Genomic DNA, 57,671 nt, shown 5'->3' with positions numbered 1-57,671 from the left:
CCTGATTGCTCTCCCTTTACAGAGGGGACCTCGACAAAAGGGTAACAGTGTTTTTGTGAATGAAAGTTTTGTTCCGTATCCGGATCAATGGATGTACCTGTCATCGATACGGAAAATGACAGAACAAGAAGTTCAGGAGGCTATCCAAGCTTGTCATCATGAAGATGCAGAGACGGATTTTTTACCACCGAAAAAAGTCACTTTAAGATTAAAGAATGGCATTCACATTAAGAAAAATGGGATTCCTTCTTCATTATTAACTAATATAGCGAATATTGCCTCATTTCAAAACCCGGAGTTTTATAAAGCCAAAGCAAAAAGGCTTTCTACACATCAAATTCCGAGAATCATCCATTGTGCTGCGGATCGCCAGGATGATTTAATTCTGCCGCGCGGCTGTTTTGAGGATTTGTTGGATTTTTTGAAGGAACAATCCATTGAAGTTGAGGTTATTGATGAGACTTATGAAGGTGATCGGATCGAGGCCGAGTTCCAGGGAGTATTAATATCGCAACAGGCTGATGCTGTGAACACAATTTTACAAAACAATGCCGGGACGCTTTCTGCCACCACAGGTTTTGGTAAAACAGTGGCCGCAACAGCGCTAATCGCTGAGCGGAAAGTCAACACATTGATTATTGTTCACCGCACGCAGCTCATGAAGCAATGGATAGAACAAATCGCGGCATTCCTGAACATTTCGCCGGAATCAATCGGGCAAATCGGCGGAGGTAAAAATAGAGTTACGGGAAAAATTGACGTGGCCACCATCCAGAGTCTGAATTTTGGTGGACAGTTGAAGTCATTTGTCACTCAGTATGGGCAGATTATTGTGGACGAGTGCCATGTGATATCAGCTTTTACCTTTGAAAAAGTACTGAAGCAAGTGCGGCCGAGATGTGTTGTTGGCTTGACAGCAACGCCCATACGAAAAGACGGGTTGCATCCAATCATTAAGATGCAATGCGGACCCATTCGCTATACGGTAGATGCGAAAACGCAGTCACTGGTTCGCCCTTTCATCCACCGATTAGTCATAAGAGAGACCTTTTTTCAAACGAAGAAAACAGATTTTCATAAAATTTGTCAAGAGCTGGTTTTGGATGAGAAGAGGAACCTCCAAATATTTGAAGACGTGTTGCATTCCTTGGAGGAAGGGAGATCTCCGCTTATTTTGACGGAACGTCTGGAGCATCTGCAGATATTGGAGAACCAGTTCAGAGGCTTTGCGAAAAATATCATCGTATTATCCGGGAAAATGAAGAAGAAAGAACTGACAAAAGCGCTGCAAAGGATTTCTGAAATTCCAAAGGATGAGGAAAGATTGTTGATCGCCACAGGCAAGTTCATAGGCGAAGGCTTTGACGATGCCCGGTTGGATACTTTGTTTTTGACAATGCCCATATCGTGGAAAGGTACCCTTCAGCAATATGTCGGGCGGCTTCACCGTAATTTTGATGGCAAGGAAGAGGTAAGAGTCTATGACTATGTAGATGAAAAGGTGCCTGAGTTAAAAGCTATGGCGGAAAAGCGGTGGAAGGGATATAAGCGGATGGGCTATATAAAGGAAGATGGAAAGCAAGTGCATGAGCAGATGAGGTTGTTTTGAGCAAATGGAATGGCACCTCCATATTTGTGAATTGGGGAAACAAAAGACAGCTCTTTCGGTAAATGGAGGAAGCTGTCTTCGTTAGTTCGGCAGGGAAAGACAATATATATTTTTTACAAAAAAGGATACTGTTTAAAAACCTGCTGCTTCAATTTTTCTGAAATTCTGCATGTGCATTCATTAAAGAGCTTAATGATAAGCTCCCTGAATTCCTTATCAGATAGGATTCCATGTTCGAAACAGCTTGATAATATCCCAATTGTACCTGTGTGCTCAATGTTATATTCGTCACACGTTTCCTTAATTCTTCTTTCGTTGGAGGTGCAAAGTACCGCTTGTTCAAAGGCTATGACAATAACTTCAACGTCGTAATCGGAAAGCTTCCTTTTTGAAGTAGAAATTTCAAGGAATAAACCATAAGCTGTTTCAGTACTGAAATTAGCCAGTTCAAAGCTTAAATATTCCAAGTGTTCCGCATCAGCTTCTCTAATTTCATGTTCATAGATACTTTGAGGGATAAGCACCGTGGAAAAGACTTCATTAAGAAGTTCTATACACCCAAGCTCTATGAAATCACAGATAACATTGTTATCTAATACAGCGGGTTTACCCTTTAATTCCTTAATCTTCCGGATATCCAAATTCGGCCCATTCCTTGGTTAAATTTCTTGCGGAACGTGTGTTGAGATTAAGAACTTCTGCCACTTTATTAACGGTGATTTCTTCTTTTAAAAATAAGTCTTTTAGTATAAACTTCAACTTTTGATTTTTTTCCAGCGGTTCCATTGGGTAAGGCTCTGCCTTTTCAAACCCCCGGTCTTTCAATTGTTTGTTGAGAAATCCAAATATTTGCCCGCTAATAAATTTTTCCTCCAACAAGGCCACTAACATCGCCTGGGCACTGACACCGAATTCTTTTTTTAAATTAATTAAATCATTAAGTGAAAAAAATCGATTCCCTTTGAAATAATAATCATAAGCTCCGTTCTTAAGAATAGGTCTCGGAATTAAAAAGTAGCTGGCAAAAGTGTTGGCTACTTTTTCATTAATATCATTTTTATAATTGGTATAGGTTAGATTAGCGGTTCCTTTGCTGTACTGATCCCTATGGAAAATGAGATGGCCTAACTCATGAACGACACTGAAAATTTTACGTTCTTCCGGAATGTTGGGATGGTTATTTAAAAGTATAAAAGAACCTTTAGCTTTATCAAAGACAGATAAAGCATCAACATTTAAGGTCTCGTATTGAAAAGAGTAAACATGAATGTTATTTCTTTCAAGAACGCTGTAAATGTCTGCTTTTAAGTCTTCTTCTATACCGAGGGATTTCCTGAACTTTTGTGCAACTTCTTTGATTGCTTCTTTATGATGTTCATCCAAGCTGTTTTTCTTCAAGTCCAGATGGTATTCTTCCGGTAAATAAATTACTTTGTTTTCTTCGGCTAAAGTCAAAATATCCCAGTAACTATTCAATTTATTAGTTAGAAAATTAATAAGCTTTACATCAGCATTCTCCTGGGGATTATCGGCCCTAAACATAAAGGAAAATTCCATGTTGTTATCGGTTTCCATAAAATATGTCAGGGGGACATTCGCTAAACGGGAAAGTTTAAATAATTTGGCACTGTCGATAGTTTGTTCACCTTTCAAGTAATTACTGACAGTTTGCCGGGTAACTCCGAGCACTTGGCCCAGCTGTTCATTGCTTAACCCCAATTGCTCTTTTATTTTATTAATGTTATCCCCAATAACTTTTGAAATATTGAGGTCGTTCAAGAAAAACACCTCCATTTGTTAAAAAATTATACCATTAAAAAATAAACGGATGAATTAATGTTAAGTTTTTTTACTATTATATCATTTATAACACAAATTGGTGACTTATATTCCACAAAAAGTTAAGAATTTTTTGAAGGGAGCTTAATTCTTCAGAAATTAAAATGAGCCATAATTTATGTAATTCCCATGGGCTAACAATCCAAATAAAACTTGGACAAATTTTAAACTTTAAACAGCAAAAAAGTCCTCCTCTGCAATAATGACAAAGGTTACGCAAGCCAATGTCAGGCAGAGGAGGACTTCCATTATGGATAAATAAAGTTTATCACATACAAAGTGAAATTGCATGGCAGGTGGTGAAGATCAATCGCAGCAGATCGTCGCCGACGTTGCTGTCCATGGCGTCCCAATCCAGTTCCTGCCAATAGTCCGTTTCTTGTCCTAATTGCCGGTATTTCTCTTCCCTTCGTCTGTCCCGGCGGAACAAGTCGATGGCCCGGCGTTTGGCCACTGCCGTGAGCCAAGCGCCCGGGTTGTCCGGGACGCCGGTCTTGGGCCACTTCTCAAGCGCGATGACCAGTGCATCCTGCGCCAGGTCCTCCGCAAGTCCGACGTCCTGCACCATTCGCGTCAATCCGGTAAGGATCCGGGCTGATTCGATTTTCCATATCGCATCGATTTTGCGATGGATTTCCGCATTCTTCATACCTGTTTCGTCCTCTTCAACAGTTCATCCAGTTCGTCGGCTTTTGAGTGCGTAGCCGGATCTTGCGTCAACTCTGCCGGCTCAATCACTTGACGGAGTTCGATTTCTCCCTCGCCACCGCCGTACGGGTCCGGCATGCGCATCGCCCATTCAATGGCTTCTTCGCGCGAATGCACGTCAATGAGGTAAAAGCCGGCAATCAATTCTTTCGATTCCGTGAACGGGCCGTCTCTGACGACCGGTTTTCCGCCGGGGTCCGGATACGAAATGCGAATCGCATTTGAGCTGGGGTGCAGCCTTGGGACTGTCCCCTCTATAATTTATACTTCTTCAGTTTCCTGACTATGGTTGGCTGGCTGACATTTAAGGCTTTTGCCATTTTTGTTGTGCTGGTGTATTTTTCGCGGGCATCTTTCAGGACTCGAATTTCTGTGTCTTCCATGATCTCTTGAAGAGATTTGTGTCCCACTTCAATGAATGGAGCGGCCAATTGAGTTGGCCTGATGTTGTCAGGCAGATGTTCAGGCAAAATGATATCTTCTTCAATCGTCAATACGAGCCTTTCCACAATATTTGAAAGCTCACGCACATTGCCGGGCCACGGATAACGAAGCAGGCAGTCAATCGTTTCATGTGACAGTTCTTTTTGCCTGCCGTATTGTTTATTGAATTTTTTTGTCATATTCATTAAAAGGCTCAGAAGGTCTTCCTGTCTTTCCCTTAAGGGCGGGATCATCATATGGATGACGGATAGCCTGAAGTATAGATCTTCTCTGAATGTTCCTTCTTTGATCCGTTCTTCTAAATTGACGTTGGTAGCCGCCACTAAACGGAAGTTCACTTCTCTTGGCTGTGAATCTCCGATCCGGTAAAAAGTCTTGTCCTGAATGAGCATCAATAATTTAGCTTGCAATTTGGTCGGCAGTTCACCAATTTCATCAAGGAAAAGCGTTCCGTTTTGGGCTTTTTCCACCAGGCCCACTTTTCCTTTTGGGCTGGCGCCTGTAAACGCGCCCGGTTTATAGCCAAATAACTCTGATTCTATTAATGATTCAGGGATACTACTGCAATTGATGGCAACGAATGCTCCTTTTCTATTGCTCTTAATATGAAGCTGCTCTGCCAAAAGACTTTTTCCCACTCCAGATTCTCCGGTGAGCAGCACGGTTGCATCGGTATCCGCCACACGGTCCATGATTGACAACACTCGCTGCATTTTAGGGCTCTTTGCAATGAGGCGGGAATCTTCCTTTTGGAGTTCTTGATAGTGCTGTAATTCTTTTTTTATGTTCTCCAGTTCGCTCTCCACTTTCTTAACGTAGGCCTTCATTTTTTCGATTTCGGTGATATCCTGCGAATAGCAGACGATGTATTCAATATTTTGCATGTCATCATAGATGATGTTCCCCGTCACAAGCAGTTTCTTATCCTGCCTTGTTTGCTGGATCAAAGTTTGTTTTTGGCCGCTCTCTATGACCATTCTTGCAACAGACGGGTAAAAGACTTTCTTTTTCTCCAATTCTAAAACGTTATTTCCGATAATCTCCTCTTTTTCCATATTAAACCAGTATTCTGTTGAATCGTTTGCATAAACAATATTTCCGTGTTTATCTGTAATAACAACATCTGTATAGAGGCCGTCAACAATCTCTTTCCACCGCTCTCCGATTTCCAGTCCCATTACCCCACCCCATTTTTTACTAATATAACTATTATACATAATTGTATAGACCTATACAATTGTGTATAGGGTAGAAAAACCCTTATATGATAGGAGATTCCACTATTTTCTATACAATTATGAATAAAAAGTGAGGTGTGATGAAAGCAGTTTCCCGATGTTTCTGCGGTTTTTGAATTGGCACATTAATTGCAATATAAAAAGTGCAGTCAATTATTTCAATCCAAACAACTAGGGGGACTGACAAATGACCGAGGAATTTAAAATATTTTATGGCGGAACCATTTTAACAATGGATGAAAAAGAAAAAGTGGAAGCGGTAGCAGTTCGGGGAGATCAAATCATCTGTGCCGGATCATTGGAAGCGTGTGACAAAGCAGTTTCGGGACAACGGGTAGAAAAAATTGATTTAGATGGCCGCTGCCTAATGCCCGGTTTCATTGATCCGCATGCCCATCTTATGATGCTTGGCATGTGCCACACATGGATTGACCTCAGCTATCCTAAAGTGAAAAGTATTGATGATATTGTGGCTGAACTGTCCAAATTTAAAGATACATTGAAAGACGGAGGTATGATCCGGGGATTCGGATTTGATCAGCGGAATCTGGCCGAGAAGCGCTATCCCACTGCTGATGACCTGGACCGGGTCACAACAGAATTTCCTGTGCAAATCATGCATGTCAGCGGGCATTCGAATGTTGTAAATCATCACTTTCTCGAGCAATTGGGTATCGATGAGCATACAGAAGATCCGGAAGGAGGTACTATCGGAAGAGGTGAAAACGGAGTGCCGAATGGACAATTGTATGACAGTGCGAACGACTTTTTTGCCAAAAAGTCTGGTGTGGTGATCGGCAATAATGGCCCGAACATTCATATGCCGGATACTCCCGATAATCTGCTGACACTTGTAAAAGTAGGGCAGGAACAGTGTATTCAAGCTGGTGTGACGACGATTAACGATCCGCAGGTGACCAAACAGGAATTGGAGACATTTGAGGCATCTAAGAAAAACGGTCTGTTGAAAATGCGTATTGTGATGTCGTTTCTATCAACCTATTTGGATAAATTGATTGAACTTGGATTTCGTTCCGGCTTCGGTGACGATCAGCTTTCTATCGGTTCGATCAAGTTTTATGCAGACGGCTCATTGAATGCAGGGACAGCTTATCTGTCGTCAGGATACGCTGACAGCAGTCGAACACAGGGATATTTGTACCACAGTCCTGAAGAGTTCCAAGAGATGTTTGTCAAAGCGCATAACCAAGGCTTTCAAACGATTACTCACGCACAGGGCGACGGTGCGATCCAGTTGGTTATAGACAGTGCCAGGGAAGCACAGAAGCAGACTCCTGGGAAAGATATGCGTCACCGAATTGAACATTGCGGCCTGCCAGCCAGGAATCAGATTGATGATATAGCAGAGCTTGACCTCTGGCCTGTTCCACAGCCGCAGCACACTTACCAATTCGTAGAAGGCGTGATCCGTGCAGTAGGCGATTACGGAAAAAATTATGGGCCTTATGGCTGGTTCAAGGAGAAAAATATTCCGATTGTCCTCTCATCAGATGCACCGGTAGCACCGCCACATCCGATTCTTGCGGTCTATGCAGCAGTGACACGCGAAACGCTTCAAGGAAATGTTGTTGGCGAGGAGCATCGTATTTCCCTCACTGAAGCGCTGAAGGGCTATACGATTGAAGCGGCGAAAGCGATTCATAAAGAAGACAGCATTGGTTCTATTGAAGAAGGAAAATTGGCGGATTTCGTTGTTTTGGAGAAAAGCCCATATGAAGTTGAAGTCAGTGAGTTGAAGAATATTAGTGTGAGTGAGACATGGATCTCAGGAGAGAAAGTATATGTGAATGAGGATGTGCAAGAGGGAGTGGTAAGCAAATGATATCAAAGAACAAGCGACAAGTAATAGATTGGGTGGAAAACAATAAGCAAACACTTTCCGACTGGAATCAAACGATTTGGCATTATGGGGAAACAGCCTGGAGAGAGTATAAATCTTCCGCATGGTATGTAAAGCAATTAAGGGAACATGGATTTGAAGTGGAAGAAGGCAGTGGCGGAATGCCCACTGCTTTCTGCGCCACTTGGAAAAATGGTGATGGACCGGTTATTGGCGGTTATGCAGAGTATGATGCGGTTCCTGGTAACTGCCAGGCTGCTGACACTGTAGAACGGCCGCGTGATGGGCTGAGCAAATATGCCGGAGGGCATACCGACCCACACTCTGCTTTAGGAATCGGTTCTTTTGGAGGTTTTTTAGCTGCGAAAGCAGTCATGGAAAAATATGATATTAAAGGGACATTGAAGTTTTTTGGAGAACCGGCAGAAAAATTGAGAGGATCGAAGCCGATTCACGCAGCAAAAGGCTATTATGACGATCTTGATGCAGCGATCAGCTTTCATCCATTCTATATGCTGCCGCTATGTAATACGACACGCTGGGATACTCATTGTGCCGTTGCCTTCTCAGCGATCTATACGTTTACATGCGATGAACCGGAAAACTGGCTGTCATCTGGTTCGGACTCGCCAATCCCGGCATCCCATGCCGAAGCTCGCGCTCCCGGTGCAACCGATGCGGTTGTCAATATGTACACCCTTTCCAAAATGTATAGGGAACATATGCTTTCCAACGGAATGGGATGGTCCATGAATGAAACGATTTTAAATACCGGCCAGGCAACTGCAGATAATATTCCAGGTCAAATGGCGCAAATTTATTATTTCATCCGTGTTCCGAACACAGAGATGGCGGAAAAAGTAATGGAAGTTCTGGACCGCAATGCTGAAAGCGCTGCAAAGGCTGCACACTGCAACTGGAAGCGGAACTGGATTGCAAAATCAAGGACTGGATTGCCGAATCACACGATGGCTGAAGCCACTTTTAACAATCTGAAAATTGCGGGAGCTCCTGTGTTTGATGAGAAGGCCATCAAGGCCGCCCAGCAAATTCAGGAAAATCTAGGTTTTGAAGCCATGGACAAGCCGTTTTTGGATGAAATCGAGCAGTTGATTGAACCAGAGGAGGCAGAAAAAAAGCTTAGGGAGACCCTGCCCGCTTGGCAGCAGCATTTTACATCTGATGATTATACTGAATACTGCTGGCATGCTCCTACGGTAAGATTGTATATTGGAAGACCAGCATTAAAATCGCCTAAATCGGGCTATGCTTATCCAACTTGGGTGATGAACGCCCTGGGAGGCATTCGGGAATGTATTGATCCAATGATTGTAAGTGCATCCAAAACGGTGGGGATGACCATTGTTGATTTGCTGACCCAGCCTGAATTATTGGAGAAGGCGCAGGATGAGTTTAAGGAAAGAACTGGCGGAGGAATTAATGGAAGCAAGTGGGAGGCACCGCTTTGTGATTATGAACCGCCAATTCATTACCGCTGGCCGGAATATGTGACGACTGAGCGCGGGGAAGAATGGGTTATCCCTGCAATGAGAGAAGATGGATAGAAAGGGAGGGTTTTATGGGTAAAAATATTGTTGTTATCGGGGCATTGATCTTAACCTCTATATTCGTAATCTTTGGAATCATAGCTCCAGAGGCATTGGGGGAAGCGTCCAACTACATTTTGAATACTTTTATCAGCGAAAACTTTGGCTGGTATTATATGCTTGTTGCTTTTGCATTTGTAGTCATTTGTCTATGGGTCGCTCTGTCAAAATACGGAAATATCCGGTTGGGGAAAGATACAGATAGGCCGGAATTCAACCGTTTTACATGGATCGCCATGCTGTACAGTACGGGCTTGGCCATCAGCTTATTCTTTTGGGGTGTAGCAGAGCCTGTGCTCATGTATATAGAGCCGCCATTTGGTACAGGAGAAACAAAGGAATCCGCGGAAACCGCCATGCAGTATACCTTTTTCCACTGGGGGCTGCATAGTTGGGGTACCTATACCATCATCGGCCTGATCATGGCGTATTTTCAATACAGGAAAAATACTTTGCCATTGATTAACGAGACCTTGCAGCCGTTACTGGGCAAAAAGGCATTCGGGCCAATCGGGAAAATGATAAATATACTTGCTATCTTTGCGGTAATCAGCGGTATCTCTACCTCATTGGGGCTTGGAGTCAAACAAATGGGGGCAGGATTTGATTATGCTTATGGAATAGAAAATAACATTACGACTCAAATCATACTCATTTTATTTCTCACAATACTTTTCGTTATTTCTGCCAGCACCGGTATTAAACGCGGGATCAAGTGGTTATCCAATATTAATATCGTGATAGCGCTGATGATTATGATCTTTATTTTTATCACTGGACCAACACGAAACATCCTTGGCATTCTTGTCAACGGAACAGGTGATTATCTGCAGAATTTTATTGACATGAGCCTTCATTTGGAGCCATTCCTAAATGATTATACATGGCAGGCGGGCTGGGACTTTTTCTATTGGGGCTGGGCGATCAGTTTTGGTGTTTTCGTTGGGCTCTTCTTTGCGAGAATTTCCAGAGGGCGGACGATCAGGGAATTTATTTTCGGAGCCATGCTTGTTCCAACTCTGGCCACCATGATTTGGTATTCAACCATTGGTGGAAGCGCCCTTTATAATATTGTAAACCTGGGTAATAATGAACTGGCAAACAGAATACTGGAAAATATGGATACAGCGCTGTTTTACTTCTTGGAGATGTTCCCATTCAGCCCGCTTCTTATTTTCATGACGCTTATTTCCCTCATACTCTTCTTCGTTACATCTGCAGACTCTACTGTGTATGTGCTTGGAATGTATAGTGAGGAAACAATCAATCCTACAAACAAAAGCAAAATTTTGTGGGGGTCGGTTATCGCCGGAGTAGCTATCGCACTCCTCTTGAGCGGCGGATTAACACCGTTGCAAACTGTATCTGCTGTGGCTGGGCTGCCATTTTCAGTCGTTGTATTGTTGATGTGCGTTTCCTTTGTTAAGTCATTAAGAAATGAAAAATTTGGGAGCAACAATGAAGTAGGATATGATAACAAATCTTGCGACGTAGAAGAAAGGGAAGTGGGGTAAAAAATATTTTTTGTTGAAGTAAAGGTTGGAGAGGATAATTTTGAAAAGGTCAAAGGAATTAATAAAGGGCAGGAGTTCCAGCCGATCCAATGGAATTTGAGCTTTAGGGAAGTATCCGAAAGAAAAAAATGCAGCGTTATGATGGATTCATTTCATAACGCTGCAATTCTTGTCTAGTGTTTTTGCTTTGTAACCACACATTCACCGTGATTACTATGCTCTATCTGATCATCTTGAGATAATTGAAGCTATTGTCATCTGCAGGAGGTAGGGCTTTCCAATCCCCATTGGTCTTATAATAAATGAATCAGTTCTTTTATATTTTTTTCACTGTCTAGTCCTTCCTATCGGTCGGCAATCCACATCGCAGCTTCATCTGCCTAAGCCGCTGCTGTCGGATGGCGGATAAAATAATCTCGGCTTTAGGTTGTCGCTACCAGGAATTCCTCTCCGCTTGGCAGCCGCAGACCATCGGTTCGACCGGTAAAGTAACGCTTGTTAAGATCGGCTGAGGATATATGCCGGGCTTCTTGGAAGCCGGCCTCGCGAGCCAGTGCCAGCATCTCCGAAGGTGTGAAGAAGCTGATGAAGGGCGTGCCGCTTGCTCGCGCTCCCGTCGAAGCCTGCTCAACCCTGGGACGCAGCCCGGATTCGGTGAGTTCAAGCGGCAGCAGGAACGTCATGGCCAATGTGGAGCCGGGGGCTAGTGTCGCCGTCTGGCGCAGCGTAGCCGTAACCGCATCCTTGGTGAGGTATTGGGTGACGCCGGTGGAGGCCACTACAGCCGGCTGGCTTGTGTCGAAGCCGGCCGCCTTTAGTTGCTCCCACCAGGACCAGCCTGCCTCGAAGTCGACCGGCACGAGCCGCAGCCACTCGGGGATGCCAAAGCCAAGCTCGCTCAGGCGTTTCCGCTTCCAAGCCTGCGTGGCGGGCTGGTCTACCTCAAAGACCCGCATCCGGGAGGCGATCTCCGGCCGACGCTGAGCAAAGGTGTCCAGGCCGGCTCCGAGGATAACATACTGGGTGACGCCTTGGCCGAGCTGTTCAGTGACCAGATCCTCAATGAAGCGGGCACGGGCCACGATGGATGCCCGGAAGCCGCTGGTGCCCTCCGGGTCCATGTCGGGGCGCTGGCGCCATCCGTCTTCCGGTGCCGCAAGTTGAAGGCCGACCTCGTCCTCAAGTACATGCGGCGGCGAATCGATCTGTACATGCAAAGCTCGCCATAACGCCACCCGTATTGCCGTGTTGTCTGGTTCCTTATTTTGCTTATCATGCATGATGTTCTCTCTCCCCTCGATTAATTCCATTTGAAATTTCGGTACGAAAAATGGCTTGATTGTAGCATTACGATGTTGTCTTTAGATTCTCCCCACAAGGTGGTTTAATACTAATTGCATGCTTTATTAATGGCTTGCCGGAGTTCAAAATCAAATTTTGTAAGCTGGTGTAAGCCCGCTTTGTATACAGGTTACCCCCAAGGACAGCTTTCAATCGGACGGCTGTTTGCGGTTGTTCTTTCTTCATAGATTGACGCATGAAATATTCAGCTACCTTCGGAACATTGCCAACTTGAATGGTGAAATAAACCCGGCAAAAATTATCGGAAAGTGGCTCAATACGATAGTTTTCGCGAAAAAACTGTTTTTCAACGAGAGTTGTTTCCATCGTCAACAAATGATCCTGAATAAACTCGGTCACGATTATTGTTTTTTCGTTTTTGAAGCCTGAGTATTTCCCGCTTTCAAAATATTTGGCCCTTAACTCCAGATTAAGCCCCACGCTATGCGTGGGAGAACAGAAACGGAAGTGTCTTTACGTATGATAAAAAAGTCCTCCTCTGCCATAATGACAAAGGTTTCGCAAGCCAATGTCAGGCAGGAGGACATCCATGATGGATAAATCAAATTTATCATATACAAAGTGGATTTACATGTACCGTGTTGTGTTTATTCCTAAATATAGACGGAGGACCATGTATGGTCAACTCGGAAAAGCTGTTCGAGAAATAATCAGAAAGCTTTGTGAGTATAAAGGAATTGAAATTGCAGAAGGAAGTGTATCTGTTGACCATGTGCCTTTGTGTTTAACTTTTTCACTGCCTCCTTGCGACGTCTTATAGCCGACTGTGCGTTTGTCAACCTACCTCTAGTGGGATTGGTATGAAGGTGACCATCTGCTATAATCTTGAATAAAGGTGGTGTTTAGCTTGCTGCAAGAACAAAACAAGGAACCCAAAAGAAAATATGCATGGGTCGGCAAATGGGCAAAAATGACCGGTGAACGGGCAAGAATCGATGCCAAGGCGAACGGTACGTATATCGTGTACGAAAAAAACGGGAAGCTGGTGAAGGAATTCCCGAATGGTGACATTGTTTCCATTGATCAAGATGGTGAAGTCTGATGCATCCACATCATCCCATCATGTTTGTCTTTGCCGGAAACAATGGCAGCGGAAAAAGCACCCTGCGGAATTTGATCATCGATCGGATCGGCATTGAGATCAACATAGATCCGGATGCCATTGCCCGCAGGTTGGATGCTAAGAACCCCGAGAGCAAACGGGTTTCTGCCGGAAAAGAAGTGCTTAGGTCAGTCAGGAGATATATCAAAGAAGGTAAAGACTTCTCAATCGAGACGACACTTGCCGGGAAAAATGCCATCCGCCAAATGCAACAAGCAAAAGAAGCGGGCTATGAGATCACGATGTTCTATGTAGGTTTGAGCAATGTAACCCAAAACGTTCAAAGGGTAGCCTTAAGAGTAAAAAATGGGGGACACCACATACCTACCGAAGATATTCTTAGAAGGCATACGACTTCATTCAAGCATCTATATGAATATGCACACCTGCCGGATAATCTGATTCTAATTGACAACAGCAAGGAAAACGGGGAAATTATCTTGGAGATGAATGACAAAACAATCACATATCAAGCGGAACCCCTTCCTTCATGGGCCGCCCCCCTTTTGGAAAGGCTCCACAAAAAGTATTAAAAAATCACATCTCCATGAAAAATAAGCCGTAGTCAGTCTGATCTGTCAACGGCTTTTTCTTTCTAAAATTACAGCTTCACTTTTCTAAAGTAGGCACTTATACCTTCCATTTAATTGTCAAATACTTACCAGCCAAACTCTCTACAAACATGATGTCAAACTCCCGCGGGAGAGGGGGCTCTTCAAAGAGAATCTCAGCCATGCTGGACCCCGCTACTCAATGTATTCTTTTATAGATTCTCTCCAAAGAATATAACCTTTTCCTGTCAAATGGATTCCGTCCAGAGTATACTTTTCAGGAAGCTGATCGTTCTCTGCAAAAATGGAGTAGAGATCAATATAGTGAACCCCCGTATTTTCCGCCAAATAACGCAGCCCTTCATTCATTTTCTTGATTTTATAGTTGGTTAATATCTTTCCATACTTCTTATTATTGACAGGGAGTAAACTTTGGATAAAAATTTCTGTTTTTGGCGACCCCGATTGAATTCGATCTATAATTAGAGAATAATTTTCGAGGGTTGCAGAAACACTGTGGCTCCTTAAATCGTTCACACCAATAAGAAGGAAAATTTGTTTTGGTTGGGCAGCAATCACGCTGTCCAGGCGATCAAGGACTCCTTCTGTAGTATCACCGCCAATGCCCCGGTTGATCACGTTTTTCCCGGGAAAAAGCTCTGCCCATTCTGTTCTAAAGGTAAGGCTGTCTCCAAGAAATACAATGAAATTCGGCGGAATGGAGAGTTCGTCAAATAAACTTGTCCTCTCATAATAGTGAAACCCCGCTCTATTGACTGCATTCGTTTTCTTTACACCTGCATCAACCTTATCAAGCTTGACGAAAGTAAACCCGGTTACGATAATGAACAGTAAGTTGAACCCGATAGAAATAAAAAGAATGCGCCTTAGTTTTCTGTTCATGATGCACCTCAAGATTTGTTGGTAGTATAAGATTACCACAAGTAGGGGGGAGGCTCACATGAATTTTTTTGCAATATGGGTGTCGTTTGAACATCTTATGACTAAGGTCACGAGGTTCCTAGGAATAGAGCATACTTAATGAACAGCAGTGTATTTTATATTCCCTAACTCTACCAGTCGCTCCTACGGTGAAAAATAAAGTTTATGAGTACATCGTCCGACTTGCTGCTTGGTTTTCGTTATTGATTAGACGGAGTGATTACGATGCAAGGTTATCTATCTTTACCTGAAAAGTATATAAGCAGAAAGATATCTCCAATAACCGGTAAGAGCATGGAAAGAATGTATATCACAATTAGTGATTATCTTTGAAGCCAGAATTAACGATGAACTGATTATACCGCCACGGCTGCTGTTAAAAATTCCAATTACACAAATCCACCCTTTTTGATCAACAAACGTGCTATAGCGGAAGACTGATCCAGTATTTTCTTTGGGCGGTTGCAGTTATTGCAGAATATCCTATCAGCTATTTTTCTTTTCTGTTGAGATCATTAAAAACATAGGTCTTCGGTTCTCATCTTTCATTTCAGGAATACTTTTTAGCATTTCATCAGAAGGAACTGATTCCTTAACTGTACTAATAATAAAACCAGTATTAATTAAGTCATTTATATATGTGGAAATCGTACGATGATATTTTGTAACATTCTCATTTAAGAATGTCGTTTCACGCACTCCTTCTATTTGATAGTTGTCAACTGGCCAATGCAAACGGTTCCCTTGTTCATCATAATACCAATCTTGTTCGTTTCGAGAAGTGAAAATTGGATGTTCAACCGAAAAAACAAAGCTTCCCCCAGGCTTTAGACAATCATAAACTTTTTTGCAGATTGATTTAAATGACTTGATATAGTGAAAAGCCAACGAACTGATTACCACATCAAATTGCGAGTTAGGAAAACTGATGTCTTCAATCGGCGCTTTTATATACGAAATTAAAGGATCATTTGTCATTTCACGAGCTTTTTTAAGCATATTTTTGGATATATCTACACCTATGACAGAACTTGCTTGCTGATCACGAGCATATCGGCAATGCCAACCGAAACCGCAACCCAAATCCAGTACATTTTTATCTTTTAGATTGGGAAGCAGTTCCTTTAATATATGCCATTCTCCTGCAGCTTCAAGTCCTTTAACTGATCGCGGCATTTGTTTATACGCAGAAAAGAAATTTGGGTCATCATATTTATTTTGTTTCATCGTTTATACATCTCCTATTATTAATACAGCCTTCCTAATATTTACAAATCGCCCATCAACTCCATATTGTAAAGGGCTTCCCGCGTTTTAACAAAAAAATAAGGCCATTATAATTGGAAAATGTTCCATAATCAAGGGGATTCAAAGGGGTAAACGAAATTTAGTGATGTGGCAGATTATCAATAATATAAATGTTAAAGGGCCCTTTGTTCAGCAAATAAGAAGGAACCCGCTTTATAAATTTTACTAAGGATTTGGATCATTACTCCAGTTGATTTTAGGAGAATAATATTCTAAATTTAAGAAAAGAACGGAATAATGCTCGCTGCATTCTAAACAAATCGCCAACTTTATTGGACAAAATACCCCAATTGTATCTGATCCTGCAAAGGTGAACGTGAATGGCAGGGCCATTAGTTTTGCCATTCTGAGGGTGCTGCGGGTATTATTTTTTGACGGTAAAATTTTTGTATGAAATGCAGAGGCCCAACTTGGAAAAAGATCGTTACGATGGTGTATTGGCGTTGGACAAGGAATTTCAGCTCTCTTTGAAAGAGTAAAATAACTGGTTCATTACAGTTGCGCCTTCGTGTCCGCTCTTTATCGGACGGGCAAGGGGCTGCCCTTCTTAGAAGAGCTTCTGATTTGGAGGCAAAAAGATGAAATGGTTTTATTTATTGCTGCCTTTAGCCGGCGGCCTTGCGGTTGGAATGCAGGCGGCTATTAATGGCGGTCTTGGAAAAAAAGTTGGATCAATAGAAGCCACTTTTATTTCTTTTTGTATCGGTACAGCTGCCTTGTTTTTTATGGTTCTATTTTTGGGGAAAGGCAATATTCTTGCAGTATCCGAGGTCCCAAAATATCAATTAACAGGCGGCATTTTAGGTGCGTTTTATTTGGCCGCTATCGTGTTCGCTGTTCCAAGAATTGGTGTTTCGATGTCTTTCCTTGCAGTGATCACAGGCCAACTCTTGATCAGCGCACTGATTGATCATTTTGGATTGTTTGGCGCACCAAAAATTCCAATGGATTTGAAAAAGGTGATAGCTCTTTGTTTGATGTTGAGTGCGATTTATTTATTTCATCATAAATAAAGCATTCTGTTTAAAAAAAGCGCAAGGCGCGCAGCTTTAGGCGACAAGCACAAGACGAATTTTGATGAGGGAGCTTTTCAGCCGCCAGGTGCTACTAGATTGCTGAAGTTGTACTGCCATAATCGGCGGCGGGTTTACGCTGTACCCGTTCCAGGTGATCATGCTCCGAATCGCTGTTGCAAATATAAGTGAGAAAAATTCTCAATTAGTTATTGACTCTGGCGAAAGCGGTGTTATAATAAATACGAGCTCAACTGATAATGATTATCATTTTCGTTATGGCAGGGGCAGGTGAATCCGGAAAATGTTATCAAGTAGTTGATGAAGCTTCTATGTATCGTCAGTGCGAAGTTTTGTGCAATCTTTATTCAGATTTCATTTTACATATTTCAATGGGTTAAAGGAGAAGTGAACAAATGAAAAAGTGGTCTTTATTCATGATGCTTTTCGTTATGGCAGTTGTTGTTGCAGCTTGCGGATCAAAAGAAGAAAGCCAATCCGGGGCACAAGAGAAGAATGATACGAAGAAGCAGGCGGAAGAGATAACAATTAACCATGAATACGGGAAAGCAACAGTCAAGAAAAACCCTCAAAAAATTGTTGTTTTCGATTTTGGTGTGCTGGATACACTGGATGAGTTGGGAATCAAGGTAACCGGCGTACCACAAGTGAACATTCCTGCTTATCTGGAAAAATATGCAGGCGATGAATATACGAATGTGGGAAGCTTGAAAGAGCCGGATTTTGAGGCTATACATGAACTACAGCCGGATGTGATCTTCATTTCCGGGCGGCAGGCTGAATTATACGACCAATTTGCAGAAATTGCCCCTACCGTATTCATGGGAGTCGATACAAACCGTTATCTCGAATCCTTTGAAGAAAACATGAATACGATTGGTAAAATTTTCGGCAAAGAAGACCAAGTCAAAGCTGAGCTGGAAGAGGTCGACAATCAAATTACGGGTGTAAAAGAAAAAGCAGAATCCATGGATAAAAAAGCGCTGGTCGTTTTGGCCAATGAAGGGAAAGTGAGTGCTTTCGGACCCAAATCAAGATTTGGATGGATCCATGATGTCCTTGGCTTTAAAGCAGCTGATGAAAATATCGAAATATCCACGCATGGACAGGGAATTTCTTTCGAATATATTTTAGAAACCAACCCTGACATTCTGTTCGTCATTGACCGGAATGCAGCGATTGAAGAAGACGCTGAACCGGCAAAAGAAACGATTGAAAATGACCTGGTGAAAAAGACAACGGCGTATAAAGATGGAAAAATCATCTACTTGGATGCCGACTACTGGTATCTTTCCGGCGGAGGCCTGCAATCCATAAAAGAAATGATCAAAGGCGTAGAAAAAGCGTACTGATTCATATAAGCCTTGAACGGCATGACAAGGCGGAATAATGTTTTGCCAATTTTAAAATTCAATTACCCCCTTTTTATATAAAATCCGGCAGAGAGAACGAGTCGTTCATCTCTGCCGGATTTTGTTTTATCAAATGCTTGTATTCGATTTCGGACAATAGATTATACTCGCTCATATTGAATATGATGGAGCTTGGCAAATGTACCATCAAGCTCCAACAATTCCTCATAGCTGCCCTGCTCGGCAATGCCGTTTTCGGTGACAACGACAATTCTGTCCGCATTGCGAATGGTGGCCAAACGGTGTGCGATAATTAATGTTGTTCGGTTTTTGGCCAGCTCATTCAGCGCGTTTTGGATAATTTTCTCCGATTCTGTATCAAGGGCAGAGGTGGCCTCGTCCAAAATCAAGATGGGCGGATTTTTTAAAAATGTCCGAGCGATGGCGATTCGCTGCTTCTGCCCTCCAGACAGCTTCAATCCCCTTTCGCCAACTTCAGTTTCATACCCTTGTGGCAAGGTATGAATAAATGATTCCAAATGGGCCCGTCTCGCCGCTTCACGTATTTCCTCTTCGGTTGCGTTTAAGTTTCCATAGGCAATATTGTCCCGGATGGTTCCCGTAAATAGAAATACATCCTGTTGGACAATGCCGATTTGTGATCGAAGAGAACGCTTTGTTACATCGCGTATATCCAAATGGTCGATTGTTATTTTCCCGTGATTCACATCATAAAAACGGGGGATCAGTGAACAAATCGTCGATTTTCCTGCGCCTGATGGTCCGACGAAGGCAACGGTCTCCCCCGCTTTAATGGACAAATCAATGCCTTGCAGAACTGGCTGCTCCGGATCATATTGAAAGTGGACATCATCAAACTGGATATTTCCTTGAAAAGCAGGCGCGTCGATAGCATTATCCTTGTCCTGAACATCCGGCTGCTGGGCGATCAAGTCGAGAAATCGTTTGAAACCTGCCATTCCACGGGGATACAACTCCATTAATGCGCTGATTTTGTCAACAGGTTTCATCAGTACATTGACATACAAAACAAAACTGACTAATTCACCATATGATAATTCTTGTTGGAAGGTCAGCCAGGCGCCAAACACTAAAACGACGAGTGTTACAAATCGCGTCATCATATAAATGCTGGAAGTGGTGTAGGCCATCACTTTATAGGCGTCCAATTTTGCCTTACGGAAGTTTCTGTTGTCCTTGTCAAAGCGCTTTTGCTCAAAATTTTCATTTGTGAATGATTGGACGACCCTGGCGCCGGCAACACTGTCCTCTACCCGCGCATTGATATCGGCGATCTTCGTATACATCTGTCCCCATGCTTTATTCATGCGGACATTGCAAAAGGTGATGATCCAAACAAGGAACGGCACGATAAAAATCGTGACCAGGGCAAGCTTCACGTTGATTGAAAACATGATCAAAAAAGTACCCACAAAAGTCATAATGGCAATGAAAAAATCTTCCGGGCCATGGTGGGCAAGCTCTCCGATTTCAAAGAGGTCGTTGCTGATCCGACTCATAATATTCCCGGTCTTTGTATTATCAAAAAATCGAAAGGACTGCTTTTGAACATGGTAAAAAAGCTCTTGCCGCATATCGGTTTCAATATTGATGCCCAATTTATGGCCCAGATACCCTACGATATATTGCAAAAAGGTACTTAACAGGTAAACGATCAACAGTAAGACGCTTACTGTCACAATCATCGTCCAGTTGCCGCTTGGAAGGAGTTTGTCAATAAACCCTTGCACCGCAATGGGGAAGGCCAATTCGAGAATTGCAACGATTACCGCACTGACAAAATCCACGATAAATAATCTTCGGTGCGGTCTATAGTAAGAAAAAAATTGGCGTACCATGCCTGCAGTCAGCTCCTCTCTATATATAAAGAAGACTTATTTTATTTTAGCTATCCTGCATTTCTTTAAAGTTATTTTTGATAAATTCCGCTTCTTCATTTTTAGACATAATCCCATATGCTTTGCCGACCGTACCGCCTTGGTAGGTCCAAAAATAGTTGTGGTCTTCGTCAGCTTTGGAAAAGTCCCCGTTTTTCCATCTTTCCAAGATTTCAAGAAGGCTTTCTTTTCTTTCAAAGCTGCTTTTGGAAACGATTTCGTAAACGTCGTTGATAGTTTCAGGGATCATTGGAATCGCACCCCACTTCTGCTCCGCCCTCACTTTCTGATGCGTCATTTTGTGCATCACATCAATGACTTCTTCTTGAGTGGAGTTTTCATCAAGATCAACCTTGTAGCTTATTCCTTCAATTTGCTGCGTTTGTTCAATGAATTCCTCTTCCGTGATACCTGCTGCGTCAGCTTTTTCCTTAACCTCAAGATTTTCTTTCTCATGCTTATTCACTAAATACTGGTATCCTCCATATCCGGATAAAAGCAATACACCTACGGAAACAGTAGTAATGGCCAATACCCGTTTCAAAATGAATACCCCCGTTTCATAGTGGCTTTTTCATCCGAAATGATGAATCTATATAAACATTAACATTTGAAAGAAATTTTTGATAGCTATATGTAGGGTAGGGTGTGCGGGTATGAAAACTAATCCGGAGATGTATAGCAACTTTTATTTTCTATCATACCATCTACGAATTGCTGGATATGCGGGAAAGATGGGCCCTAAGCTAAAGGGAGAAAGATGGATTTTTTGTCCAGCTCCAGCGCCTAGCCCGGCAAGGGTCAAGCCGCTTCCCTGTGGTGGCTGAAGAGCAGCCCCCCTCGGGAATCGTCTTGTTTGCCCGCGCTAATCAAGGCACTTGTGCTTTTCTTATACCAAAATAGCAATTCACCCTGGACAAACCATAACGAATGATGCATAATAATTCATTAGTGTGGATTTTTAAAAGTTATCCTGGCATAGGTTTTTATACGAAAGGTGATTATATATGAGTCTTCCAGCTAATGAGATTGCTTCCAAGAATAAGACCATTTCATTGAAGTCCTATTCTGTTGTCCATTATTTGAAATTTATTATTCCGTCTCTCATTGGAATTTATTTGTTTATGGTTCCGATGAAAACGGAAGAAGGGGTTACAATTCCGGTTGCGTTTTTGGCAAATGCGATTAATGGCCTTTTGGTTGATTATGTCCCGCCTGTTGCGGCGTGGTTAATGATCCTGTCGGTTTCGGTATCTATTATTGCCAAAATGTTCAAGCCGGATTTTATCATGAAAAATTCTTTTCTTCACACGGTTTTTCATGTGTCCAATACTTGGGTCATTATTCGCCTTTTAGGTGCAATTTTTGCTTTTATGGCTGTTTATCAAATCGGGCCGGAGTGGATTCGCTCCGAAAGCACAGGCGGTATGCTGGTTTATGATTTGATCCCTATTTTAATCACGACTTTTTTATTGGCCGGCTTCTTCCTGCCTTTGCTGCTCGACTTCGGTTTGCTTGAATTATTTGGTGCCTTGTTGGCTAAAGTCATGCGTCCTGTATTTAAAATTCCAGGGCGTTCTTCTCTGGATTGTCTTGCTTCATGGGTCGGCGATGGGACAATCGGTGTACTTTTGACTTCCAAGCAGTATGAAGGCGGATTTTACACAAAGCGTGAAGCTGCTGTTATTGCAACGACATTTTCCGTCGTATCGATCACTTTTACTATAGTGGTAAACCAATATTTGCATCTTGAAGATTATTTCCTTGAATATTATGCGACCATTGTCGTCGCTGGATTGGCGGCCGCCATTATTATGCCAAGAATACCTCCGTTGTCCAGAAAGCCGGATACGGGGTATGAACATACAGAGTTGAAAGTGGAAGAAGGAATTCCGGCGAATGTTACACCGCTTAAATGGGGAATCAGCGAAGCGGTTTTACAGGCGAATAAAAATAATAACGTTTCGTCCATTGTAAAAGAGGGATTCAGGAACGTGATCGAAATGTGGCTCGGTGTCATCCCGGTGGTGATGGCGATCGGAACGGTCGGCGTGGTCATCGCAGAATATACTCCGGTGTTCAAATATTTGGGAATGCCTTTTATTCCAATTCTTTCAGCCTTGCAAGTGCCGGAAGCTGCAGCGGCATCACAGACAATGATCATCGGATTTGCAGATATGTTCCTGCCGGCGATCATCGGAAGCGGCATCGAAAGCGAGATGACCCGATTTGTCATCGGCTGTGTATCCGTTACGCAGCTTGTGTATTTATCGGAGATGGGCGGCCTGCTGCTCGGTTCCAAACTGCCGGTCAATCTGAAGGATCTGATCTTGATCTTCTTGTTGAGAACGGCGATTACATTGCCGATTGTTGTGTTGATCGCACATTGGATTTTTTAAAATGAAGGACGACCGGTGAATGCCGGTCGTTTTTTGATTTGTACGGAGCCGGCTGATGCACTTATTTGCGTTCGGAAAAGCAACCTTATGATTGGAAAATGGTAGGTTATGATCGAAGAGTGGTGAGTTATGATCCAGAAGTGACAGGTTATGATCCGGATCCCGTAGAGCAGGAGCAGGGATTTTATCCAAGACAGGATGGGTATGACCCGCCAATTTGAATATATTATCCAAGCGCTATCATTATGTTTGTTATAATATTTTTATATTTAATAGAAAGGGAGACATAGATGGCCAACGCACAAATTAACCCACTGTTTATTAAAATGCTAACTGGCGAAGATGCGGGTGAATTCCCTACGATAAGTTCGTTGCCGGGGGATTATGTAAATACTATTTTTAAAAATAAAAAACAGCTTGCTCCAATCCATGATGAAAATCAACATATGCTGACATGTAAGAGTTGCGGGAGAAAGGGAAGGTATGATGTTGGAACGTTGACTGTCAATATGGAAGGCTTTAAGGGAAAGCCGGATTCGCAGAAGGATATTCAGATGACAGGATATTTTCGCTGCAAGCACTGTAATGACGCAGGAAATTGGGAACTTCCCAATACGCTTTTGTTAAGCGTCACTGCTCAAGCCCTTCTATTATTGGGGGGATCGGAGCCCCATCGTAATATAACCTTTGGGAAAAACCAGCTTTTTGACGGGACTTCTCACCAGTATCCAACAGATGCGGAGGAACATCTTTTACAAATCCTCAATGAAAATCCAGATGATGCTTACATATGGAATCGCCTGGGAAACTTGTATCAAAAAGGGAATCGCCCTGAACTGGCAGTATGTGCTTTCGAACATTCCATCAGGCTTGATCCAAAACAAGTTGAATCCCATTACACATTAGGGGATATGCTTGCACAAATCGAGGAGCTTCCAAATGCAGGCTACCATTTCCGCCAGATGTTGCTGCATGCAAGGGATTACAAAAAGCTGCCCGCCGAAAAATTAAGAGAAATGATTGCCATTGGGTTGAGAGCATTATTTTTGATATATGACCATACCGAAGGGAAAGTTTCCTTTTTGCCGACACTGGAAGAAATTGAAGCGTCAGGTCAGCAGGAGACGCAGTCTAGAAATATTGTTGATATGGAAATGGACATTTTTCCAGATGATATTGAGACTTTCTATCCACTCGCCGAAATGTTTATGGGACCCCGGTCTAAAGAAATTCCTTTAAGGGAAAGAACGTTTAATGTTCCGAAGGTAACCAATGCTTCGGTAAAAAGGAAAAAGAAAAAGCGGAAGAGGAGAAAGTGAGAGCAAGCCCCTTGAGACTTGCTCTTTTTTCATGGAAATAACTGCTCTTGCACTTCGTTCAATTCTTTGAGCCGCTTTTCATCCTGTGCCTGCTTCGCGTACCGGATTTCTGTTTCAAGGATTGAATCCAGGTATTGAATTTCTTCGCTTTCCAAAGTCTCTACAAATTCCTCTTCATTTTCATAATGATGATTGGATAGCAGTTTGAATAAATTTCGAGATCTGCCGTCATCTTCATAATTGGACAATGCTTCGCGCAGATAGCCTAATGTGTGGTCGATGAAGTTCACCTTCTTTCTGCAGCTCTGGGTATTATTGTTTTAATATAGTGGGAATTTATTCTGATGAGGAGGTGTTTCCCATAAAAACGGACTTATATCAATTCAGACGCTTTTTGCCTTTTATCCGGCGTTTGCCTGATTCTGATTTGCTGGAAAAGAAGGATTTGATGAATGAACATTTTTTCATGGAAAAAGACGGTAAGCTTGAAATGTATTACGCTCCTCACAATGAATTCATTAATTGCCATGCGGAAATAGTCATCGTAGGGATTACACCGGCTGGACACAGATGGAAACCGCTTTTCGGCAGGCAAAATTGTCTCTGCAAAAGGGAGATGCCTTAGAACAGGTGCTTTTGGAATCAAAGCGGGCGGCCAGTTTTACGGGTACCATGAGAAAAAACCTAAAAGAAATACTGGATGAATGAGGAGTAAACACTGCTTTTAGTCTAAGCTCCAGCAGACTGTTATTTGGAGAATGCCGGAGACTGCTTCATACGACATCCATCATTAAATTCCCTGTGTTTATAGAAGGGAAAAATTATACAGGACATGCTCCGAAAATCCATCAATCCGCTTTGCTGACTCACTACGCGTATAACATTTTCCAAAGGAACTACACGAAATTGAAACTGATTTCTTATTGGTCCCGCTGGGGAAGGTTGTGTCGGAAGTAATGATGGACCTAGTATATAAAGGGATGATACCCAAGAAGCGCTGTCTCTTCGGATTTCTGCACCCATCAGGGGCTAACGGCCACAGGAAAAAACAATTTCATAAGGCCAAAGTGGAGCTAAAGGGAATTGTTGAGAGGTTTGTGGATGAGCGGGAGTTGTTTTGATTAATGATCTATCGAATAATATGGTTACAAAAAGGCGAGGTTCAGCTTTTGCTAAACATCGCCTCCGTCTATTATTTAAGGTATTATAGCCGGCAAAAACAAGTGCAGGTGCTGAACACCTGCATTGTTTGCGTAGTAGCACCTAGAGGGGGTGGTTGTTTAAATCTTCGTATTCGACTTTTTCGCCCGCTCCTCAAGCTTCGTCTTTGGCGCCTGGTTGGCGATGTCTTCTGTCAATCCTTGAGGGTTTACGCTTGTTACAACTCGCTTTTTACTCCGTACGTTATCATCTCGCTTCATGACTACACCTCCAGTTCATATTGTTCAGCCAATCTGTAATTTTATTCTTTTGCGGCCAGAGTTTTTGATAAACTGTACTTAAGTGATTTTTTTACATAAAAGGGGTGTGGCATATGAAAGTGATTGTAGTTGGATCAGGAATTGCGGGAGCCAGTGCGGCATACCATTTGGCCAAAAAAGGTGTTGAGGTGGCGGTAGTTGATCAAGGCCATGAAGGCCAGGCCACAAAAGCGGGAGCCGGGATTGTCTGTCCCTGGCTGGAAGAGCGGCCCGAAAAATATGCTCTTTACAACGCTGGAGCTTGCTATTATCCGGAGTTAGTATCGATGTTGGAAGAAGACGGCGAAAGAAATGTAAGCTATGCCCGGGTGGGGGCTTTGGCGGTTAGTGATAATCAAGAGGAGTTAAAGAGAATTGAGTATGAAGTTGGAAAGCGGAAAATGAATTGTCCTGAAGTCGGCGAGGTGCGGAGACTTTCTTCCGAGGAGGCGCAAGCTCTTTTTCCGCCGCTAAGAAGTGGCCTGGAAGCTGTTTTTATTGGCGGGGCAGCCCGTGTGGATGGGATTTTACTGAGGGACGCTCTGAAAAGGGGAGCCGAAAAGCATGGAGCTCAGTTTTTATCCGGCGAGGCCAGACTTTCGGTAAAAGATGGAAGAATGTCCGGAGTCCAGGTTGGTGATCAATTTTTTTCGGGTGATGCAGTGATTGTTGCTGCGGGAGCATGGATGACCAAAGTGTTGGAACCTTTGGGATTGGACATATCCGTGGAACCGCAGCGGGGCCAGATAGTACATTTGCAGGTGCCGGATCAGGATACTTCCGAATGGCCGGTCATCATCCCGCAAAGCAGCCATTATTTGGTTTCGTTCGATGAATCCCGGGTAGTTGCCGGTGCAACAAGGGAAACGGGATCCGGGTTTGATTACCGCATGACAGCCGGAGGGGTAAAAGAAGTGCTTGACGAAGCGTTGTCTGTAGCCCCAGGACTTTCAGACGGAACTGTTGATGAAATCCGTGTGGGTTTCAGGCCATTTGGAAAAGACGGCTTGCCGCTGCTTGGGGAAGTCCCGTCCGTAAAAGGGCTGGTCATTGTGAACGGATTGGGTTCTTCAGGCTTGACGATGGGACCGTATGCCGGGATGGTTGCAGCAAAGTTGGCACTGGGTGAGGAAGTGGGAATGGATATTTCAGCGTACGATCCGATGAGGGATATTGCGGGATGCCCGGAAAGACAATAGAAAGGGCAGGGATCGGCTTGCCTGCTTGGTATCCCCTGCAATGATTGTTATAATCATTGATAAATTGTTAAAGTGGGTGAGAGCATGAAAGAGGTGGATCTTTCAGACCTGACTGGATAAGTAAAGAAAAAGCAATGTGGAGTGTGCGATCCTAAGAAATAAGCCTCTTGGGAGGAAAATAAGAACAAGGCCTCGCGATCCCGATGAAATAAATATTTTAGATCAACTGTGTCTGAAACGTTGGGAAAAGGCTGAGCAAGAGGGGAAGATCCGATATTTTAGTGATCGTGTGTGGTATTATGAGATCGATTGAGCGTGCCAAAACACGTATCAGTTCCCTAATTGGAAAGAGTAAATTTGAAAAAATGGTCGGTGTAATATGGGCGACAGATGCCCAGGATTAAAATAGCAGCCCGCCGGCTGCTATTTTTAATGAATGTCATCGATGTTGTATTCCTTGCTGGTGTCGATGAATTGGTAGGGAGTTGTGGGGTCATTCAGGATCGGAAGATTCCCTTGATATATGTATGGCCATTGAAAGCTTTCTTTTATAGTTCTTTTTTCGAAGGTTGTTTTCAATTCCAGGGCCCAATGCTTTCTGCTGTTGAATTGTTTCAAGCTGATTGGAACGGTTACATGGTAGCCCGACGGAAAAATGACCTTTGTTTCTTTAGGCGCGACCGCCAAACGGTCCTGAATATGATCCAATGCAAACCAAACACAATCATGTGCATAGGGAGATTTACTTGGAAACCAGTAGATCCCCAAGCTCCCGCTTATTTTTACCGGCGGCATGTGGATGCTTCCCAATACTGACTTTGCAGCTTTTTTGGCACCTTCCCAATCGTGTCCGTAATATTGCATGCTGTCCCGGATGATTTGGAGCGGACGTAATTTTACCAGGAAAACTGAATGGCCTTCTATTACTTTTGTGAATATGTAACCATTTTCGACAAGCATTGGTATGAGCGCGTACGTATATCGTTTAATGATGTAAAACTCCCTTAATTCCATTCCGCGATTCCTCTTTTCATAAATTTTTAGTTTATCGTGAAGAGTTTCTTGGATGGTCAAAACGAAATCTTACAACGTAACGGACAACCCTCTTTTTACCTAATCATCCGCATCACCCAATTCAATCATGGTCAATTGTCTCCATTATCCTAATAGAAATAGTAAATGTCAACGATAAAAATGCAAATTTATTGAAAATTATATCATTTTATTGGAAATTTTGAGGGTATTAAGGCATAGGTCTTTTTTTCGGCATCATGGTCAACTTTTTAAAAAAATTGCTGAAAATTTGAATTTTCCCTTAGGGAAAATTCAAAAATCAAGGCCTTTTTATTAGTTTGTCCTGTTAAAAATTGAATTTTTGCCAAAACAGCGATTAGCTTGAAACGGCGTTTCCGTTTAAGGTGAAGGTACCCGGGAATAAACGGATGGCGCGCTTCCAGGAAGGACCCCTGAATGGAAGGTTTCACTGAGCTGGCTGAGCAGTACAGACCGATGATTTATCATATTATGCATTCGCTGAACATCTACAAAAACGAAGACGAATTTTATCAAATTGCCCTCATTGCGTTATGGGAAGCACATGCGAGGTTTGATCCGGAAAAAGGGAAATTCAGCACGTTTGCCTATTCCTATATGAAGGGCCGGATGATGACGGAGTTGACGAGGCAGTCAAAGGCAGAGGAGGGGAATGCCTACCCTGATGACGCCTTTTGGGAGACAAAAAAGGATGAGCGGGAGCAGCCTCCGCTGCAGCTTGCCACTTTGCTCTCGTATTGTGACGGGCTTACGAAAAAGCAGAAACAGTGGGTCGTCTATACGTTTTACTTCGGCATGTCTGTGAAGGAAATCGCCGAAGAGGAGAAAGTCTCATTGTCCGCCGTGAAAAAGTGGCGGGCGGGGGCGATGGAGAAAATCAAGGTGAACATTGAAGCGGGGGTGTGTTGGTGAAGAACAGTCCAAATTTTAATCAGTTGAAAAATTGAGGTTGTTTAGATTAAATTTAATGAACATAAATAATGTAAAGGATTTGAGCGCAGTGAAAAAGGTTCACTCTTTGGAAGCAATCCATGAGATGATTAATGAGAATCAGCTGACACTTCTTTATATTTCAAGACCGGACTGTTCAGTTTGCCATGGGCTTCTCCCGCAGGTGGAGGAGTTGCTGGAAGAGTTTCCGAGCATCGTTTCGATGCAGGCAGATGCGGATGAAATTCCAGAGATTGCGGGAAAATATTCAATTTTTACCGTGCCTGCTCTCCTCTTGTTTGTTAATGGAAAAGAGTCGATCAGGAAAGCGAGATTTGTTCCGATTGGCGAGTTGCGAAGGCAATTGGAGAAGATTGTTGAGCATATGTGACTCATTTGTAAAAAAAGTCTGTTTCTTTCGGGACAGACTTTTTTACAGAGTAGGAAAGCATAAGATTTTTTAGCTTTAAAATTTTGAACAAAGCCATTTGTTGTCTAGCTCCAGCGCCTATCGACTAGCAGACTTCGCACCTCCTCCTACGATAAGTCAACATCGGCTCGTTCCTCGCCGTGTTTCCTTTATCTCGTCGGAGGCACTCCAGTCTGTACGTCGATGGGCAAGGCGCTTGCACTTTTCTAATGGGTGTTACTTTAAAAAAACATCAGTATTTGTGAGTTTTCTTTAAGAATACTTCTGATTGGTGTATACTGGAGTTAAAGAAGGAAATAATAGAAATGAGGTAATTAAGTGACCGATTATAAGTTTGACGATGAGCTGAATATCAGCTTAGTACGTGGAATTGAGAGAGGTTACAGTGATTATGCCGAAGTTAGAATGAAGAAAAGGGATGAACTGCTTGTAAGTGCAGCTTATGCATGGGTGAAAGGCAATCATATTGAAGATCAAGTTGCAAGGGAAGTGCAGAATAAAGGTCTAGGATTTCAGAAAGAAAAAGCTGGTTATACGTGGGAGTATTTAAGCTTTAATGACCCAAAGAAAAAAAGCCTTCTTTTGATTAAAAATGCCGATATTATTAAGGGTAAAAAAAGTAATCCAGTATTGAATGCCAAGGCCTCCGACAATTATCTTGTAGAACTATCCAAAATAAATGGAGATATCGATTTTGGAAAAATAACAGGTAATGAACAAGGGAGTCTCAAGCTTTTTGATTTTCCGGAATACCGTTCAATTGACAATATTAATATTAAGGATTATAACCTATTTTATATTCTTACATATTCAATAGATCCGGAAACAAAAATTTTGTCAGCTATTGATCTTTGGATGCCAGAATATAAAAGCGGCAGTCAAGTAGAAATGGCTAAAGTTGATTCTCTCACGAAATACTTGGGGAATACAGGTGCAGATATCAATCTAGGCGCCATTGAAGAACTTGTCAATGTTCCAGAAGAAGAATTTTCCGGAACACAAGAGGAGTTTGGATATAAAGTTGTTGATAAAGAAGCGGAAGAAGAAGCATAGAAAAGAGGTGGTGCTGAATGTTTGTCGGAGAAAAATTGACCGACATTCGTTTACTCCACGGTTATTCAAGAAATGAGTTAGGAAATCTGCTGGGGGTTAGCGAACAATCAGTGTGGCAGTATGAAAATAACTATATTAGCCCGAAACTTGAAGTGGTTAATAAGTTGAAGGCTATTTTTAATGTTAAAACAAAATACTTTTACACAAAAGAATCTTTCAAAACTAAGTTTGACGCGGGTGCGCTGGCTTTTAGATCAAAAGGAATAAATAGTATCGCCAAAACAAAATATGAGGCCGCCCATTTAGAATTCATTGAAGGCTTATTGAACATATTTGAGGGGTATATTACGTATCCTCCGAATAATTTGATTTCATTGCGCGATTATTCCATTAAATATTTAAACGAGAATACTGGAAAAATGGACAGAAAAGCAATGATCAAGCATCTTGCAGAACATGCACGGGAATTTCTGGAAGTAGGAGAGAACAATCAAAAGCTTCTATTTGCATTGGAGAAGAATGGAGCGTTTGTATTTGAAAAATCCTTGGGCGCAGATGTAGATGCATATAGTGCTTGGAGTAAAAGCGATAAGCCGATGATTTTACTGGGGAAATTTAATAAATCTGCGGTCCGGAGAAATTTGGATCTGGCTCACGAACTTGGGCATCTTCTTCTTCATTATAAAATGGATTTAAGCGATCTATCCAAATCGGAATATAAGGAAAAAGAAGAAGATGCTTATGATTTTGCTTCCTATTTTTTAATGCCGGAAGAAGAATTTAAAAAAGATATGATGTCCATAAAAAAATTGTCCAATCCCAATTCGTATATTGATTTAAAGGAAAAGTGGTCGGTTTCCATTGCTGCGATGGCGTATTATGCTCGGAGGCTCGGCTATCTTACCTATCAGCAGCATCGATATTTTTATGCTTCCATGAATAGACAAAATTATAATAAGGCTGAGCCGTTGGATGATAAAATTAAAATCATAAGACCGGGAAAAGTAAAAAGCTCGCTAGAATTTCTGATGGAAAATAATATTCTTACTTTACGAAAGTTAATGGAGCTTACTCACTATAATGAAACACTGATAGCCAAGATATTAGGTTTAGATGAAAGTTTCATCCGCTCTTATATTGAGCAGCCCGCTTATTTTGACGTGTCGTACATTAGCGAAAAAAGAGAAGGATATTCACCCAGTTAAAATGTTGAGAAGTCCGGAGATTATATCCCGGGCTTTTATACTGTTCTTACCGTCTCTATCAATTCCCTTTCACCCCATACAAAATACACCCGACGCCCACGAATATCCAAATGAATTTTGCAAAAGACACTTTGTCAGCAATGCCATAAATGCCGATCGCTGTTGTAAGAATCAGGATCAGCGGGCCGATGAGGGCAAGGGAGCTGTTGATGATAATTGCTTTTTCCACGGCATTGAACCGAATCATAAGGAAGGCGGCGAGTATTTCGATTCCTCCGGACAGCAATCTTAATAATGCCATCCCCACTACAGCTTTTTCCAAAAAAGTGAACATCCGATTTCCTCCCGAGCTTGTACTAACTCCCATTATATGAATCGGATGTTAAAAAAATTAAACTTTAATGGGCAGCGGATCATATAAAATCCACTGCCCATTCATTAAGATTGTCTTACGTGCCTGGGTCCGCTGAATTGAGTCCGCTCCATCCATAAATGGAAGAAATATTCTGCGATGGTCAGGATAATGGCCGTTAACAGGGATTCTCCAAATGCTTCATCATACCCAAACAGATTGAGTCCGCCCCATATGACCAATAAGGAAATGACGAAATCACTGATGGTTGCAGAGGTATTTCCCGTTTTTGGCAAAATCATCAGATCTCCCAGAAAATATGAAATCAACATAAGGACGATACCCAGCAATGTGGAATGTACGAAAGAAACATCATTGAAAACGGAAAGGATCACCCATACAAAAGGCAGGGTTAAAATCGCTTTTCTCAGCAGGGCCTGGCCATGATTTATGTTGTTGTCCATTTAAAAACGCCTCCTTCTGTATTATGGTGATGATTTATCCTTTTTTTATACACCCCTTTTTAATATTAAAAAGCCTTCCCGCAATGATTCACATACTATGGTGAAAAAGGGACGGAGGGATCCTATGCCGTATTGGATAGATGTATCGACGAAAACCCATAAGCTGAGGCTTTTTAAAGGGAGTAAATTGGTAAAAACTTATCCTGTTGCCATTGGAAAAATACTGACCCCGACACCGGCCGGAACGTATACGATTGTAAATAAACAGCCGCATCCGGGCGGGCCGTTCGGAGCGATGTGGATGGGGCTTTCGAAGCCTCACTATGGAATCCATGGTACGAATAACCCTTCATCTATCGGGAAAAATGTATCACACGGCTGTATCAGAATGTATAACCGCGATGTCTTGGAGCTGGCTTCCAAGGTGCCGGTCGGAACGAAGGTTGTGATTCATAAATGAAGGGGAATTGTAAACAATCTTGCTTTTCCTGGGCCATAAGCCCAGGCTTTCCTTCAAATATAAGGAAGAGTTGTCCCATATTCTATAAAAGAGAAGTAAGAAAGCTGGGGCGCTATGCCTTGAGATAGTGCCCCATAGATGCGCCGGTAATTTTTTTTGAAAGCTTAATCGTATATTTTGGTTAAAACATGGGTTTTGAACGCTACTACAGACATCGCTTCAATTTTCCCGCAATTCTATTTATAATGAAGATATTCTATAAAGTTGGGGTGAACTGGCTTGATAGACAAAAAGTTGATGAGGGAAATGTGGGAGGATTTTGTATATCGGGGACATCTCAACAAGTCAATAAAAACAGAAATTCAGGAGGCATGGCTCCGCTCCAGAAAATATGGCGTAAATCCGCATGTCCAAAGTGCAACGAAGATTCTGGATAGTGATGAATTGGCTGAGCTGCAGCAGCTTAATCACGAGCTAATTTGTATTTCGCTTCCCTTGATGGAGAATCTTTATTCCTTTGTGAAAGGGTCGGGGTTTCTTGTCATTCTTTGCGATGAAAAGGGTTACTTGATGAAGTCGATGGGCGATAAGGAAACGTTCGAATTGGCGAACAGGATAAAATTTATCGAAGGGGCATCGTGGAGTGAGGAGGCAATGGGGACGAATGCCATCGGAACATGCATCGCAATTGATGGACCCATCCAAGTGTGGGCCTCCGAGCATTATACGGAGGCTTGCCATCCTTGGACTTGTTCGGCGGCCCCCATTCATGATTCAGAAGGAGAAATCATCGGCATTTTAAATATGTCCGGTCCCGTGGAAAAGGTACACCCGCATACATTGGGGATGGTCGTATCAACAGCAGCAGCGATTGAAAAGCAATTGCAGATCATTGAAAAAACGCGGGGAAATGCGGTCATGAAAAGTCTGCTGGAGGCGACGACGGATACCCTTTCCGAAGGTATGATCATCATTGATACGGCCGGAAAAATTTTAAAAACGAATGAAATTTTACATCGAATTATCGGTAAAAAAGAGCATGAGCTTGCAGGCAGGGATATCTGTGAGGTTTTTGATAATCGATTTTTTCAGGAAATCACTGCTTCAAGGGCTAATGTCATGGATCAGGAAATCAAGTTGAAAATTTCCGGCAGCGAGCGGCAGGCCCGTGTGTTGATTACTTCAAAAGGAATTTTCCAGAATAAAAAGAAAATCGGGAAGCTGCTGACCATAAAAGAACTACATAAAGTAAGACAGATGATCAATCAGTTTTCCGGTAATCAGGCAAAAGTGACGTTTCAAGATATTATAGGTCAGAATGAAAAAATCAGGAAAGTTCAGCTGGAAGCCATTGCTGCGGCCAGGTCCGATTCGAATGTTTTGTTGACCGGGGAAAGCGGGACAGGAAAGGACATTTTCGCACAGGCGATCCATAATGAAAGCGACCGGAGAAATAAGCCATCAACTGTGGCGGAATTCCGCGGGATCTGCTGGGCAGCGAGCTATTCGGCTATGAAGATGGAGCTTTTACCGGGGCAAGGCGCGGCGGGACACCGGGGAAGTTCGAATTGGCCGAAGGGGGAACGATTTTTCTGGATGAAATTGGTGAAATGTCACTGGAAATGCAGGTCCTGCTCTTAAGGGTCCTGCAAGATAAAGAGGTTGTGAGAATCGGAGGCTACAAAGTCGTTCCTGTAGATGTCAGGATCATAGCAGCCACGAATAAAAATTTGCACAAAGAGGTCGTGAAAGGGAATTTCCGGGAAGATTTGTTTTTTAGGCTGAACGTTATCCCGGTAACTCTTCCGCCGTTAAGGGAGCGGCGGGACGACATCCCCCGTCTTGCGGAATATTTTATTGAAAAATTGGCCACGCGTATCGGCAAATCCTATTCTGAGGCGGATCCTCAGTTTTTCGAGGCTCTCCAACGATATGACTGGCCTGGAAATGTTCGCGAGCTGCAGAATATATTGGAAAGAGCGATTGTAAAGGGGAATGGCTGGAAGCTAGGGCCGGAAGAATTGCCGGCGGAATTGTTCGGCAATTTTTGTGCAGTCGTCAAGGAAGATCTTCCAATGAAAGATGAAATCAAAAAGCAGGCATTGGTCCGATCGATAGATCTATGTGATGGAAACTACAGTCGGGCAGCACGGCATCTGGGTATATCACGCAGTACGCTGTACCGGCAAATAGAAAAATATGGAATAAGATAGATAGGAAGGGCTCTTATGACAGGGAACATCGGCGTTGGCAGTCGGTCGGTATAACGGGATATCGCCCTGATAATCAAAACTGCAAAATGAAATGAAAATTTCGCATGTTCAATTGGAAATTCACGATCAATAATTTTCGAAGCTTCGCGTTTATGCGAAGCTTCTGCTGTTGCATGACTGTCCCATTTTGGCACAGGTGTCCCGCTATCTGCTCGACACCCTGTCCCGAAATGGGACATATTTTTTATCGAATGTTGAAATCAGCGGCTTAAAACTTGGAATAAAACTTGCTTCTACAATTATAGACTTTTTTAAAAAAGGGAGGAGCAAACATGACAATACCTTTGGACAAGTTGAAGTGGATGTATGAAATGATGGCGAAGAGCCGCTACTACGAGGATCAAATGGCTGAAGTGTATATGGAAGGGAAGGCTCCTGTTTTCAATATAGGGGCGGGGACGGTTCCGGGCGAGATGCATTTGTCGACGGGACAGGAGCCTGCCGCGGTGATTTGTGCTCATCTGACAAAGGATGACACGGTGACCTCTCCGCACCGGCCGCATCATCATGCAATTGCAAAAGGCGTCGATTTGAACCGGATGACGGCTGAAATCTTCGGAAAGGAAACGGGCCTTTCGAAAGGCAAAGGCGGGCACATGCATTTGTTTGATCCGAACGTAAAGTTTTCATGCAGCGGGATTGTCGGTGCGGGGATTCCGCAGGCTGCAGGGGCTGCGCTTGCTGCAAAGATGAAAGGGCAAGACTGGGTAGCAGTCGCTTTTCTTGGTGAAGGCGCGGCGAATTCGGGGGCTTTTCACGAAACGCTTAACATGGCGGCGCTTTGGAAATTGCCGTTGATTTTGGTTGTTGAAGATAATGCCTATGGAATTTCCGTTCCGAAAAAAGCTTCAACGGCCATCGAGTCTAACGATCTTAGGGCGCCTGCCTACGGAATTGAAGGCGCCTACGTAAAAGATAATGACCCGGTTGAGATGTATAAGGTGTCGGAAGAAGCGGTAAAAAGAGCCCGCAATGGCGAGGGGCCGACCATCATTGAAATTGAGACGTTCCGCTATCTGGGCCACTTCCAGGGAGATCCGGAATTATACCGTGAAAAAGAGGAAGTGCCTGCACTGAGGGAAAGAGACCCGATTTTAAGAATAAGAAAGCTTCTGATCGATGAATATGGGTTGGATGAAGCCGAGATGGAGGAAATGGAGTCCAAAGTGAAGGCGGAAGTCGATGAGGCGTACAACTTTGCAAGAGAAAGCGAATTTCCGAAACCGGAAGCTGCGCTTGCGGATATGTTTAATTAAACCCAATTCTACAAAAATCAGGGAGTGCCGCAGGCGCCCGCAGAAAGGAGAAAAATCGATGGAAACGACGAAGAAAAGATTGTTGACCGGAAATAAAGCTATGGCTGAAGCAATCGCTTTGGAAATGGAAAACAATAAGGATGTTTTTGTTCTTGGGGAGGACGTCGGTAAATACGGAGGAATTTTTGGATCGACCGAGGGTCTTATCGACAGATTCGGAGCCGGGCGCGTTATGGATACGCCGATTTCGGAAACGGCCATCATTGGAGCGGCCATCGGTGCGGCGGCAGAAGGCATGCGCCCCATTGCGGAACTGATGTTTGTCGATTTTTTCGGCGTGTGCATGGACCAGATTTACAACCATATGGCGAAAATCCAGTATATGTCCGGAGGCAGCGTCAAACTGCCGATGGTGCTGATGACCGCGGTTGGTGGCGGGTATAATGATGCGGCGCAGCACTCGCAGACATTATATGCCACTTTCGCGCATATGCCCGGATTGAAGGTGGTGGCTCCATCAACCCCATATGACTTAAAAGGCATGATGACTTCGGCCATCCGCGATGACAATCCCGTATTTTTCATGTTCCACAAATCACTCCAGGGACTGGGCTGGATGGATCAACTGGATGAGTCCGTCGGTCATGTGCCACAGGATGCCTATACTGTACCGCTTAACAAAGCGAAGGTCGTTCGCGAAGGCAGGGACGTAACGATCGTCGGCGTCCAAATGATGACGCATTATGCTGTTCAGGCGGCTGAAAAATTGGCCAAGGAAGGCATTGAAGCGGAAGTTATTGACATGCGGTCTTTGAAACCAATTGACAAAGATACAATCATCGAATCTGTTAAAAAGACTCATCGCCTCATTGTCGTTGATGAAGACTATCTCTCTTACGGCATGACGGCTGAAATTTCAGCGATCATCGCAGAAGAAGCCCTGTATGAACTGGAGGAGCCGGTCCGAAGACTTGCCATTCCGGATGTGCCGATTCCATACAGCGACCCGCTGGAGGATTTTGTCATTCCCGGTCCGGACTCTATTTTTAAAAAGGTAAAAGAATTAATGGAAACCTATTGATTGCATCTGAGGGAGTGAAATGCATGTTTGAAGTGAAAATGCCAAGAACATCTGATGAAATAGAGGAAAGCCTCATCGTCTTTTGGCATGTTGAAGAAGGAGATTCCGTGGAAGAAGGGGACGTGCTCGTCGAGGTGCAAACAGAAAAAGCCGTCTTTGAAATAGAAGCGGAGGCGGAAGGGACGGTCCGTGAAATTTTAGTCAAAAGAGGGAATCCGCCAAAGTGGGAGAAGTTCTTGCGAAAATTGAAACGGAAACCCTGAACAGTTCTAAAGAAATAGACCACAAGGCCGATAATAAAATTGACGAGGAAAAGATTTCTGAAACTTCATTTGTCAGAATTTCTCCAAGACTGAGAAAGCTCGCAAAGGATCTAAATGTGAATCTGGCTGATGTGAAAGGTACAGGGAAAGACGGAGCCATCATTGAAGAAGACATCAAAAATGCAGCTGTAGGAGTGGAAGAACAGGCAGCAAAAGAGATGTCCGGCATTCGCAAAACGATCGCATCCAGAATGATGACAAGCCTGCATGAATCTGCACAGCTGACCCTGACCTCGTGGGTGGATGTGACGGAGCTGGGAAAAAGGCGGAAGGAAACCGGGTCAAACGTGAGTTGGAACAGTCTTATTTCCTATGCGGCCGTCAAAGCGCTTGAGCAGCATCCTGCCATCAATGCCCATGTCCAGGGAGAGAAGGTCATCCGGCATAAAAAAGTTCATTTGGGCATGGCGGTGGATACAGAGGAAGGGTTATATGTACCGGTTCTTGAAGATGCCGGCCATTTGTCACTCACACAACTGGATAAAGAATTGAAAGAACTTGTGAAAAAAGTAATTTCCAAAAATTTGTCGGATGTAGCCTTGAAAGGGAGTACTTTCACAGTGACTAATCTAGGGAATTTCGGGATAGAGTTTTTCACGCCGATCATCAATCCACCGGAGGCCGGTATACTTGGTGTCGGTAAAATTGAGCCCTATCTGGTTTTGGAACAAGGAGAAGTTGTACAAAAAGAGCGGATTCCGCTCAGCCTGACGTTCGATCACCGGGCGGTTGACGGAGCGCCCGCAGCTAAATTTTTGCAGGCTATTGCCGATCAATGCCAGTCGCTTGTGGGAGAATTTTAAAGGGATGCGAAGAAGCTGACAGGCTTTCATCAGCTTCTTCAAATCTGATTCGCAAGTATCGATTACATCTTTGAAATTAGGAGTGCATTTATGTGAATGAGGTTTACTTATCCGCTGACAAAGGCGGCATGCCCGCCTTGCACCAAGTTTCTGCTGAAGAAAATTATACATACGATTGGGAGGGCTTGTACAAAAATTGGAACTGTTTGTTCGTCAATCTGAAATGGCTGTCTGAAAACTGGGAGTCTCATTATGGGAACAGATTTGAGAGAGAGGATGCTATATATCCGAGTTCTGTAAGAGAAGAAACTTAGCTTAATCGCAATTTCTTCTTTTTTTGTTTGAAATAGAAGTAATTATCAAAATAATTTGACTAATGGTGATTATCGTCTTATACTGGATGGGCATACATTATTTTCACCCGAAGAGTTTTACATAAATCGATGAGGGAGGAAGTAGTAAGATGCCAAAAACATTGTTTAAGCTGGATTTGAGCAAAACGATGGAGGAGCAGGCCCATCCGGGGCATAACAGGTGGCACCCCGATATACCTGCAGCATTTGCGGTGGATCCCGGAACGGCGTTCCGGATGGACTGCAAGGAGTGGACGGATGGACAGATTAAAAACAACGATGACCCGGAAGATATCCGGGAAGTGAATCTGGAACGCGTCCATGTGTTGAGCGGACCGGTCTATGTCAATGGCGCCGAGCCGGGGGATTTATTGGTAGTTGATATATTGGATGTTGGTGTCCATCAGGGCTATGAATGGGGATTCAACGGAATCTTTGCGAAGGAAAATGGCGGAAGCTTCCTTGTTGACCATTATCCCGAAGCGCAGAAGTCCATTTGGGACTTTGAAGGGATCTACACGACATCACGCCACGTTCCGGGGGTGAAATTCGCAGGGATTGTCCACCCGGGCCTGATTGGTGTGGCCCCGTCTATGGAACTTTTACAAGAATGGAATAAGAGAGAGGAAGAATTGAGGGCGACGAACCCAGAAAGGACTCCTCCGCTCGCGAATTTGCCGACGCCTGAAAGTGCGGTGCTTGGCACACTGAAGGGCGCCGATTTTGACAGGGTGGCTGCTGAAGGAGCCAGAACGGTCCCTCCGAGGGAAAACGGCGGAAACTGTGACATTAAGAATCTATCAAAAGGCTCAAGAATCTTCTTCCCGGTATTTGTGGATGGAGCGAAATTATCGGTGGGAGACCTTCACTTCTCGCAAGGCGATGGAGAAATCACATTTTGCGGCGGTATCGAGATGTCCGGATGGATCGACTTGAAGGTCGATGTCATCAAAGGCGGAATGGCAAAATACATGATCAAGGATAACCCGATGTTCAAGCCGGGACCGGTAGATCCTTTGTATTCGGACTTCCTCGTATTTGAGGGAGTATCTGTGGACGAAAAAGATGGAAAGCAGCATTACTTAGATGCGAACACGGCTTTCCGCAGGGCATGCCTCAATGCGATTGAATATTTAAAAACACAAGGGTATACAGGAGAGCAGGCATACATGCTGTTGAGCTCTGCGCCGGTTGAGGGACGGGTTGCCGGAATCGTAGATATTCCGAACGCCTGCTGTACAGTTGCGATTCCTACTCAGATTTTTGATAAAGATATTACACCGAAATTAAAGTAAACGGATAAAAAAGGGGGGATATCTTGCCAAGTTATACTTTTCGCTGTGATGACTGCGGAGAATTCACCTTGTTTTTCAGGTCGATGGAGAAAAACTTGGGGAGTGCCGAATGCCCGACGTGCAGCGCAGATTCAAAGCGGGTATTTTTACCGCCCAATTTGTATTCCATGCCGCATGCACTCAGGTCGAGAATTGAAAAGGGGATGGAGCCGCGGCGCATGACCCGCGAAGAATTGGGCACAAGAAGACTTCCTAAAAGCAGGTCTGCCGTGGCGAACCGCCCGTGGCAGGCGTGAGAAAAGATCCCGTTCCACATGGAGCGGGATCTTTGAATCTTTTTATGGGTCTCTTCTTATTTCAGAAGGAGGTGCATGGGAGAAACCATATCACGTGCCGCGGAGGATCGATACAAAAGGATTATTTGGCCTTCCTTATTTCCCCCTTGCCTGATCTAGCAAACTAATCACCTTTCCGAATGCCCAGCATACGATAGCTGAAAAACAGGGAGGAATTTTTATGGATTTTACCATTGATCAAAAGTTGGAAAAAGACATCTCCAAAGCGGTCAACGGTGAATACAGCGCTATAGCCTGTTATGGAAAGTTGATAGAGATGGCACCTTCAGAGAGGGAAAAAAAGATCATACGGGAGATCCGGAATGATGAAATCCGCCATTTTCATCATATTTCAGCTATTTATATGCTTGTGATGAACATGCAGCCAGAACCAAGAATTGTTGGAAAGTGTCCAAACCATTTTACGGATGGTTTAAAATTCGCATTTGAAGATGAACAGGAGACGGTCGATTTTTATCACGAAATTGCCGATAAGGCGCAGCATCATTATATTCGGCATCTGTTTCGACGGGCAGCCGCAGATGAACAGAACCACGCCGTCTGGTTTTTGTCGATGATGTGATGAAGAGCTGTTTTCGTGCCCTTGGGGACTGGTGAAAATGAACAAACAGTGACTGCCTCGCGTGAAAAATTTGTAAAACGAAAGACACGTCTCCCTTTCAATCTACATTATTAGAGAAAGGAGATGCCCCTTGACTGTGGAATATTATTATGAGGACAACCAAATCCGGGGAGGGGCGACGATGGAAAATATGTTGTATACTTCTGGAGCAGCCAAGGAGCTGGGATTAGGGGTCAGTACCCTCAGGAATTATGCAGTTGTGTTGGAATCCAAAGGATACTATTTTGAGCGCGGCCCGAATAATGGACGGATTTTCAGAGAGAAGGATATTTCACAGATTCGGGAAATGGTTGAGAGAATGACGGAAGAAGGGATGACGGTGGATCAGGCGGCGGAACTAACTGCAGGCCAGTCGGGAAAAATGGAAGTGCCGGTGGCTGAACATAAGGAAAGAACGAGATTGGATATTGACAGGCTATGCGAAAAAATCACCCTGTTGGAGGAGCAGCAGACGAATTTGGCCGAGATCAACCGTCAGCTTGCTCTTCAAGTGGAACGGCTGACGGAAAAAATTGAAGAACGGGAACGGGATCAGCAGCTATTTGAAATGATGGAAAATGCGCGGAACCGGAAGAAAAGAAAGGGGATGTTCTTTTTAAGGCCTTTCACATTTTCGGACAAGAAATCAACAATTTGACATGTTTTTTTATTTGTACAGTTTCATATGAATCTGAAGGGGTACGTATAACTATAACTTTAAGGAGGTATTCCTCATGAGAGATTCAGATGGAACTAAGAAAAAGCTGGAAGGAACCTGGGACAAGGTTAAAGGCGGGGCCAAAGATGCATTCGGAAATGCTGTTGATAATGAAAGACTGCAGGCAGAGGGCAAATGGGATAAGGTAAAAGGTGAAGCGAAGAAAAAATATGGCGAAGCCAAAGGAAAACTTACGAACGACTGGCAGAAGGCTCGGTATTTCAATGCTGGGATGAATGCCGGTAGCATAGATTTAAAAAAGAAATCGGCCCTTGCATTTATTTTTTAAATATTATATTATTAATACAGAACGTGAGTTCGAAAGATGTAACCTTTGTCGTGATGAAACCCACGAAAGATAGGCATATCTCCTGTCGCAAGACAGTGGGTGCAAATGTCTATTGGTGTTGTATAGGTCAAACACCGGATGCGTACGTTAAGTTGTGAGAGCCGACTGCAAAGAGAGCCTCGAGTGAGTCCTCTCGTTCGACAGAACGATTTGTGCGCGAACGCCGTGTGGAAAAGCTCCAGTCCGCAGCCAGAACCTCATCCGGAAAGGGAAAAGCACAAAGTACACACGCGCCATTGCGACAAATCGCAATGGAACCGTGACCCTTTAGGGTCCGGGAACCTCCCCATTTCAATGGGGAGAGGTTTCAGTGATCGGGATTGATACTGGCAATCCAACTTGGCAGGCACTTCCAAGGGAAGGCCTGTTTTTTTGTAAAGTAAAGCATATAATCTAGGCTCATTTTTCTATTCAGAAAGATAAAGTTATGTCTAGATCCAGGCGCCTAACCATAGGGCTGAAGCATCGGGTACACGAGCTTTCCACTTTTTACATAAAATTTTCAAAAAAGAAGTTTATTGTAGGGAAGACTGGGAATATTGAACAAGAAAGTTTAAATTTTGGACACATATTTTTTATTTTTTTCTGAAAGCGATTCAAATCGGTTGAAAAGTGCGTTAAAATAAGTATAAGATGTCAAATCTTAAATGGGGTGGTCTTTTGCATAGAGATCATGAACAACTTGAAAAAATAATTGATAGTCTTGCTGAAATGGGAGTGAATATTTCAGTCACGAAATCCCGGCTGGAACTTTTCAGAATCCTTGACGAAGTACAGGCTGTCCCAGGGTATACCGAATACCATGTAGAATAAAAACGAAGCGGGCTGGTACATTGTACCGGCCCGCGTTGTTGTTTTACTTGCTTTCCGCTGTTTTCTTTCTGGTGAGAATCAGGCGGTAAATGATAAAAGCGATGACCGCAATTCCCCCGATACCCAGGGTCAGATAGGCAAAATTTTCTTCAATGAACGGCTTGGCTCTGACACCGAGGGCCGCAATGATGGCTGCCTCAAGGAAAAACCGCCCGCCTCTGCCCAAGATGGACCAAAAAACGAGAGTCCTGATTTTCACTTTGGAAATTCCCGAAAAAATGGTAAACACTTTGTATGGGACAGGCGTAAAGGCCGCTATTAATATCGCCATGGCGCCGTATCTTTCAAAGTAATATTCGACCTTATCAATTTTGTCCTCCTTGATAAAACGGAGCAAAATGGGCCTTCCCAGTTTTTTTCCGATGTACCATCCAAGCAGCGCCCCCAAAATGGAAGCCACAGTGGTATAAAAAGCATACAGCCAGACTTTGTCGGGTGAGGCGATCCCCATAGGAATCAACATGACCTCGGGAATGATCGGCGAAAAAGCGGAATCCGTAAAAGAAACAATGATAAGCCCCAGCACTCCATAGTCCATCAGCCAATTTTCAATAACTGCAAGCCATTCTGATATCATTCAAATATACTCCTTTTAGATGACGAATTGCTAAAAGAAGTATAGCATTATTCCATCAGCCCGTCAGCACAATTTGGCAGAACAAACAATGAAATATGTCTTTTTATAGTCAAACGAAAGGGGAAATGATTGTCGAAATAGATCATTTCCTCGGAAATAAAAGAAAAAGCTGTTTCTCACGGAGTCACTTCAATTTCGCTGATGTGGTTTCCTTCCATTGCTTTTACATGAAATTTGTACCCTTCATCTTCAATTGTGTCGCCCTGCTGCAAGTCATATTTTTGCGTCAGGAGCCAGCCGCCGATCGTATCGATGTCTTCGCAGCGAAGGTGGATGCCAAGTAAGTCATTTACTTCCTCAATCAACACTTTTGCATCCAGCAAGTAATGTTCATCACCCAATTTCCGAACAAGCGGTATTTCGTCGTCATCAAATTCATCCCGTATCTCGCCGACAATTTCTTCCAATATGTCCTCGGCTGTCACGATTCCTGCTGTACCTCCGTATTCATCGAAAAGCACAGCCATATGATTTCTTTCCTTTTGCATTTTTACCAGAAGCCGCTGAATGGGCATTGTCTCAATCACACTGATGACGGGCATGACGTAATCTGCGATCGGCTGGGATCCTTTGCAATTTCCCTCGATGCAATCCGTTAAAAATTCCTTTATATTGACTACGCCCAGTATTTTATCCTTGTCCCCCTCTTCTGTTACCGGATAGCGGGTCAGGCGTGTTTCTTTCACCGTGGTCATGATTTCGTCGATGGAAGCCGACTTGTCAATTGTCACGACTTCCGTTCTTGGCACCATGATTTCCTTTGCAATCCGATTGTCGAATTCAAAGATTTTATTGACATACCGGTATTCCGATTGGTTGATCTCACCGCTTTTTAAACTGTCCGATAAAATAATGCGAAGTTCCTCCTCGGAATGGGCAACTTCGCTCTCTGATGTAGGCTGGACTCCAAATATCTTTGTAACCATACGGGCGGTCCTGTTCAGCAGCCATACGAAAGGAAAAAGAATTTTATAAAACCAGACAAGCGGTGTCGAAACAGCGAGAGCGATCGCTTCCGGTTTGAATATTGCCAGGTTTTTAGGCACGAGTTCACCGAGGATCACACTGACGAATGTAATCGTAATAAACGCTATTAAAAACGATAGGATCCCTGCAACTGATCCGGGAACATCAAACCTTTCAAACAAAGGCGTCAAAATTACCTGGACCGTCGGTTCACCGAGCCACCCGAGTCCAAGCGATGCAACAGTAATTCCCAGCTGGGTGGCAGACAGGTAACCATCTAAATTTGAAATGATACGTTTGGCAACAGGGGCCTTTTTGTTGCCTTCCGCAATCAGCTGGTCCAGGCGGGAACTACGTATTTTTACAATCGCGAATTCGGATGCAACAAAAAACGCTGTGATTCCTATAAGGAAAAATACGAGAAATAGTTTCAGGCCGAACAATGGAGCGCCTCGCTCCGGTATCTCCGCAGCAAGGCTTCACCTCCCTCTGTTTGATAAAATTGTTTCGATTATTGTGGGGCTTTGCCCCATTGTGTGATCTTCAGGGTCATCGTGCGAAACCGGCTTTTAATTGTACGGACTCCTTTTGGAGTATTTCTCCAATTTACTATGTGTCTTTCTTTGTCCAGCTTCAGGCGCCATCGGCGCAAGGATAAAGCCAATCGCTGCTGAAGGCAAACTACGCCTTCTTCAGTGCTCGTCTAGCTTTGCGCCGATAAGCTGGCACTCTCCGCCTTTCCTTATCCTTATCCTTTATCTCGTCGGAGGCACTCCAGTCTGTACGTCGATGGGCAAGGCGCTTGCGCTTTTCTTATTTCATACTTTACCCATTATCAGGCTGCTTTTATCATTATTTAAGTGAGCTTTCCGAGAAAATGGGTAGCGATGGAAAAGTAAGTCACCAGGGAAAATATATCATTGACTGTTGTAATCAGCGGACCTGACGCAACCGCCGGGTCCATTTTCAATTTATATAAAATAAGCGGAATGATTGTTCCTGCGAATGTTCCAATGATCAAAGTGAGCAGTAATGAGCCCCCGACAACAATTCCGAGGTATAAATTGTGCTGCCAGACAAATGCGATGACGGCAATAAGCAGACCGCATGTAACGCCTATTAATAGGCTGACACGGAACTCCCGCCAAAGAAGTTTAAGCGCTGTTTTTATATCTACTTCCCTTTCTGCCAATCCGCGTACAACAACTGCCAGCGATTGTGTGCCGGTGTTCCCGGTCATTCCGGCTATCAGCGGCATGAAAAAGGCAAGAGCCACCACCTGCTCCAGCGTCTCTTCGAACCTTGAGATGATACTTCCTGATACAAGGCCGATAAACAGGAGGGCAATAAGCCATGGCAGCCTTCGGATAGCTGCGGGGGCCGGCTTTGTATCAAAGTCGATTTCTTCGTTCATAGCGGAAATTTTACTGATATCTTCGCCAGCCTCGTGGATAATCGTCGTTAACATGTCATCAAAGGTGATGACTCCTACAAGGACTTCATCCTCGTTCACAACAGGGAGCGCTGTAAAATCGTATTTCTGAAGCAAGCGCACAATCTCACTTCTTTTCGACATGACATCGACAGAAATGATTTTTTCGACCATGACATTTATCACTTTTTCTTCGGGTTCAGTGATGATCAACTCCCTGTACGGGACTGTTCCCTCTAGCTGGCCCTCATCATTCACAACGTAGATATGATTGAGGCTTTCAGAGTATAGGGCAAGGGTTTTCAGTTTTTCAACAGCCTGTCCCACTGTAAAATGAGTATTGACTGAGACGTAGCGGTTGGTCATTAGACTTCCGGCTGTATTTTCCGGGTATTCGAGGATTTGCCGGACATATGTCGCCTCGGCTTCCTCCATCTCTTCCAAAAAAGATTCCACATCCGCTTTCGGATAATGGCGGAGCAGCCGTGTCAGGAAGTTAACATTCAATAACGCCAGGACACGGTTTGCTTTTTCTGGGCCAATTTTACTTAAAATTTCCAGTTGAAGTTTTATATTCACCCGCTGAATCAGACTTGCCAGGGTTGAGATGTTTAAATGTTCAAGCATGGCACCCCTATAGCGTTCAGGCAGGTTCTGGATGATGGAGGCCATCTTTTCCGGCCCGCAGTCTTCAAAAGTCTCATTTACTTGATCAAAGTCTTCTTTTTTAATATTGTCAATGATTTGCAGTGTCAGTTCCTTTTCTTTCTCTTTTGCCAGCACACCTATCACCTCTCTGCAAGTAGTAACGGCCGATTCGATCGATTTGTAGTGAATATGTAATTTAATTCACAACAATTATTTGTTATTATAGTAATATGCTATAGGTATATCGTATGACTATATTTGTGGAGGCCATCTCATTGAAGAATCAAGCAGCGGGGAGAAATATCATATACATACACATGAATCATACCGCCCGGTATATCTTGTCATCTGGTATTCAATTTCCCGATTTTATAAAAGGTATTCCTGATAAGCCGTCCAATCTTCTATTACTCAAACATAAATTCGAAGATGGCTATTACAATATGCATACCCGGCTGAGTTTCGCCACAAGCGAAAACGTTGAACAATTGCTTGAAGATGAGGTTTTCCGCTACGAAGAGTTTTGCTGGGTTGATTTTTCAGATGAGGAAGACTTGAACGAACTGACTGGCCAGGAACTGGCTGAACTGCTCTATTTGGGCCACATCAAATCACCTTTAAGACCTCCATTTTACAGAATACTTGGGAATCAATTTGTTTACTTGACGGAAGAAGACGGCCTATTCAATAAAATCTATTATAAAAAATGGGAACACTTCTTTTCCATGATCGGAGTGGTCATTTCACACAGGGTGAGCCCGGGAAGGGAAAGAACACTGTTCGGACGCCGAAAATACCGTCCAGCCCCTTTCGTTCCGGCAGAAATCATGCAGCTTCTGGGCGGACAAATGAGGGAAGGGGTCGTGTTTTCCTTTGATAAAACGGCGGGCGATCGTTTGAAAATCGAAGTGCCCATTTGGATTGTCGGCGATTTTATGGATATGGATGAAATGTATGAGGAGTATATGCAGTTAAGCAGGCTTGTACCCGATGGCAGACTGGTTCTGGACCGGAAGGCCGGAGAATGGAAGGTTTTGTTGGAGTAAATGCAGCTTCCTTTTTAGGGGGGCTGTATTTTTTTGTTGTTAGGAAATTATAAAATGCTCAGGTTGTTAGTAACTTATTTGTCACTTAGTGCTGCGTCCGGCTCCAGCGCCTATCGACTAGCAGACTTCACGCTTCTTCCTACGATAAGTCAACATCGCTCCGCTGCGCTGCGCGTGTTTCCTTTATCTCGTCAGAAGCGCTCCAGTCTGTACGTCGATAAACAGGCGCTTGCGCCTTTGTTCTGGAAAAGGTGTTTAAAGTTGCAAGGGGAAATAATCCTGGTTTCGTACGGTATGGTCTGGATTGCCGGGATATGATCCGGAATGGGAAGAATATGATCCGATTGCGCGGGATATGGTCCGGGATCAGGCGTGAATGATCCAACTCCGCGGGGTATGATCGAGAATTAGGGGAATGATCCGATTCCGCGGGTTAATAATCCGGAATCAAGGGCCCTCCAAATAGTAAGCCCCCTGAGAGGGGGCCTGATGTTTAAACTGCCACTTTTTCATCTTCCACTGAATCTTCGCGGCTGATTTTATCCATGATGGCCGTAATCGCGCCGTCACCTGTAACGTTACAGGCTGTACCGAAGCTGTCCTGGGTGATGTAAAGGGCGATCATTAAAGCGGTCATCGCAGGGCCAAAGCCAAGCATGGACTCCAATAATCCGATTGCTGCCATGACGGCTCCCCCCGGAACGCCTGGTGCAGCCACCATTGTAATGCCGAGCATCAAAATGAAAGGGAACATGATCGTAAATGCATAACTGTGCCCCTGCATAAACATGACGGCCATGGAACAGCTCACCAGTGTAATCGTGCTTCCGGACAAATGGATGGTTGCAAGCAATGGAATCGTAAAATCTGCAACCTTTTCCTTTTTCACAATATGCTTGGCCTGTCTTAGAGTGACAGGGATCGTTGCAGCGGACGACTGGGTTCCGAGCGCTGTAAAGTATGCCGGGCTCATTGTTTTCAACATCGAAAAAGGATTCTTTTTCTGTACGGAACCCGCAATTGTATATTGAATGACCAAATACGCGATATGAAGAATAATGATCATGGCAAAAACCTTAATGAATATGCTCAATATGGAACCCACTTGGCCGGCATTCGTCATGTTTGCAAAAATGCCGAAAATGTGGACGGGCAATAAAGGAATGATCACTTTTTCAATAACAAGATGAATGATGTCCCTGAAGTCGTTGGACAAATTCAAAAGCAGATCGCTTTTGACCGCTGCAATGCCTATCCCGATGACAAAGGATAAAAGCAGGGCAGACATGATGCCCATCAGCGGTTCCATTTCAATATCAAAATATGGTTTTAAAAGTGCTTCTTCCGGATTGGCAAATTCTTTTAGTGATTGGTTGGCCAAAATGGAAGGATAAAGTGCTTTTGCGGTGATATACGCAAGCAAGCCTGCTCCAATTGTAGAAATGTACGCGATGGCAGCAGTCCAGCCGAGCAGCTTTCCGGCACCTTTGCCAATGGCGCCGATTCCAGGAACGATAAAGCCGATAATCAGCAATGGGATGATGAAGCCGAGAAAGTTCCCGAATAGTCCGCTGAAAGTGGCAAAGACCCGGATCAAAGGACTTGGCGAAACCAGGCCAATTAAAATACCGAGCACAATCGCAAGAATAATGCGCGGCAATAAACCGAATTTCATGACATATGGACCTCCATAAAATTGTGATCGGCATCTTACATAGAAAAGAGCCGCCTGCTTTATTCTAGCATAACAAAAGAGCGGGTTCTTTATAATCTTGGAGTAAATAAATCTTGCGGGTTGAAACGCGTACATAAAGGTAGATATCTTCAGTAGGTGAAAAAAACCACGGATAACTGGAAACACCCGCGGATAACCGAAAATACCAGCGGATACAGTTTTTCCCGGCATTCCGCCCACCCATTCAACAGTTCACCCGCAGTGTCCAAGGTGCATACGATAAGACTGGGCGGGTGCTGGTTTTTCCTGGGCAAAACCTATTTAATCCCGGCCTTCGGAGAAGCGGTCCCAACCTGCCAAGCTGATTTCACTTTTCTTCTTTGTTTTATTGAAAATCATGTTAAAATTAGAAAGATGTCATGGGGATGGAGGATAATAAAATGAAATTGTGTTTGTTATACGGAGGCAAATCTGCTGAACATGAGGTTTCTTTGCAAACTGCTAAAGCGGTCATACATGCACTTGATAAAAATAAATTTGACATTTTTCCGATTTTCATTACAAAAGAGGGCAAGTGGGTCCAGGGACCGCAAATCACAGGCCCTGTTGAAGATGTAAAATATTTGCAGTTTCCAAGCGATCGGGAATCAGCCGCAAACGAGATCATGCCCTCTTCTCTGGATTCGGGCTTTGATATGGTATTTCCGCTTCTCCACGGCCCCAATGGGGAAGACGGGACGGTGCAGGGAATGCTTGAGCTTTTAAACATTCCCTATGTAGGAAACGGGGTACTGGCTTCTTCAGCCGGCATGGATAAAGTGGTCATGAAAAATATTTTTGCACAGGCTGGCTTGGATCAGGTAAAGTATGTTTCTTTTATCCGAAGCGCGTGGGAAGCTGACCATGAAGCGGCTTATAAGCAAGTGGAGGAAAAAATCGGCTATCCGAGCTTTGTGAAGCCTGCCAATCTCGGTTCCAGTGTCGGAATCAGCAAATGCGACAACCGCGAGGAACTTAAAGCGGCCTTTGAAGATGCTTTCCGATACGACAGGAAAATCATCATCGAAGAAGGCGTCATTGCAAGGGAAATTGAAGTCGGCATTTTGGGAAATGATGAACTGGCTTGCTCTGTACCCGGGGAAATCGTCCCGAAGAAGGAATTTTACGATTATGAGGCGAAATACGAAGACGGCTCTACAGAGCTTGTTATTCCCGCCGATATTTCGGAAGCAGTATACAATCAAATTCGCGAAATGGCTTTTACGGCATATAAATCACTGGATTGCTCAGGTTTGGCCCGGATGGACTTTTTCGTTAGTCCAGACGGCAGGGTGCTGATCAACGAGGTAAATACGATGCCGGGATTTACTCCATTCAGCATGTTCCCGCTCCTTTGGAAAAATACGGGCGTTCCATATCCTCAGCTGATTGAACGTCTTGTCGAGCTTGGAAGGCAGCGCTACGAAGAAAAACAAAAAATCATCCACAGTTTTTAAAAAGAAGGGATCACGATGATTCAAAGGACAATTGGCCAAATAGCCAATATGATTAAAATAGAGAATGATGTAAAAAAATATTTTGATGTGCTTGTAAAAGGCGTATCGATTGATTCGCGAAAAATTTCGCCGGGAAATTTGTTCATTCCTTTTAAAGGGGAGCAGACTGACGGCCACAAGTACGCGGAAAAAGCGCTCGATCAAGGGGCTGCGGCTGTTTTCTGGCAGGAGGATGTTCCGAACCCGCCAACAAACGGCCCGGTTCTCATCGTCAAGGATACGCTGCTTGCCTTGCAGGAGCTGGCGAAAGCATACCGCGATGAATTATCGGTCAAAGTGGTTGGAATTACCGGCAGCAATGGAAAAACGACGACGAAAGACATAACAGCGGCTGTACTGGGCGAAACGTACCGCGTCCAAAAGACGGAAGGAAATTTCAATAACCATATCGGGCTTCCGCTGACGCTTTTGGCACTGGAAGAAACAACTGAGATTGCCATCCTGGAAATGGGGATGAGCAGCAAGGGAGAAATTTCCCTTCTCACCAAAATGGCCCGGCCTGATGCGGCGATCATTACAAATATCGGGGAAGCCCATTTGCTTGACCTTGGTTCCCGTAAAGAAATCGCCGCTGCCAAGTTTGAAATCACCGAAGGGCTGGCACCGGACGGCCTTTTCGTTTTTCCGGGGAACGAACCGCTTTTACAGGAAAAAGTTGCTTCGCTTAAAAATGTCCGTCTGGCGACATTTGGAGATTCCCCGGGTAATGACGCCTATCCGCACGAATTGACATTGGAAGAAAGAGGCAGCACTTTTACAGCATCCATTTTTCCAAAAAAGCCGTTATTTTTGCCGATTGCAGGGAAGCATAATGTCATGAATACACTGGCAGCATTGCTTGTTGCAAAGGAATTTTCTGTGCCGGTGAGTGATGTGGAAAGTGGATTAAATTCCGTAAAACTGTCTACGATGAGAATGGAATGGCGCAAAGGAATCAAGGGGACAACCATTCTCAACGATTCGTACAATTCAAGCCCGACGGCACTTCGCGCCGTGATTGAAATGCTTGAAAGCATGGACGGCAGCAAGGAAAAGATTGCAGTGCTCGGGGACATGCTTGAGCTTGGCGACAAGGAAAAAGAATACCACGAACAAATCGGGGAGGAGATCGATCCGGCCAAAATAAAGTATGTTTATACATATGGCGATCTTGGGAAATGGATAGCAAGGGGTGCTGAAAAAAATTTCCCGGCCGGGTATGTACTTTCATTCCGGGATCAGGATGAATTGGTCCATTCTTTAAAAGAAAAACTTTCCGGCGGCGAACTGATTGTTGTCAAGGCATCGCGCGGCATGAAGATGGAAAAAGTGGTTGAAGCGCTATCCGCAGCGGAATAGCATCAATTTTTGCGGGGCGGGAAACACCGCCCCGGCATTCAGGTGCCGTTACCTCCCGCCTGAACTTTTTAATATGGTTGAGATGGGAGATAGCGGCACCTTTTTGGAATGGAAATGAAACATGTCTAGCTCCAGCGCCTATCGACTAGCAGACTTCGCGTCTCCTCCTACGATAAGTCAACATCGGCTCCTCCGTCGCCGTGTTTCCTTTATCTCGTCGGAGCCACTCCAGTCTGTACGTCGATGAACAGGCGCTTACGCTTTTCCTGTTTGTCACCACCAAATTTTAATGATAGAATTATCAACATCGTTTATAGTTTTGCGAGAAGTGGGGCATTTGCCTCAACTTGAAGTTTTAAAGGAGATTGAGAAGCATTGACGAAGTTTTCAGATTTAAATTTGAGTCAGTCTATTTTAAAAGCTGTGAATAGAATGGGCTTTGAAGAAGCTACACCGATACAGGCAAAAACGATTCCGCTCAGCATGGAAGGGAAGGATTTGATCGGCCAGGCCCAGACCGGTACCGGAAAGACAGCGGCTTTCGGTATTCCTTTGATTGAAAAAATTGATCCAAGGGATCACAGCGTACAAGGAATCATCATTGCGCCTACGCGTGAACTGGCTATCCAGGTTTCAGAGGAACTGTACAAAATTGCGATCGACAGCCGGGTCCGCGTGCTTGCGGTCTATGGAGGTTCCGATATCCAGCGTCAGATCAGGGCATTGAAAAAAGGTCCGCAAATTGTTGTCGGAACTCCGGGACGTGTCCTTGATCACATCCAGCGCCGGACTTTGAAGCTGGGCAATGTTCATACGGTCATCCTAGATGAAGCGGATGAGATGCTGAACATGGGTTTTATCGAGGATATCGAGGCGATTTTAGAAACTGTTCCTGAGGAAAGGCAGACATTGCTTTTCTCAGCAACAATGCCGGAACCGATCCGCCGGATTGGCGAGCGTTTCATGAAGTCACCTGAACTTGTAAAAGTACAGGCAAGGGAAATGACGGTTCCGTTAATCGAGCAATATTTTATTAAAGTCCCTGAAAGGGAAAAATTCGATGTCCTCTCAAGGCTGATCGATGTGCAGTCGCCGGAGCTCGCCATCGTGTTTGGCCGGACCAAGCGCCGTGTAGACGAGCTGTCCAACGCTTTGACCGTCCGTGGATATACAGCTGAAGGCATCCATGGAGATTTGAGCCAGGCGAAGCGCCTGTCCGTTTTACGGAAGTTCAAAGAAGGGAAAGTGGACGTGCTTGTCGCAACTGACGTCGCTGCGCGCGGATTGGACATCTCTGGTGTGACCCACGTGTACAACTACGATATCCCCCAGGATCCGGAAAGCTATGTACACCGCATCGGACGTACGGGACGTGCAGGAAAAGAAGGAATCGCCGTCACATTTGTCAGCCCGAGGGAAATGGGCTATCTCCGAATCGTTGAACAGACAACGAAAAAGCGGATGAATCCTATGCGCCCGCCTACCTGGGATGAAGCGCTCGAAGGCCAGCAGCGCCTGACAATGGAAAAATTGAACGAAACCATCGAAGAGGGCAACCTGGATGAATACAGGGCCACAGCGGTTGACCTGCTGAACGAACATGATGCTGTCGAAGTCATTGCTGCGGCATTAAAAATCATCACAAAAGAACCGGACAAAACACCTGTCCATATTACGGAGGAAAAGCCGCTGCCTTCCAAGCGGGATCACTTCCACGGCGGACGGGGAAGAAGGGGCAAGCCCGGCCAGTCCTCTTATAAGGGACACCGGAAATCCCAGCGCCGTTCCGGAAATCGGAGACCTTAACGGGAAGAGCTGCCGTCTTAAAAAACAATCGGAGATATCCGGTTGTTTTTTTGTTAGAATATGGGGGGTGGAGAGTAAATCCGTAAAGTTAAGAGTAACTCCAGAAAGTTGAGAGTAAATCCAGAAACCGGAAAATAAATCCCAAAGGAGTAAATCTCAACAGGGGAAAATTCCGGAATTCACCGGTGAAATCCGGATACAAAAGCAAAAGGGCAGCAGGGATATTGTAATTCAGAAAAGAGGAGATTCAATGGAGATCAGACCACCGTCACGGCGGATTTCGCAGCGCGGCTTAAAGGTATGGCGCATCATGGGAGTACTTAACTCCCTGATATTATGGGGTGTAGTTGTTATTTTAGGGGTGCTGACGCATTTTTTTGATTGGCCGCTCTGGATCACCGCCGCTGGTGCCGGGCTTGTACTTATCCTTACGATTTTGAACATTTTTATCATTCCTTCCATCCGGTGGAAACGCTGGCGCTATGAGGTGACTGAACATGAACTCGAGCTTCAGCATGGGGTTTTTTTCATCCACCGGACATTAGTTCCAATGGTTAGGGTCCAGCATGTCGATACTTCCCAGGGGCCGATTTTGAAAAAATATGATCTGGCCACGGTTTCGATTTCAACTGCGGCCACGGTTCATGAAATCCCCGCGGTCGATATTCACGAAGCGGAGGAGCTTCGCCGCTCGATTTCCGCTTTGGCAAGGGTGGCTGAAGACGATGTTTGAACCGAAACGGCTGCACCCGGTTACTGTTCTGTATGATTTCGTCCTTTCACTGAAAGAGCTCATTATTCCATTCATTTTTCTCTTTATTTTTGGAAAAAATCAGATTGAACTGGACGGGCCTTTCTTAAGCATGCTTCCGCAGCTCCTATTTCTGCTTTTCGTCTTTTTCCTGATTGGATCGATGATCGTTAAGTGGTTACGATTTACATACAGGGTTGAGGATAATGAACTCAGGATTGAGCAGGGGCTGTTTGTGAAGAAAAAAAGATATATTCCTTTTGACCGGATCCAAAGTCTCGATCTGTCGGAGAGCATCATCCATCGTCCGCTCGGCCTTGTAAAAGTGAAGGTGGAAACGGCCGGTTCGGGCGGAAACAAGGCGGAGGCGGAGCTGACCGCCATCAAAAAAGAAGACGCTACGGCTCTGCAGAAAATCATTGCCGATGCCAAAAATAAGATCCCGGATGATGTTGAGGAGGCAGCGGAAATCCGCCCGCAAGAGGATATTATTTATAAAATTACTGCGCGGCAGCTTTTATTTCTCGCATCTACGTCGGGAAGGGCAGGCGTTGTCATTTCGGCATTCCTTGCATTCATTTTTCAATTTGAAGACTTTATTCCTTATGAAAAATTGTTCAGCGAAATGCAGCAGCTGATTAAATTTGGGGTTGTGTTTATTTCCGCAATTGTTTTTCTCGCCCTTTTCATCGCCTGGCTGCTGTCGGTTGCCATCGCCTTTTTAAAATACAATGAATTTACAGTAAGAAAAGTCAAAGATGAATTGATCATTACGCGAGGATTGCTCGAGAAAAGGACAACGACTGTTCCGTTGCATAGGATACAGGCGTTGACGATCACGGAAAGCCCGATTCGGCAGCCATTTGGATTCGCAAGTGTATCTCTGGAGAGTGCAGGCGGCTCGTCCACGGATTTGGAAAATTCCTCAATGGTCCTTCTTCCAGTTGTGAAGCGGGATGAAATTCCGGGTATATTGGGAGAGTATTTGACAGATTATGAGTTTGAAGCTGATTTAAAGGCGGCTCCCGGCCGTGCGATGCGGCGCTATATGTTTGTAAAATCCATCATCGCCCTAATAATTACGGGCATACTCACCGGCTTTTTCTGGCCGTATGGTTTATTCGGAGCGATATTAATTCCAATAGCTTTTTTATGGGGATATGCCCAGTATAAATCCGCAGGCTGGAATATTAGCGATTCCCAATTGACAATGCGGTACAGGACAATCGAACAGCATACAATGATCATGAGGAAAAATCGAATCCAGTCTATGCAAGCAAGTGTCAGTTGGTTTCAAAAACGTGCTGATCTGGCTGCTGTGAGTGCATCGGTAAAATCGGGCGAAGGATCCCGTGAGGCGGAAATCCCCCATTTAGATCAAAGGGATGTATTGGAAATTTATGGCTGGTACAGCCATCGGGAGCGGACTACAGAAATCGGATAGGCCGCACTTTTATTAAAATAGCCCCGATTATAAAGCCTGCGATCATGCCGAAAATATGGCCTGTGATATTAACGTTTGCCTGGAAAAACGTCATGATCACACTCAGCGCCGCTATCGGCAAAATCACTTGCTTTCCTTGCTGCGGCATCGCTTCTTTTTTTAAAAAAGTGATGGCCAAATAGATTCCGAACAAGCCGAAGATCGCGCCGCTAGCTCCGATATGCGTGTAATAGGGCGGCTTCAAAATAAGTGTGGCAATGTTGGCAGCAATCCCGCATGCAAGATAAACAAAAATAAACTGAAGTTTTCCAAGTGCACGTTCAAGTGCCGGACCGAATAATACAAGTGAGAATGAATTGAACAGCAGATGCGAAAAAGCGATATGGACAAAAACCGGCGTCACCAACCGCCAATATTCCCCCATTTGGACCAATATGTTGACGCCGGCCAGTTTTTCAAAAATGAGCTGCTGCGGAAAGATCGGCAGGCGCATAGCAAGGAAAATGACGATATGGATGACTACGAGAGCCGTGATCACAGGGTACAGGCGAATGAATTGCCGGAAGGATTCCGTTCGGACAAACATGGGATGATCTCCTTTCTGTTTGAGACTCCTATCATTATATTATAGCCGGAGATGAAAAGTAGAAGGGATGGGCTGCGATGATTTCGGGAATTGGGCTGGATCTCGTTGAAATAGAAAGAATTGAAAAATTGAGAGGGCGCCAAGAACGCTTTGCCGAACGGGTTTTGTCGGCAGCGGAACTTCAGCATTATGAAAACTTGCCGGATAAAAGAAAAACAGAATTCCTGGCAGGAAGATTTGCGGCGAAAGAGGCATTCGCCAAGGCGCTTGGAACAGGGATCGGGGCGGAGCTTTCCTTTCAGGATATTGAAATTGATGCGGACGAGAGGGGAAAGCCGCATATTGTCCATCCTGTGGGCCAAAGGAAAAAAATACACTTATCCATCACACATACGAGGGCATATGCCGCCGCGCAGGTGGTCATTGAAGAGGGGCAGTGATTGCGCCTCTTTTTTATCGTACGTTTGTATAAAATTTTGTCCTTGTTTCCTTATCTCGTCAAAGGAACTCAAGCATGTACGTCATTTTAAACAGGTGTTTCCAATATTATTTCAAATGATTCTAACACCTCTGCATTGCCCATCAGAGGTGTCACGAATCCGCTCGAATAGTGCCCGTTTTCGGTCCAATGCCCGCGCAGGCGAAAAATGGCGTTCCCCGGTCACTGGGGTGCGAGTCCAATGCCCGCGCAGGCGAAAAATGGCGCCCCCCGGTCACTGGGGTACGAGTCCAATGCCCGCGCAGGCGAAAAATGGCGTTCCCCGGTCACTGGGGTGCGAGTCCAATGCCCG

General features: G+C 44.1%; 56 protein-coding genes and 3 pseudogenes (1 of these 59 cut by a window edge). 38 read left to right on the top strand and 21 right to left on the bottom strand.

The features are described from left to right. A protein-coding gene (locus FS666_RS07490; RefSeq protein ID WP_244943868.1) for a TOTE conflict system archaeo-eukaryotic primase domain-containing protein crosses the window boundary here: on the top strand, positions 1-1,609 show its 3' portion. The gene continues 608 nt to the left of window position 1, outside the view; 1,609 of the gene's 2,217 nt are visible here — the last part of the coding sequence; its start codon lies off the left edge, out of view; the stop codon is at positions 1,607-1,609. A gap of 113 nt (positions 1,610-1,722) precedes the next feature. Here FS666_RS07490 and FS666_RS07485 read toward each other — a convergent pair whose 3' ends face one another. From FS666_RS07485 to FS666_RS07465, 5 genes and pseudogenes are all read right to left on the bottom strand, one after another. Further along, entirely contained in the window at positions 1,723-2,250 is a 528-nt protein-coding gene (locus FS666_RS07485) for a PIN domain-containing protein (protein WP_144461220.1), read from the bottom strand. Further along, positions 2,231-3,388, bottom strand: coding sequence for a helix-turn-helix domain-containing protein (locus FS666_RS07480; protein ID WP_186306494.1), 1,158 nt, complete (start codon positions 3,386-3,388; stop codon positions 2,231-2,233). The genes FS666_RS07485 and FS666_RS07480 overlap by 20 nt, the downstream gene beginning before the upstream one ends. 328 nt (positions 3,389-3,716) lie before the next feature. After that, on the bottom strand, positions 3,717-4,097 hold the full coding sequence (locus FS666_RS07475) for a sigma factor (protein ID WP_144461218.1): 381 nt from the start codon (positions 4,095-4,097) through the stop codon (positions 3,717-3,719). Beyond that, positions 4,094-4,393: pseudogene (locus FS666_RS07470) on the bottom strand (YciI family protein); the annotation flags it as partial. The pseudogene FS666_RS07470 and the gene FS666_RS07475, both read right to left, overlap by 4 nt. A gap of 17 nt (positions 4,394-4,410) precedes the next feature. After that, positions 4,411-5,778, bottom strand: coding sequence for a sigma-54 interaction domain-containing protein (locus tag FS666_RS07465; RefSeq protein ID WP_186306493.1), 1,368 nt, complete (start codon positions 5,776-5,778; stop codon positions 4,411-4,413). 247 nt (positions 5,779-6,025) lie between these two features. Between FS666_RS07465 and FS666_RS07460 the strand changes: the two genes are divergently transcribed. The 3 genes from FS666_RS07460 to FS666_RS07450 are packed head-to-tail and all read left to right on the top strand — an operon-like array spanning position 6,026 to position 10,820. After that, on the top strand, positions 6,026-7,681 hold the full coding sequence (locus FS666_RS07460) for an amidohydrolase (protein WP_144461215.1): 1,656 nt from the start codon (positions 6,026-6,028) through the stop codon (positions 7,679-7,681). Next, positions 7,678-9,264: a zinc-binding metallopeptidase family protein gene (locus FS666_RS07455; RefSeq protein ID WP_144461214.1), complete on the top strand. Its 1,587-nt coding sequence runs from the start codon at positions 7,678-7,680 to the stop codon at positions 9,262-9,264. The genes FS666_RS07460 and FS666_RS07455 overlap by 4 nt, the downstream gene beginning before the upstream one ends. A gap of 14 nt (positions 9,265-9,278) precedes the next feature. Further along, the gene (locus FS666_RS07450; RefSeq protein ID WP_144461213.1) at positions 9,279-10,820 is read left to right on the top strand and encodes a BCCT family transporter; all 1,542 of its coding nucleotides are present in this window, start codon (positions 9,279-9,281) and stop codon (positions 10,818-10,820) included. 422 nt (positions 10,821-11,242) lie between these two features. Here the strand turns inward: FS666_RS07450 and FS666_RS07445 are convergent, their stop codons facing one another. Both FS666_RS07445 and FS666_RS07440 read right to left on the bottom strand, forming a co-directional pair. Next, positions 11,243-12,100 carry a class I SAM-dependent methyltransferase gene (locus FS666_RS07445; RefSeq protein WP_144461212.1) on the bottom strand — a complete coding sequence of 286 codons (858 nt, stop codon included), beginning with the start codon at positions 12,098-12,100 and terminating at the stop codon, positions 11,243-11,245. Positions 12,101-12,167: 67 nt separating this feature from the next. Next, the gene (locus FS666_RS07440) at positions 12,168-12,494 is read right to left on the bottom strand and encodes a hypothetical protein (RefSeq protein ID WP_144461211.1); all 327 of its coding nucleotides are present in this window, start codon (positions 12,492-12,494) and stop codon (positions 12,168-12,170) included. 220 nt (positions 12,495-12,714) lie between these two features. Between FS666_RS07440 and FS666_RS07435 the strand changes: the two genes are divergently transcribed. From FS666_RS07435 to FS666_RS07425, 3 genes are all read left to right on the top strand, one after another. Continuing rightward, positions 12,715-12,942, top strand: coding sequence for a transposase (locus FS666_RS07435; RefSeq protein ID WP_186310920.1), 228 nt, complete (start codon positions 12,715-12,717; stop codon positions 12,940-12,942). A 90-nt stretch (positions 12,943-13,032) separates the two neighbouring features. After that, positions 13,033-13,224 (top strand): hypothetical protein, encoded by a 192-nt coding sequence (locus FS666_RS07430; protein ID WP_244943869.1) that lies wholly within the window; start codon positions 13,033-13,035, stop codon positions 13,222-13,224. Next, the gene (locus tag FS666_RS07425; RefSeq protein WP_144461208.1) at positions 13,224-13,817 is read left to right on the top strand and encodes an ATPase; all 594 of its coding nucleotides are present in this window, start codon (positions 13,224-13,226) and stop codon (positions 13,815-13,817) included. The genes FS666_RS07430 and FS666_RS07425 overlap by 1 nt, the downstream gene beginning before the upstream one ends. 213 nt (positions 13,818-14,030) lie before the next feature. Here the strand turns inward: FS666_RS07425 and FS666_RS07420 are convergent, their stop codons facing one another. Then, a complete protein-coding gene (locus tag FS666_RS07420) occupies positions 14,031-14,738 on the bottom strand; it encodes a GDSL-type esterase/lipase family protein (RefSeq protein WP_144461207.1) in 708 nt (235 codons plus the stop codon). Positions 14,739-15,263: 525 nt separating this feature from the next. Beyond that, positions 15,264-16,004: a class I SAM-dependent methyltransferase gene (locus tag FS666_RS07415; protein ID WP_120071968.1), complete on the bottom strand. Its 741-nt coding sequence runs from the start codon at positions 16,002-16,004 to the stop codon at positions 15,264-15,266. 659 nt (positions 16,005-16,663) lie between these two features. Here FS666_RS07415 and FS666_RS07410 point away from each other — a divergent pair. Together FS666_RS07410 and FS666_RS07405 are read left to right on the top strand one after the other, a co-directional pair. Further along, a complete protein-coding gene (locus tag FS666_RS07410; RefSeq protein ID WP_120071970.1) occupies positions 16,664-17,098 on the top strand; it encodes a DMT family transporter in 435 nt (144 codons plus the stop codon). A gap of 416 nt (positions 17,099-17,514) precedes the next feature. Further along, on the top strand, positions 17,515-18,471 hold the full coding sequence (locus FS666_RS07405; protein WP_120071972.1) for a siderophore ABC transporter substrate-binding protein: 957 nt from the start codon (positions 17,515-17,517) through the stop codon (positions 18,469-18,471). Between the two features lie 161 nt (positions 18,472-18,632). Here the strand turns inward: FS666_RS07405 and FS666_RS07400 are convergent, their stop codons facing one another. Both FS666_RS07400 and FS666_RS07395 read right to left on the bottom strand, forming a co-directional pair. After that, positions 18,633-20,351, bottom strand: a complete 1,719-nt coding sequence (locus tag FS666_RS07400; RefSeq protein WP_120071974.1) for an ABC transporter ATP-binding protein — start codon at positions 20,349-20,351, stop codon at positions 18,633-18,635. A gap of 46 nt (positions 20,352-20,397) precedes the next feature. Further along, positions 20,398-20,934, bottom strand: coding sequence for a DUF6241 domain-containing protein (locus tag FS666_RS07395; protein ID WP_120071976.1), 537 nt, complete (start codon positions 20,932-20,934; stop codon positions 20,398-20,400). 463 nt (positions 20,935-21,397) lie between these two features. On the opposite strand from FS666_RS07395, the gene FS666_RS07390 reads away from it, so the two are divergent. Then, entirely contained in the window at positions 21,398-22,789 is a 1,392-nt protein-coding gene (locus tag FS666_RS07390; RefSeq protein ID WP_144461206.1) for a YjiH family protein, read from the top strand. 290 nt (positions 22,790-23,079) lie between these two features. Further along, complete coding sequence (locus tag FS666_RS07385) at positions 23,080-24,108, top strand: tetratricopeptide repeat protein (RefSeq protein ID WP_144461205.1); 1,029 nt, start codon at positions 23,080-23,082, stop codon at positions 24,106-24,108. 29 nt (positions 24,109-24,137) lie between these two features. Here FS666_RS07385 and FS666_RS07380 read toward each other — a convergent pair whose 3' ends face one another. Beyond that, entirely contained in the window at positions 24,138-24,389 is a 252-nt protein-coding gene (locus FS666_RS07380) for a sporulation protein (RefSeq protein WP_144461227.1), read from the bottom strand. 167 nt (positions 24,390-24,556) lie between these two features. On the opposite strand from FS666_RS07380, the gene FS666_RS20240 reads away from it, so the two are divergent. Then, a complete protein-coding gene (locus FS666_RS20240; protein WP_244943867.1) occupies positions 24,557-24,733 on the top strand; it encodes a hypothetical protein in 177 nt (58 codons plus the stop codon). 655 nt (positions 24,734-25,388) lie between these two features. Here the strand turns inward: FS666_RS20240 and sspL are convergent. Next, positions 25,389-25,529: a small, acid-soluble spore protein L gene (gene sspL / locus FS666_RS07370; protein ID WP_120071999.1), complete on the bottom strand. Its 141-nt coding sequence runs from the start codon at positions 25,527-25,529 to the stop codon at positions 25,389-25,391. 113 nt (positions 25,530-25,642) lie between these two features. Between sspL and FS666_RS07365 the strand changes: the two genes are divergently transcribed. Then, positions 25,643-26,767 carry an NAD(P)/FAD-dependent oxidoreductase gene (locus FS666_RS07365; protein WP_120072001.1) on the top strand — a complete coding sequence of 375 codons (1,125 nt, stop codon included), beginning with the start codon at positions 25,643-25,645 and terminating at the stop codon, positions 26,765-26,767. Positions 26,768-27,196: 429 nt separating this feature from the next. On the opposite strand, the gene FS666_RS07360 is transcribed toward FS666_RS07365, so the two are convergent. Next, the gene (locus FS666_RS07360; RefSeq protein WP_144461204.1) at positions 27,197-27,781 is read right to left on the bottom strand and encodes a competence protein ComK; all 585 of its coding nucleotides are present in this window, start codon (positions 27,779-27,781) and stop codon (positions 27,197-27,199) included. Between the two features lie 456 nt (positions 27,782-28,237). On the opposite strand from FS666_RS07360, the gene FS666_RS07355 reads away from it, so the two are divergent. The 4 genes from FS666_RS07355 (at position 28,238) to FS666_RS07340 (ending at position 31,438) form a co-directional block, all read left to right on the top strand. Beyond that, positions 28,238-28,732, top strand: a complete 495-nt coding sequence (locus tag FS666_RS07355) for a sigma-70 family RNA polymerase sigma factor (RefSeq protein WP_144461203.1) — start codon at positions 28,238-28,240, stop codon at positions 28,730-28,732. Positions 28,733-28,820: 88 nt separating this feature from the next. Further along, positions 28,821-29,141: a thioredoxin family protein gene (locus tag FS666_RS07350; RefSeq protein ID WP_144461202.1), complete on the top strand. Its 321-nt coding sequence runs from the start codon at positions 28,821-28,823 to the stop codon at positions 29,139-29,141. A 357-nt stretch (positions 29,142-29,498) separates the two neighbouring features. Continuing rightward, a complete protein-coding gene (locus tag FS666_RS07345) occupies positions 29,499-30,233 on the top strand; it encodes a spr1630 family ClpXP-sensitive toxin (RefSeq protein WP_144461201.1) in 735 nt (244 codons plus the stop codon). Positions 30,234-30,250: 17 nt separating this feature from the next. After that, the gene (locus FS666_RS07340) at positions 30,251-31,438 is read left to right on the top strand and encodes a spr1629 family repressor/antitoxin (protein WP_144461200.1); all 1,188 of its coding nucleotides are present in this window, start codon (positions 30,251-30,253) and stop codon (positions 31,436-31,438) included. Positions 31,439-31,496: 58 nt separating this feature from the next. Here FS666_RS07340 and FS666_RS07335 read toward each other — a convergent pair whose 3' ends face one another. Together FS666_RS07335 and FS666_RS07330 are read right to left on the bottom strand one after the other, a co-directional pair. Then, positions 31,497-31,772, bottom strand: a complete 276-nt coding sequence (locus FS666_RS07335; RefSeq protein WP_120072017.1) for a YqhV family protein — start codon at positions 31,770-31,772, stop codon at positions 31,497-31,499. A 104-nt stretch (positions 31,773-31,876) separates the two neighbouring features. Beyond that, the gene (locus tag FS666_RS07330; RefSeq protein WP_120072019.1) at positions 31,877-32,254 is read right to left on the bottom strand and encodes a DUF2512 family protein; all 378 of its coding nucleotides are present in this window, start codon (positions 32,252-32,254) and stop codon (positions 31,877-31,879) included. A 124-nt stretch (positions 32,255-32,378) separates the two neighbouring features. Here FS666_RS07330 and FS666_RS07325 point away from each other — a divergent pair, with 124 nt between their 5' ends. From FS666_RS07325 to FS666_RS19760, 14 genes and pseudogenes are all read left to right on the top strand, one after another. Beyond that, on the top strand, positions 32,379-32,714 hold the full coding sequence (locus FS666_RS07325; protein WP_120072021.1) for a L,D-transpeptidase: 336 nt from the start codon (positions 32,379-32,381) through the stop codon (positions 32,712-32,714). Positions 32,715-33,011: 297 nt separating this feature from the next. After that, positions 33,012-34,700, top strand: a pseudogene (locus FS666_RS07320) (sigma 54-interacting transcriptional regulator); the annotation flags it as partial. 89 nt (positions 34,701-34,789) lie between these two features. Further along, the gene (locus tag FS666_RS20550) at positions 34,790-34,927 is read left to right on the top strand and encodes a helix-turn-helix domain-containing protein (RefSeq protein WP_306463599.1); all 138 of its coding nucleotides are present in this window, start codon (positions 34,790-34,792) and stop codon (positions 34,925-34,927) included. A 332-nt stretch (positions 34,928-35,259) separates the two neighbouring features. After that, the gene (locus FS666_RS07315; protein ID WP_144461199.1) at positions 35,260-36,243 is read left to right on the top strand and encodes a thiamine pyrophosphate-dependent dehydrogenase E1 component subunit alpha; all 984 of its coding nucleotides are present in this window, start codon (positions 35,260-35,262) and stop codon (positions 36,241-36,243) included. 58 nt (positions 36,244-36,301) lie between these two features. Continuing rightward, complete coding sequence (locus tag FS666_RS07310) at positions 36,302-37,324, top strand: alpha-ketoacid dehydrogenase subunit beta (RefSeq protein WP_144461198.1); 1,023 nt, start codon at positions 36,302-36,304, stop codon at positions 37,322-37,324. A 23-nt stretch (positions 37,325-37,347) separates the two neighbouring features. Continuing rightward, positions 37,348-37,587: a biotin/lipoyl-containing protein gene (locus FS666_RS07305; RefSeq protein WP_144461197.1), complete on the top strand. Its 240-nt coding sequence runs from the start codon at positions 37,348-37,350 to the stop codon at positions 37,585-37,587. Further along, on the top strand, positions 37,548-38,450 hold the full coding sequence (locus FS666_RS07300) for a dihydrolipoamide acetyltransferase family protein (protein ID WP_144461196.1): 903 nt from the start codon (positions 37,548-37,550) through the stop codon (positions 38,448-38,450). Before FS666_RS07305 ends, FS666_RS07300 begins: the two co-directional genes overlap by 40 nt. A 92-nt stretch (positions 38,451-38,542) precedes the next feature. Beyond that, entirely contained in the window at positions 38,543-38,764 is a 222-nt protein-coding gene (locus FS666_RS07295; protein WP_120072029.1) for a hypothetical protein, read from the top strand. 149 nt (positions 38,765-38,913) lie between these two features. After that, complete coding sequence (gene fmdA / locus FS666_RS07290) at positions 38,914-40,098, top strand: formamidase (RefSeq protein ID WP_120072031.1); 1,185 nt, start codon at positions 38,914-38,916, stop codon at positions 40,096-40,098. Positions 40,099-40,121: 23 nt separating this feature from the next. Then, entirely contained in the window at positions 40,122-40,394 is a 273-nt protein-coding gene (locus FS666_RS07285) for a zinc ribbon domain-containing protein (protein WP_120072033.1), read from the top strand. Between the two features lie 220 nt (positions 40,395-40,614). After that, positions 40,615-41,016, top strand: a complete 402-nt coding sequence (locus FS666_RS07280; RefSeq protein ID WP_144461195.1) for a ferritin-like domain-containing protein — start codon at positions 40,615-40,617, stop codon at positions 41,014-41,016. A gap of 181 nt (positions 41,017-41,197) precedes the next feature. Next, positions 41,198-41,713, top strand: coding sequence for a MerR family transcriptional regulator (locus FS666_RS07275; protein WP_144461194.1), 516 nt, complete (start codon positions 41,198-41,200; stop codon positions 41,711-41,713). A 76-nt stretch (positions 41,714-41,789) separates the two neighbouring features. After that, positions 41,790-41,966 (top strand): annotated as a pseudogene (locus FS666_RS20635) (CsbD family protein); the annotation flags it as partial. 816 nt (positions 41,967-42,782) lie between these two features. Continuing rightward, the gene (locus FS666_RS19760; protein ID WP_164876308.1) at positions 42,783-42,935 is read left to right on the top strand and encodes an Lmo0850 family protein; all 153 of its coding nucleotides are present in this window, start codon (positions 42,783-42,785) and stop codon (positions 42,933-42,935) included. Positions 42,936-42,978: 43 nt separating this feature from the next. Here FS666_RS19760 and FS666_RS07265 read toward each other — a convergent pair whose 3' ends face one another. The 3 genes from FS666_RS07265 to mgtE form a co-directional block, all read right to left on the bottom strand. Continuing rightward, a complete protein-coding gene (locus tag FS666_RS07265) occupies positions 42,979-43,569 on the bottom strand; it encodes a YqaA family protein (protein WP_144461226.1) in 591 nt (196 codons plus the stop codon). A gap of 179 nt (positions 43,570-43,748) precedes the next feature. Next, on the bottom strand, positions 43,749-45,041 hold the full coding sequence (locus FS666_RS07260) for a hemolysin family protein (protein ID WP_144461192.1): 1,293 nt from the start codon (positions 45,039-45,041) through the stop codon (positions 43,749-43,751). A gap of 413 nt (positions 45,042-45,454) precedes the next feature. Then, on the bottom strand, positions 45,455-46,813 hold the full coding sequence (gene mgtE, locus FS666_RS07255) for a magnesium transporter (RefSeq protein WP_120072039.1): 1,359 nt from the start codon (positions 46,811-46,813) through the stop codon (positions 45,455-45,457). A 140-nt stretch (positions 46,814-46,953) separates the two neighbouring features. On the opposite strand from mgtE, the gene FS666_RS07250 reads away from it, so the two are divergent. Beyond that, complete coding sequence (locus FS666_RS07250; RefSeq protein WP_120072041.1) at positions 46,954-47,724, top strand: hypothetical protein; 771 nt, start codon at positions 46,954-46,956, stop codon at positions 47,722-47,724. A gap of 493 nt (positions 47,725-48,217) precedes the next feature. On the opposite strand, the gene FS666_RS07245 is transcribed toward FS666_RS07250, so the two are convergent. Then, a complete protein-coding gene (locus tag FS666_RS07245; protein ID WP_120072043.1) occupies positions 48,218-49,399 on the bottom strand; it encodes a dicarboxylate/amino acid:cation symporter in 1,182 nt (393 codons plus the stop codon). 440 nt (positions 49,400-49,839) lie between these two features. Here FS666_RS07245 and FS666_RS07240 point away from each other — a divergent pair, with 440 nt between their 5' ends. The 5 genes from FS666_RS07240 to FS666_RS07220 all read left to right on the top strand — a co-directional run bounded on the left by FS666_RS07240 (position 49,840) and on the right by FS666_RS07220 (position 56,294). Beyond that, on the top strand, positions 49,840-50,895 hold the full coding sequence (locus FS666_RS07240; RefSeq protein ID WP_186306491.1) for a D-alanine--D-alanine ligase: 1,056 nt from the start codon (positions 49,840-49,842) through the stop codon (positions 50,893-50,895). A gap of 15 nt (positions 50,896-50,910) precedes the next feature. Further along, entirely contained in the window at positions 50,911-52,293 is a 1,383-nt protein-coding gene (locus FS666_RS07235) for a UDP-N-acetylmuramoyl-tripeptide--D-alanyl-D-alanine ligase (protein ID WP_144461190.1), read from the top strand. Positions 52,294-52,668: 375 nt separating this feature from the next. Then, the gene (cshA, locus tag FS666_RS07230) at positions 52,669-54,099 is read left to right on the top strand and encodes a degradosome RNA helicase CshA (protein ID WP_144461189.1); all 1,431 of its coding nucleotides are present in this window, start codon (positions 52,669-52,671) and stop codon (positions 54,097-54,099) included. A gap of 250 nt (positions 54,100-54,349) precedes the next feature. Then, a complete protein-coding gene (locus tag FS666_RS07225) occupies positions 54,350-54,832 on the top strand; it encodes a PH domain-containing protein (RefSeq protein WP_120072052.1) in 483 nt (160 codons plus the stop codon). Beyond that, positions 54,825-56,294, top strand: a complete 1,470-nt coding sequence (locus FS666_RS07220; RefSeq protein ID WP_144461188.1) for a PH domain-containing protein — start codon at positions 54,825-54,827, stop codon at positions 56,292-56,294. The genes FS666_RS07225 and FS666_RS07220 overlap by 8 nt, the downstream gene beginning before the upstream one ends. On the opposite strand, the gene FS666_RS07215 is transcribed toward FS666_RS07220, so the two are convergent. Then, on the bottom strand, positions 56,278-56,880 hold the full coding sequence (locus FS666_RS07215; RefSeq protein ID WP_144461187.1) for a rhomboid family intramembrane serine protease: 603 nt from the start codon (positions 56,878-56,880) through the stop codon (positions 56,278-56,280). The genes FS666_RS07220 and FS666_RS07215 overlap by 17 nt on opposite strands. A 77-nt stretch (positions 56,881-56,957) precedes the next feature. Here FS666_RS07215 and acpS point away from each other — a divergent pair, with 77 nt between their 5' ends. Further along, positions 56,958-57,320, top strand: coding sequence for a holo-ACP synthase (acpS, locus tag FS666_RS07210; protein ID WP_144461186.1), 363 nt, complete (start codon positions 56,958-56,960; stop codon positions 57,318-57,320). Positions 57,321-57,671: the final 351 nt, after the last annotated feature.

Source organism: Siminovitchia fortis (assembly GCF_007681465.1).
Lineage (GTDB): Bacteria > Bacillota > Bacilli > Bacillales > Bacillaceae_C > Siminovitchia > Siminovitchia fortis.
Note: the sequence above shows the minus strand (reverse complement) of the source record. Positions and strands in the feature narration are given on the sequence as shown.

Excerpts from the sequence above, each read along its gene's own strand:
- FS666_RS07475 (WP_144461218.1), bottom strand. The coding sequence starts at position 4,097 with ATGAAGAATGCGGAAATCCATCGCAAAATCGATGCGATATGGAAAATC.
- FS666_RS07465 (WP_186306493.1), bottom strand. The coding sequence starts at position 5,778 with ATGGGACTGGAAATCGGAGAGCGGTGGAAAGAGATTGTTGACGGCCTC.
- FS666_RS07460 (WP_144461215.1), top strand. The coding sequence starts at position 6,026 with ATGACCGAGGAATTTAAAATATTTTATGGCGGAACCATTTTAACAATG.
- FS666_RS07455 (WP_144461214.1), top strand. The coding sequence starts at position 7,678 with ATGATATCAAAGAACAAGCGACAAGTAATAGATTGGGTGGAAAACAAT.
- FS666_RS07450 (WP_144461213.1), top strand. The coding sequence starts at position 9,279 with ATGGGTAAAAATATTGTTGTTATCGGGGCATTGATCTTAACCTCTATA.
- FS666_RS07445 (WP_144461212.1), bottom strand. The coding sequence starts at position 12,100 with ATGCATGATAAGCAAAATAAGGAACCAGACAACACGGCAATACGGGTG.
- FS666_RS07435 (WP_186310920.1), top strand. The coding sequence starts at position 12,715 with ATGGATAAATCAAATTTATCATATACAAAGTGGATTTACATGTACCGT.
- FS666_RS07425 (WP_144461208.1), top strand. The coding sequence starts at position 13,224 with ATGCATCCACATCATCCCATCATGTTTGTCTTTGCCGGAAACAATGGC.
- FS666_RS07420 (WP_144461207.1), bottom strand. The coding sequence starts at position 14,738 with ATGAACAGAAAACTAAGGCGCATTCTTTTTATTTCTATCGGGTTCAAC.
- FS666_RS07415 (WP_120071968.1), bottom strand. The coding sequence starts at position 16,004 with ATGAAACAAAATAAATATGATGACCCAAATTTCTTTTCTGCGTATAAA.
- FS666_RS07410 (WP_120071970.1), top strand. The coding sequence starts at position 16,664 with ATGAAATGGTTTTATTTATTGCTGCCTTTAGCCGGCGGCCTTGCGGTT.
- FS666_RS07405 (WP_120071972.1), top strand. The coding sequence starts at position 17,515 with ATGAAAAAGTGGTCTTTATTCATGATGCTTTTCGTTATGGCAGTTGTT.
- FS666_RS07400 (WP_120071974.1), bottom strand. The coding sequence starts at position 20,351 with ATGGTACGCCAATTTTTTTCTTACTATAGACCGCACCGAAGATTATTT.
- FS666_RS07390 (WP_144461206.1), top strand. The coding sequence starts at position 21,398 with ATGAGTCTTCCAGCTAATGAGATTGCTTCCAAGAATAAGACCATTTCA.
- FS666_RS07385 (WP_144461205.1), top strand. The coding sequence starts at position 23,080 with ATGGCCAACGCACAAATTAACCCACTGTTTATTAAAATGCTAACTGGC.
- FS666_RS20240 (WP_244943867.1), top strand. The coding sequence starts at position 24,557 with ATGAATGAACATTTTTTCATGGAAAAAGACGGTAAGCTTGAAATGTAT.
- sspL (WP_120071999.1), bottom strand. The coding sequence starts at position 25,529 with ATGAAGCGAGATGATAACGTACGGAGTAAAAAGCGAGTTGTAACAAGC.
- FS666_RS07365 (WP_120072001.1), top strand. The coding sequence starts at position 25,643 with ATGAAAGTGATTGTAGTTGGATCAGGAATTGCGGGAGCCAGTGCGGCA.
- FS666_RS07360 (WP_144461204.1), bottom strand. The coding sequence starts at position 27,781 with ATGGAATTAAGGGAGTTTTACATCATTAAACGATATACGTACGCGCTC.
- FS666_RS07355 (WP_144461203.1), top strand. The coding sequence starts at position 28,238 with ATGGAAGGTTTCACTGAGCTGGCTGAGCAGTACAGACCGATGATTTAT.
- FS666_RS07340 (WP_144461200.1), top strand. The coding sequence starts at position 30,251 with ATGTTTGTCGGAGAAAAATTGACCGACATTCGTTTACTCCACGGTTAT.
- FS666_RS07335 (WP_120072017.1), bottom strand. The coding sequence starts at position 31,772 with ATGTTCACTTTTTTGGAAAAAGCTGTAGTGGGGATGGCATTATTAAGA.
- FS666_RS07330 (WP_120072019.1), bottom strand. The coding sequence starts at position 32,254 with ATGGACAACAACATAAATCATGGCCAGGCCCTGCTGAGAAAAGCGATT.
- FS666_RS07325 (WP_120072021.1), top strand. The coding sequence starts at position 32,379 with ATGCCGTATTGGATAGATGTATCGACGAAAACCCATAAGCTGAGGCTT.
- FS666_RS20550 (WP_306463599.1), top strand. The coding sequence starts at position 34,790 with ATGAAAGATGAAATCAAAAAGCAGGCATTGGTCCGATCGATAGATCTA.
- FS666_RS07315 (WP_144461199.1), top strand. The coding sequence starts at position 35,260 with ATGACAATACCTTTGGACAAGTTGAAGTGGATGTATGAAATGATGGCG.
- FS666_RS07310 (WP_144461198.1), top strand. The coding sequence starts at position 36,302 with ATGGAAACGACGAAGAAAAGATTGTTGACCGGAAATAAAGCTATGGCT.
- FS666_RS07305 (WP_144461197.1), top strand. The coding sequence starts at position 37,348 with ATGTTTGAAGTGAAAATGCCAAGAACATCTGATGAAATAGAGGAAAGC.
- fmdA (WP_120072031.1), top strand. The coding sequence starts at position 38,914 with ATGCCAAAAACATTGTTTAAGCTGGATTTGAGCAAAACGATGGAGGAG.
- FS666_RS07280 (WP_144461195.1), top strand. The coding sequence starts at position 40,615 with ATGGATTTTACCATTGATCAAAAGTTGGAAAAAGACATCTCCAAAGCG.
- FS666_RS07275 (WP_144461194.1), top strand. The coding sequence starts at position 41,198 with ATGGAAAATATGTTGTATACTTCTGGAGCAGCCAAGGAGCTGGGATTA.
- FS666_RS07245 (WP_120072043.1), bottom strand. The coding sequence starts at position 49,399 with ATGAAATTCGGTTTATTGCCGCGCATTATTCTTGCGATTGTGCTCGGT.
- FS666_RS07240 (WP_186306491.1), top strand. The coding sequence starts at position 49,840 with ATGAAATTGTGTTTGTTATACGGAGGCAAATCTGCTGAACATGAGGTT.
- FS666_RS07235 (WP_144461190.1), top strand. The coding sequence starts at position 50,911 with ATGATTCAAAGGACAATTGGCCAAATAGCCAATATGATTAAAATAGAG.
- FS666_RS07225 (WP_120072052.1), top strand. The coding sequence starts at position 54,350 with ATGGAGATCAGACCACCGTCACGGCGGATTTCGCAGCGCGGCTTAAAG.
- FS666_RS07220 (WP_144461188.1), top strand. The coding sequence starts at position 54,825 with ATGTTTGAACCGAAACGGCTGCACCCGGTTACTGTTCTGTATGATTTC.
- FS666_RS07215 (WP_144461187.1), bottom strand. The coding sequence starts at position 56,880 with ATGTTTGTCCGAACGGAATCCTTCCGGCAATTCATTCGCCTGTACCCT.
- acpS (WP_144461186.1), top strand. The coding sequence starts at position 56,958 with ATGATTTCGGGAATTGGGCTGGATCTCGTTGAAATAGAAAGAATTGAA.